General features: G+C 74.5%; 49 protein-coding genes and 1 pseudogene. 46 read left to right on the top strand and 4 right to left on the bottom strand.

The window, feature by feature from the left end:
- Positions 1-198 (bottom strand): annotated as a pseudogene (locus G6556_RS00560) (LysM domain-containing protein); the annotation flags it as partial.
- Positions 195-980: a peptidylprolyl isomerase gene (locus G6556_RS00565; RefSeq protein ID WP_166937636.1), complete on the bottom strand. Its 786-nt coding sequence runs from the start codon at positions 978-980 to the stop codon at positions 195-197. The pseudogene G6556_RS00560 and the gene G6556_RS00565, both read right to left, overlap by 4 nt.
- A 167-nt stretch (positions 981-1147) precedes the next feature.
- Between G6556_RS00565 and G6556_RS00570 the strand changes: the two genes are divergently transcribed.
- Positions 1148-1888: an MBL fold metallo-hydrolase gene (locus G6556_RS00570; protein WP_166937637.1), complete on the top strand. Its 741-nt coding sequence runs from the start codon at positions 1148-1150 to the stop codon at positions 1886-1888.
- A gap of 5 nt (positions 1889-1893) precedes the next feature.
- On the top strand, positions 1894-3258 hold the full coding sequence (gene hisS / locus G6556_RS00575) for a histidine--tRNA ligase (RefSeq protein ID WP_166937638.1): 1365 nt from the start codon (positions 1894-1896) through the stop codon (positions 3256-3258).
- A 36-nt stretch (positions 3259-3294) separates the two neighbouring features.
- On the opposite strand, the gene G6556_RS00580 is transcribed toward hisS, so the two are convergent.
- Positions 3295-3846 carry a TspO/MBR family protein gene (locus tag G6556_RS00580; protein WP_166937639.1) on the bottom strand — a complete coding sequence of 184 codons (552 nt, stop codon included), beginning with the start codon at positions 3844-3846 and terminating at the stop codon, positions 3295-3297.
- Positions 3847-3971: 125 nt separating this feature from the next.
- Here G6556_RS00580 and G6556_RS00585 point away from each other — a divergent pair, with 125 nt between their 5' ends.
- From G6556_RS00585 to G6556_RS00595, 3 genes are all read left to right on the top strand, one after another.
- On the top strand, positions 3972-5126 hold the full coding sequence (locus tag G6556_RS00585) for an Rv2578c family radical SAM protein (RefSeq protein ID WP_166937640.1): 1155 nt from the start codon (positions 3972-3974) through the stop codon (positions 5124-5126).
- Between the two features lie 169 nt (positions 5127-5295).
- Positions 5296-7122, top strand: coding sequence for an aspartate--tRNA ligase (gene aspS / locus G6556_RS00590; protein WP_166937641.1), 1827 nt, complete (start codon positions 5296-5298; stop codon positions 7120-7122).
- Positions 7119-7958, top strand: a complete 840-nt coding sequence (locus G6556_RS00595; RefSeq protein ID WP_166937642.1) for a GNAT family N-acetyltransferase — start codon at positions 7119-7121, stop codon at positions 7956-7958. Before aspS ends, G6556_RS00595 begins: the two co-directional genes overlap by 4 nt.
- A 158-nt stretch (positions 7959-8116) precedes the next feature.
- Here G6556_RS00595 and G6556_RS00600 read toward each other — a convergent pair whose 3' ends face one another.
- Positions 8117-10354, bottom strand: coding sequence for an MMPL family transporter (locus tag G6556_RS00600; protein ID WP_346774636.1), 2238 nt, complete (start codon positions 10352-10354; stop codon positions 8117-8119).
- A 119-nt stretch (positions 10355-10473) separates the two neighbouring features.
- On the opposite strand from G6556_RS00600, the gene G6556_RS00605 reads away from it, so the two are divergent.
- The 41 genes from G6556_RS00605 to fmt all read left to right on the top strand — a co-directional run bounded on the left by G6556_RS00605 (position 10474) and on the right by fmt (position 54536).
- Complete coding sequence (locus G6556_RS00605) at positions 10474-11898, top strand: replication-associated recombination protein A (RefSeq protein ID WP_166937644.1); 1425 nt, start codon at positions 10474-10476, stop codon at positions 11896-11898.
- 225 nt (positions 11899-12123) lie between these two features.
- Complete coding sequence (gene rpsD, locus G6556_RS00610; protein WP_147793637.1) at positions 12124-12750, top strand: 30S ribosomal protein S4; 627 nt, start codon at positions 12124-12126, stop codon at positions 12748-12750.
- Positions 12751-12923: 173 nt separating this feature from the next.
- Positions 12924-13286 carry a DUF948 domain-containing protein gene (locus G6556_RS00615; RefSeq protein ID WP_166937645.1) on the top strand — a complete coding sequence of 121 codons (363 nt, stop codon included), beginning with the start codon at positions 12924-12926 and terminating at the stop codon, positions 13284-13286.
- Complete coding sequence (locus G6556_RS00620) at positions 13283-13798, top strand: hypothetical protein (RefSeq protein WP_166937646.1); 516 nt, start codon at positions 13283-13285, stop codon at positions 13796-13798. The genes G6556_RS00615 and G6556_RS00620 overlap by 4 nt, the downstream gene beginning before the upstream one ends.
- 128 nt (positions 13799-13926) lie before the next feature.
- Positions 13927-16629: an alanine--tRNA ligase gene (gene alaS / locus G6556_RS00625; RefSeq protein WP_166937647.1), complete on the top strand. Its 2703-nt coding sequence runs from the start codon at positions 13927-13929 to the stop codon at positions 16627-16629.
- A 41-nt stretch (positions 16630-16670) separates the two neighbouring features.
- Complete coding sequence (ruvX, locus tag G6556_RS00630; protein WP_166937693.1) at positions 16671-17252, top strand: Holliday junction resolvase RuvX; 582 nt, start codon at positions 16671-16673, stop codon at positions 17250-17252.
- Positions 17249-18406 (top strand): endolytic transglycosylase MltG, encoded by a 1158-nt coding sequence (mltG, locus tag G6556_RS00635; RefSeq protein WP_346774637.1) that lies wholly within the window; start codon positions 17249-17251, stop codon positions 18404-18406. The genes ruvX and mltG overlap by 4 nt, the downstream gene beginning before the upstream one ends.
- Positions 18403-19317 carry a shikimate dehydrogenase gene (locus tag G6556_RS00640; RefSeq protein ID WP_166937648.1) on the top strand — a complete coding sequence of 305 codons (915 nt, stop codon included), beginning with the start codon at positions 18403-18405 and terminating at the stop codon, positions 19315-19317. The genes mltG and G6556_RS00640 overlap by 4 nt, the downstream gene beginning before the upstream one ends.
- A gap of 134 nt (positions 19318-19451) precedes the next feature.
- Positions 19452-21131, top strand: coding sequence for an ATPase, T2SS/T4P/T4SS family (locus G6556_RS00645; protein ID WP_166937649.1), 1680 nt, complete (start codon positions 19452-19454; stop codon positions 21129-21131).
- Between the two features lie 173 nt (positions 21132-21304).
- Positions 21305-22864, top strand: coding sequence for a type IV pilus twitching motility protein PilT (locus G6556_RS00650; RefSeq protein ID WP_346774638.1), 1560 nt, complete (start codon positions 21305-21307; stop codon positions 22862-22864).
- Positions 22864-24090 carry a type II secretion system F family protein gene (locus G6556_RS00655; RefSeq protein WP_166937650.1) on the top strand — a complete coding sequence of 409 codons (1227 nt, stop codon included), beginning with the start codon at positions 22864-22866 and terminating at the stop codon, positions 24088-24090. Before G6556_RS00650 ends, G6556_RS00655 begins: the two co-directional genes overlap by 1 nt.
- Before the next feature lie 158 nt (positions 24091-24248).
- Positions 24249-24659 carry a prepilin-type N-terminal cleavage/methylation domain-containing protein gene (locus tag G6556_RS00660; protein ID WP_166937651.1) on the top strand — a complete coding sequence of 137 codons (411 nt, stop codon included), beginning with the start codon at positions 24249-24251 and terminating at the stop codon, positions 24657-24659.
- Between the two features lie 88 nt (positions 24660-24747).
- On the top strand, positions 24748-26130 hold the full coding sequence (locus G6556_RS00665; protein WP_166937652.1) for a prepilin-type N-terminal cleavage/methylation domain-containing protein: 1383 nt from the start codon (positions 24748-24750) through the stop codon (positions 26128-26130).
- Positions 26127-26804: a type II secretion system protein gene (locus tag G6556_RS00670; protein WP_166937653.1), complete on the top strand. Its 678-nt coding sequence runs from the start codon at positions 26127-26129 to the stop codon at positions 26802-26804. The genes G6556_RS00665 and G6556_RS00670 overlap by 4 nt, the downstream gene beginning before the upstream one ends.
- Positions 26801-28588 (top strand): hypothetical protein, encoded by a 1788-nt coding sequence (locus G6556_RS00675; RefSeq protein WP_166937654.1) that lies wholly within the window; start codon positions 26801-26803, stop codon positions 28586-28588. Before G6556_RS00670 ends, G6556_RS00675 begins: the two co-directional genes overlap by 4 nt.
- Before the next feature lies 1 nt (position 28589).
- The gene (locus tag G6556_RS00680) at positions 28590-29387 is read left to right on the top strand and encodes an A24 family peptidase (protein ID WP_166937655.1); all 798 of its coding nucleotides are present in this window, start codon (positions 28590-28592) and stop codon (positions 29385-29387) included.
- A gap of 91 nt (positions 29388-29478) precedes the next feature.
- Complete coding sequence (gene pilM / locus G6556_RS00685; RefSeq protein WP_166937656.1) at positions 29479-30546, top strand: type IV pilus assembly protein PilM; 1068 nt, start codon at positions 29479-29481, stop codon at positions 30544-30546.
- Positions 30543-31250: a fimbrial assembly protein gene (locus G6556_RS00690; RefSeq protein ID WP_166937657.1), complete on the top strand. Its 708-nt coding sequence runs from the start codon at positions 30543-30545 to the stop codon at positions 31248-31250. Before pilM ends, G6556_RS00690 begins: the two co-directional genes overlap by 4 nt.
- A 1-nt stretch (position 31251) precedes the next feature.
- Positions 31252-32070, top strand: a complete 819-nt coding sequence (locus tag G6556_RS00695; protein ID WP_166937658.1) for a hypothetical protein — start codon at positions 31252-31254, stop codon at positions 32068-32070.
- Positions 32071-32158: 88 nt separating this feature from the next.
- Entirely contained in the window at positions 32159-33349 is a 1191-nt protein-coding gene (gene aroC, locus G6556_RS00700; protein WP_166937659.1) for a chorismate synthase, read from the top strand.
- Positions 33346-33939, top strand: coding sequence for a shikimate kinase (locus G6556_RS00705; protein ID WP_166937660.1), 594 nt, complete (start codon positions 33346-33348; stop codon positions 33937-33939). The genes aroC and G6556_RS00705 overlap by 4 nt, the downstream gene beginning before the upstream one ends.
- Positions 33936-35057 carry a 3-dehydroquinate synthase gene (aroB, locus tag G6556_RS00710; protein WP_166937661.1) on the top strand — a complete coding sequence of 374 codons (1122 nt, stop codon included), beginning with the start codon at positions 33936-33938 and terminating at the stop codon, positions 35055-35057. The genes G6556_RS00705 and aroB overlap by 4 nt, the downstream gene beginning before the upstream one ends.
- Before the next feature lie 84 nt (positions 35058-35141).
- Complete coding sequence (locus tag G6556_RS00715; protein ID WP_166937662.1) at positions 35142-35813, top strand: hypothetical protein; 672 nt, start codon at positions 35142-35144, stop codon at positions 35811-35813.
- The gene (locus tag G6556_RS00720; protein WP_346774639.1) at positions 35810-36316 is read left to right on the top strand and encodes a hypothetical protein; all 507 of its coding nucleotides are present in this window, start codon (positions 35810-35812) and stop codon (positions 36314-36316) included. Before G6556_RS00715 ends, G6556_RS00720 begins: the two co-directional genes overlap by 4 nt.
- Positions 36317-36441: 125 nt before the next feature.
- Positions 36442-37005, top strand: coding sequence for an elongation factor P (efp, locus tag G6556_RS00725; RefSeq protein WP_147793617.1), 564 nt, complete (start codon positions 36442-36444; stop codon positions 37003-37005).
- Position 37006: 1 nt separating this feature from the next.
- Complete coding sequence (nusB, locus tag G6556_RS00730) at positions 37007-37423, top strand: transcription antitermination factor NusB (RefSeq protein WP_147793616.1); 417 nt, start codon at positions 37007-37009, stop codon at positions 37421-37423.
- 277 nt (positions 37424-37700) lie between these two features.
- Complete coding sequence (gene pyrR / locus G6556_RS00735; protein WP_166937663.1) at positions 37701-38303, top strand: bifunctional pyr operon transcriptional regulator/uracil phosphoribosyltransferase PyrR; 603 nt, start codon at positions 37701-37703, stop codon at positions 38301-38303.
- Complete coding sequence (locus tag G6556_RS00740) at positions 38300-39379, top strand: aspartate carbamoyltransferase catalytic subunit (RefSeq protein ID WP_166937664.1); 1080 nt, start codon at positions 38300-38302, stop codon at positions 39377-39379. Before pyrR ends, G6556_RS00740 begins: the two co-directional genes overlap by 4 nt.
- A complete protein-coding gene (locus tag G6556_RS00745; protein WP_166937665.1) occupies positions 39376-40728 on the top strand; it encodes a dihydroorotase in 1353 nt (450 codons plus the stop codon). The genes G6556_RS00740 and G6556_RS00745 overlap by 4 nt, the downstream gene beginning before the upstream one ends.
- 17 nt (positions 40729-40745) lie before the next feature.
- Entirely contained in the window at positions 40746-41270 is a 525-nt protein-coding gene (locus G6556_RS00750; RefSeq protein WP_308160980.1) for a hypothetical protein, read from the top strand.
- Positions 41267-42493 (top strand): glutamine-hydrolyzing carbamoyl-phosphate synthase small subunit, encoded by a 1227-nt coding sequence (gene carA / locus G6556_RS00755; RefSeq protein WP_166937667.1) that lies wholly within the window; start codon positions 41267-41269, stop codon positions 42491-42493. Before G6556_RS00750 ends, carA begins: the two co-directional genes overlap by 4 nt.
- Positions 42493-45849: a carbamoyl-phosphate synthase large subunit gene (gene carB / locus G6556_RS00760; RefSeq protein ID WP_166937668.1), complete on the top strand. Its 3357-nt coding sequence runs from the start codon at positions 42493-42495 to the stop codon at positions 45847-45849. Before carA ends, carB begins: the two co-directional genes overlap by 1 nt.
- On the top strand, positions 45846-46715 hold the full coding sequence (pyrF, locus tag G6556_RS00765; protein WP_166937669.1) for an orotidine-5'-phosphate decarboxylase: 870 nt from the start codon (positions 45846-45848) through the stop codon (positions 46713-46715). The genes carB and pyrF overlap by 4 nt, the downstream gene beginning before the upstream one ends.
- 222 nt (positions 46716-46937) lie before the next feature.
- Positions 46938-47249, top strand: coding sequence for an integration host factor, actinobacterial type (gene mihF, locus G6556_RS00770; protein WP_166937670.1), 312 nt, complete (start codon positions 46938-46940; stop codon positions 47247-47249).
- Positions 47250-47308: 59 nt separating this feature from the next.
- A complete protein-coding gene (gmk, locus tag G6556_RS00775; protein WP_166937672.1) occupies positions 47309-47884 on the top strand; it encodes a guanylate kinase in 576 nt (191 codons plus the stop codon).
- Positions 47885-47921: 37 nt separating this feature from the next.
- On the top strand, positions 47922-48185 hold the full coding sequence (gene rpoZ, locus G6556_RS00780) for a DNA-directed RNA polymerase subunit omega (protein ID WP_147793607.1): 264 nt from the start codon (positions 47922-47924) through the stop codon (positions 48183-48185).
- A gap of 15 nt (positions 48186-48200) precedes the next feature.
- The gene (gene coaBC / locus G6556_RS00785; protein WP_166937674.1) at positions 48201-49424 is read left to right on the top strand and encodes a bifunctional phosphopantothenoylcysteine decarboxylase/phosphopantothenate--cysteine ligase CoaBC; all 1224 of its coding nucleotides are present in this window, start codon (positions 48201-48203) and stop codon (positions 49422-49424) included.
- Between the two features lie 34 nt (positions 49425-49458).
- Positions 49459-50667 (top strand): methionine adenosyltransferase, encoded by a 1209-nt coding sequence (gene metK / locus G6556_RS00790; protein WP_166937676.1) that lies wholly within the window; start codon positions 49459-49461, stop codon positions 50665-50667.
- Positions 50668-50675: 8 nt separating this feature from the next.
- A complete protein-coding gene (locus G6556_RS00795; RefSeq protein WP_346774640.1) occupies positions 50676-52925 on the top strand; it encodes a primosomal protein N' in 2250 nt (749 codons plus the stop codon).
- Positions 52922-53530: an HAD family phosphatase gene (locus tag G6556_RS00800; protein WP_166937689.1), complete on the top strand. Its 609-nt coding sequence runs from the start codon at positions 52922-52924 to the stop codon at positions 53528-53530. Before G6556_RS00795 ends, G6556_RS00800 begins: the two co-directional genes overlap by 4 nt.
- A gap of 28 nt (positions 53531-53558) precedes the next feature.
- Positions 53559-54536, top strand: a complete 978-nt coding sequence (gene fmt, locus G6556_RS00805; protein WP_166937691.1) for a methionyl-tRNA formyltransferase — start codon at positions 53559-53561, stop codon at positions 54534-54536.
- Positions 54537-54593 lie beyond the last annotated feature (57 nt).

Raw genomic sequence — 54593 nt, forward strand, 5'->3', positions numbered from 1 at the left:
CTCCTCGGTGGGGGCGGGCTCCTCGGTGGAGGCCGGCTCCTCGGTGGGGGCCTGCTCGGCCTCGGGGGCGGCGTCCTCGGCGGGGACCCCGGCGTCGCCGGCCGCGGGGACCTCGGCGTCGTCGACCGCGGGCGTCGCGGCCACGGCGGCCTCGTCGCTGTCCTGGGCGCGCTGCTGCTCGTCGGGCGTCTCGGTCACTGGGTCTCCACTCCCTCGATGGTGACGGGGGTGGCCGGGGTGCCGTCCGTGGCACCGCCGATCACGCCCGCGTCAGCGACTGCCTGCACGACGTCGAGGCCCGACGTGATGCGGCCGAACACGGTGTAGCCCCCGGCGGCGTCCGCCGGGATGGTCGAGTCCTCGTAGACGAGGAAGAACTGGCTGCCCATCGACTCGCCGTTTCCGCCCTGGCGCGCCATCGCGATGGTGCCGGCCGGGTAGACGTCGTCGGCGGGCGCGTTCTCGATGGGGCCGAACGCGTAGCCGGGGCTGCCGGTGCCCGTGCCGGTCGGGTCGCCGCACTGCAGCACGTAGATGCCGCTGGTGGTGAGCCGGTGGCAGTCGGTGCCGTCGAAGTAGCCCTCCTGCGCGAGCGTCACGAAGTTCGCGACCGCCTGCGGGGCCGCGGCGCCGTCCAGCTCGACGCCGATCTCGCCCTGGCTGGTGCTGATCGTGCCGGTCCAGGTCCGGCCCTCGGCGAGCGAGGCGTCCGGCAGCACGCCGCCGTTGCCCAGGCGCTCGGCCGCCGTCGTCTGCGTGGCGGTGGGGGCGTCGGTGGCGCCGGAGCCGGCGGTGGTGTCGTCGTCCGTGCCGGTCGCGAGCAGCGCGGCGGTGATGCCCACGCCGAGCACGAGCACGCCGACGACCCCGCCGGCGATGATCTGCTGGCGGCGCTTCCGGGCGTGCTTCTGCGCCTGGCGCTGCTGCCACTTCTCGTACCGGCGGCGCTCGTACTCGCGCTCGCGTTTGCTGGACGGCACGCACTCTCCTCGGTCTCGGTCTCGGCGGGTCCCCCGTGCGCGGGCACTCAGAGCGCCCGCGCCCGCCGGACAGTCTAGGCAGCCGGGGGTGCCCCGGGTGACCCGCGCGCCGTGCGCGCGTCCCGTGCGCGTCCGGGGGCCGGCGCCGGCACGGTTAGCGTGGCGGCGTGCGCATCCTCGGACTGACCGCCCCGGTGTTCGCCGCGGCCTGCTACCTGGTGGCCGCGGACGACGGCGACTGCGTCGTGGTGGACCCGGGCGGCGGCGTCGCCGACGCGGTGCGGCGCACCGTCGCGGAGCACGGGCTGCGGGTCGTCGGCGTCGTCGCCACGCACGGGCACGCCGACCACGTGGCGGACGCGGGGACCCTCGCCGCGGCGGCGGGCGTGCCGCTGCGGCTGCACGCGCGGGACGCGTACCGGCTCGCCGACCCGCTGGGCACCCTGGGCCTGGGCGCGGTGGGTGACCCCGGCGTCGCGGCGGCGCTGCGGTCGGCCGCCGGGGCGGCGGGTCTCGACCCCGCGACGTTCGGGTCCGTCGACCCGGCGCTGGTCGTGCCGTTCGCCGGCGGGGCGGACGGCGCGCGGGACGCGGACGGTCGCACGCCCGACGTCGAGCTCCGGTTCGGCTCCGTGACCCTGGTCGCCCGGCACGCCCCGGGCCACACCGAGGGCTCGACCCTCTACCTGCTCGGGACGGGGGAGGACCGGGTCGCGTTCACCGGCGACGTGCTGTTCGCGGGCTCGGTCGGCCGCACGGACCTGCCCGGTGGCGACCCGGCCGCGATGGCGGCCACCCTGCGCGACGTCGTCGCCGCCCTGCCGCCCGGGACGCACGTCCTGCCGGGTCACGGACCCGCCACGCGGGTGGACGCGGAGCTGGCCACCAACCCGTACCTGGCAAACTGACCCGCATGGCACGTCCGACTCCTCTGTCCGGTTTCCCCGAGTGGCTCCCCGACGGCCGCGTGGTCGAGCAGCACGTCCTCGACACCCTGCGGCGCACCTTCGAGCTGCACGGGTTCGCCGGGATCGAGACCCGGGCGGTCGAGCCGCTCGACCAGCTGCTGCGCAAGGGCGAGACCTCCAAGGAGGTGTACGTCCTGCGCCGGCTGCAGGAGGAGGACGGCGCCGAGGCCGACCGGTCCGGCCAGCTCGGCCTGCACTTCGACCTCACGGTGCCGTTCGCCCGCTACGTGCTGGAGAACGCCGGGCACCTCGCGTTCCCGTTCCAGCGCTACCAGGTCCAGAAGGTGTGGCGCGGCGAGCGGCCCCAGGACGGCCGGTTCCGCGAGTTCGTGCAGGCGGACATCGACGTCGTCGGCGCGGGCGACCTGCCCTACCACTACGAGGTCGACCTGCCCCTGGTCATGGCGGAGGCGCTCGGCGCGCTCCGGGACATCGGCGTGCCGCCGGTGCGGATCCTGGTGAACAACCGCCGGGTGGCCGAGGGCTTCTACCGCGGCCTCGGGCTCACCGACGTCGAGGGCGTGCTGCGCAGCATCGACAAGCTGGACAAGATCGGGCCGGAGAAGGTCGCGGCCCTGCTGGTCGCGGAGACGGGTGCCACCCCGGAGCAGGCGCAGGCGTGCCTCGACCTCGCGGCGATCTCGGGCGGCGACGCCGGCGTGGTCGACCGGGTGCGCGAGCTCGCCGCGCGGCACGGCGTCGAGTCCGAGCTCATGGAGCAGGGCCTGGGCGAACTGCGGCAGCTCGTCGAGGCCGCCGCGGTGCGCGCCCCGGGCGTCGTCGTCGCGGACCTCAAGATCGCGCGCGGGCTCGACTACTACACCGGGTCGGTCTACGAGACGGTGCTCGTCGGGCACGAGCAGCTCGGCTCGATCTGCTCCGGCGGCCGGTACGACACCCTGGCCTCGGACGGCAAGCAGACCTACCCGGGCGTCGGCCTGTCGATCGGCGTCTCCCGGCTCGTCTCCCGGCTGCTGTCGGGTGGGCTGGTGCGCGCGACCCGCGGCGTCCCTGCGGCGGTGCTGGTCGCCGTGACGGCGGAGGACAGCCGGCCCGCGTCGGACGCCGTGGCGACCGCCCTGCGCGCGCGCGGGGTGCCGGTCGAGGTCGCGCCGACGGCCGCGAAGTTCGGCAAGCAGATCCGGCACGCCGACCGCCGCGGGATCCCGTACGTCTGGTTCCCGGGCGAGGACGGCGCGGCGGACCAGGTCAAGGACATCCGCTCGGGCGAGCAGGTCGACGCCGACGCGGCGACCTGGGCCCCGCCCGCCGAGGACCTCTGGCCTCGGGTCGTCCCCGCGCAGGCCTGAGCCCGGCGCCCCCCCTGCCGGGCGGGGCGTGCCGGGTCAGGCGAGCGCGGCGACGCCCGCGTTGAGGGTGGTCGCGTACAGGACCCAGACGAGGTAGGGGCCGAGGAGCCAGGCGACCCACGGGGTCAGGCGGTGGAACGCGACGATGGTCGCCACCAGCGCCAGCTCCAGCGCCAGGACGATCGCCAGCCCGGCGCCGAGCTGCTCCGCCCCGAAGAACACCGGCGTCCACGCCGCGTTCAGGGCGAGCTGGACGCCGTACAGCGTCAGCGCGAGGGTCGCCGCGCGGCCGTGCCGGCGCCAGATCAGCCACGCCGCGACGGCCATGACCACGTACAGCACCGTCCAGACCGGGCCGAAGACCCAGTTCGGCGGCGTCCACCCGGGCTTGTCGGCGTCGGCGTACCAGCCGTCCACCCCGGAGGTCGACGCGAGGCCGCCGCCGAACGCGACGAGCGCGTTCAGCAGCAGCAGGCCGAGGAGCACGGGCCAGCCGCGGGTGGCGGGCCCGGTGCGCGCGCCCGGGCCGGCGGCGTCGCGGCGGGCGGGGTGGCTCGTGGCGCGCTGAACCGGGTGCGCGGAGGTCATGCCCCCACCGTCCGTCGGGACGGCCGGGTCGGCAACCGGAAGGCCAGCATGCTGACTTCCTCGGTCGCCGCCGCGCGTGGCCAGGGTGGTTGCGCCGCCGTCGAACACGTGTTCGAATCGGTGCCATGCGGTGGGACGGGCAGAAGATCGCGGCGGAGGCGGCGCAGGCGCTGCCGGGGCTCGCGCTGGCCGGGCACCAGCGGTCGGTGCGCACCCCGGAGTTCGCCGGCGTCACCTTCCACGAGGTGCACGCGCGGTCGGCGCTGAACAAGGTGCCGGAGGCGTCGGCGATGCCGTTCCGGTGGACGGTCAACCCGATGCGCGGCTGCCTGCACGCCTGCACCTACTGCTTCGCCCGGCCGACGCACGAGTACCTCGGCCTCGGGCCCGACGAGGACTTCCAGACCCAGATCGTCGTGAAGACCAACGTGGTCGACGTGCTGACGGCGGAGCTGCGCCGGCCGTCCTGGCGGCACGAGCACGTCGCGCTCGGGACCAACACCGACCCGTACCAGCGGGCCGAGGGCCGGTACGCGCTGATGCCCGGGATCATCGGGGCGCTCGCGCACTCCGGCACGCCGATGTCGCTGCTCACCAAGGGCACGCTGCTGCGCCGGGACCTCCCGCTGCTCACCGAGGCCGCGACCGAGGTCGGGGTGAGCGTGGCGGTGTCGCTGGCGATCGGCGACGAGGCGCTGCAGCAGGCGATGGAGCCGGGCACGCCGACGCCCCGCGCCCGGCTCGCGCTGATCCGGGCGGTGCGGGACGCCGGGCTGGAGTGCGGGGTGCTGGTGGCGCCGGTGCTGCCGTGGCTGACCGACTCGACGGCGCACCTCGACGGGCTGTTCCGCGACCTGGCCGAGGCCGGGGCGTCCTGGGTCACGACGATCCCGCTGCACCTGCGCGGGCCGGTGCGGCCGCTGATGCTGCAGTGGCTCGCCGAGCACCGGCCGGAGCTGGTGCCGAACTACCGCCGGCTGTACGCGAACGGGGCGTACGTGCCCGAGGAGTACCGCCGGTGGCTGGCGGAGCGGGTGCGGCCGCTGCGCCGCCGGTACGGGCTGCACGGGCCGTCCGCGGCGCCGCTGGAGGGCGCGGGGTCCCCGGCCGGCGGCACGGCCGCGGCGGGCTCCGCGGGCGCGGGGTCGTCGGCGCGCAGCGGCGGAGCGCCGACGCCGCCGCCCTGGCGCGTGCGGCCCGGGGGCGGCCGCGGCGCGGAGACCCCCGACGGCGCGCTGGCGGGGGCCCTGCTCGGGGCGGTGCAGCCCGCCCTGTTCTGACGCCGGTGCCCGGACGTCCCGACCGCCGGCCGGCCGCGTCACGCCGGAGCCGGCGAGGACGGCGCCGGGCGCGGCGACCGGGTATCCGCGCGACGGCGCCGGGTCGGTCGGCAGTAGACTCGCCGGGCTGCTCGGACGGGCAGCACCCCGACACCGGAGAGGACTCCTCGTGCTGCGCACCCACACCGCCGGCTCGCTGCGGGCCGAGCACATCGGCACCACCGTCACCCTGACCGGGTGGGTGGATCGCCGGCGCGATCACGGTGGGGTCGCCTTCGTGGACCTCCGGGACGCCTCGGGCATCGCCCAGGTCGTCATCCGGGACGAGGCCGTCGCGCACGGCCTGCGCGCCGAGTACGTGCTCCAGGTGACCGGCACCGTCGGCCGCCGCCCCGAGGGCAACGAGAACGCGCACCTGGCGACCGGCGAGGTCGAGGTCACCGCCGACGAGGTCGTCGTCCTCAACGAGTCGGCGCCGCTGCCGTTCCAGGTGTCGTCGTCGCTGGACGAGCCGGTCGGCGAGGAGGCGCGCCTGCGGTACCGGTACCTGGACCTGCGCCGGCCCGCCCCCGCGCAGGCCATCCGGATGCGCTCCCGGGCGAGCCAGGCGGCGCGCCGCGTGCTCGAGGCGCACGACTTCGTCGAGGTCGAGACCCCGACGCTGACCCGGTCGACGCCGGAGGGCGCCCGCGACTTCGTCGTGCCGGCCCGCCTCGCGCCGGGTTCCTGGTACGCCCTGCCGCAGTCGCCGCAGCTGTTCAAGCAGCTGCTCATGGTCGGCGGCATGGAGCGGTACTACCAGATCGCCCGCTGCTACCGGGACGAGGACTTCCGCGCCGACCGGCAGCCGGAGTTCACCCAGCTCGACGTCGAGATGTCGTTCGTCGACCAGGAGGACGTGATCGCGCTCGGCGAGCAGATCCTCACCGCCCTGTGGGGTCTGATCGACTACGAGATCCCGACCCCGATCGCCCGGATGACCTACGCCGAGGCGATGGCGAGGTACGGCACCGACAAGCCGGACCTGCGGTTCGGTCTGGAGCTGGTCGAGCTCACCGAGTACTTCGCCGAGACCCCGTTCCGGGTGTTCCAGGCGCCGTACGTGGGCGCGGTCGTCCAGCCGGGCGGCGCCTCGACGCCGCGCCGCGGGTTCGACGCCTGGCAGGAGTGGGCCAAGCAGCGCGGCGCCAAGGGCCTCGCGTACGTCACGGTCGGCGAGGACGGCACGCTCGGCGGCCCGGTCGCCAAGAACATCACCGACGCCGAGCGCGCGGGCCTCGCGGCCGCCGTCGGCGCGCAGCCGGGCGACGCGGTGTTCTTCGCCGCGGGCAAGCCCGCCGAGGCGCGCGCCCTGCTCGGTGCCGCCCGTCTGGAGATCGGCCGCCGCGCGGAGCTGATCGACGAGTCGGCCTGGTCGTTCGTGTGGGTCGTCGACGCGCCGCTGTTCAAGCCCACGGGCGAGGACGACGACGTGGCCGTCGGCGAGGGCGCGTGGACCGCGGTGCACCACGCCTTCACGTCGCCGACCCCCGAGTGGGTCGACCGGTTCGAGGAGGACCCGGGCGAGGCCCTGGCCTACGCCTACGACATCGTCTGCAACGGCAACGAGATCGGCGGCGGCTCGATCCGTATCCACCGCAGGGACGTCCAGGAGCGCGTGTTCGCGGTCATGGGCATCGGCGAGGAGGAGGCCCGCGAGAAGTTCGGCTGGCTGCTCGACGCCTTCCAGTTCGGCGCGCCGCCGCACGGCGGCATCGCGTTCGGCTGGGACCGCGTCGTGGCGCTGCTGACCGGCTCGGAGTCGATCCGCGACGTCATCGCGTTCCCGAAGTCGGGCGGCGGCTACGACCCGCTGACCGGCGCCCCGGCCCCGATCACCGCGCAGCAGCGCAAGGAGGCCGGCGTCGACGCGAAGCCGAAGGCGTCCGACCTCGCCCCGCAGGGCACGCCCGCCGAGACCCCGGTCGCGGACGCGGCGGCTCCCGCGCAGAAGTGACGCGCGTCGGCGACCCGGCCGACGGCACCCCGCAGCACCCCGACGGCCCCGGCGCGCGCACCGCGCCGGGGCCGTCGGCCGTGCTGCCGGCGCGCTGGGCGGACGACCCGTTCCTGCTCGACGAGCGGGGCTGGTGGCGGCCCGCCCAGGTGCACGCCGACGGCGACGCGATGCTGCTCGTGCAGCGCGCGGCCGACGCGCCGGGGGAGCACCCGCCCACCATGCTGCTCGCCGTCGGCCCCGCCGAACCCCTCGCCGCGCTGCTGCGCGCCCACGCCCGGCCGGGCCACCGGTTCGCCTGGGTCGACACCGAGGCGTTCGGGCTGCTGCGCGCCGACGAGGTGGCGGCGCTCGGGCTCGCCCCGAACCGCACGGGCTGGGAGTGGCTGGTGACCGAGGACGCGCCCGCCCCCGTCGCGGCCGAGACCCGGGTGCGCGAGCTCGACCCGCGGGCCGACGGCGCCGCGATCCGCGCCTGCCTCGCGGACGCCAACCCGACGACCGACGCCGACCCCGACGGCCCCGGCGAACGCTGGTGGGGCGTCCCGGACGGCGCCGGGCGGCTGGGCGGCGTCATCGGGGCGGGGCCGCGGGCGGGCCGGGTCGGCGGGCGCGGGTCCGCGCACCTGCACGGCCTGGGCGTCCGACCCGGGGAGCGCGGGCAGGGTCTCGGGGCTGCGCTCACGGCGGCCGCCGTGCGGGCGCTGGTCGCCGACGGGGCGGACTGGGTGTCCCTGGGGATGTGGGACGACAACCACGGCGCCCGGCGGATCTACCACCGCCTCGGCCTGCGCACGGCGCACCGCCTCACGACCCTCCGCGCCCGCACCGCCTGACGGCGGGGCCACTGCCGTGCCGACGCGCGGGCGCGCCAGCGCGTCGTCGTGCCGTCGCCGAGTGTGTATCTGACACGTCGAGTGGGTAGCCGCTGGATACACACTCGACGTGTCGCGTACACACTCGCGGCAGGGCGGCAGGGCGCCGCCCCCGCGCGTCAGTGCGTGATGGCCAGGCGGGCGTGCAGGCGGCGCAGCGGCGCCGGGGCCCACCAGTTCCAGTCGCCCAGGACGGTCATCGTCGCGGGGACCAGCAGCAGCCGCACGAGCGTGGCGTCGATGAGCACCGCCACGGCCAGCGAGAACCCGACCTCCTTGATCACCAGCAGCTCGCCGGCGACGAACCCGGCGAACACCGCGATGATGATGGCCGCCGCGGACGTGATGACCCGCCCGGAGCGCTGCAGCCCGAGCCGGACGGCCACGTCGTTGGGCGCGCCGGCGTCGTGCAGCTCCTTGATCCGGGACAGCAGGAACACCTCGTAGTCCATCGCGAGCCCGAACGCGAACGCGATGACCAGCGCGAGCACGTAGGTCTCGATGCCGCCGGTCGGGTCGAACCGCAGCAGCCCGGACAGGTGCCCGTCCTGGAACACCCACACCAGCACGCCGAGCGACGCGCACAGGGACACGACGTTGGTGAGCAGCGCCTTGATCGGCACCAGCAGGGACCCGGTCATGAGGAACAGCAGCACGAGGGTGGCGACGGCGACGATGCCGAGCGCCCACGGGGCGCGGTCGACCAGCGCCTCGGTGAAGTCGACCTGGTTGGCCGCCTGCCCGCCGACCCACGCGTCGAACGGCAGGTCGAGGTCCCGCAGCTCGTGCACCACGGCCTGCGCGTCGGCGCCGCCGGGGTCGGACGACTCGGGCCGCACGCCGATGACGACGACCGAGCCGCGGGCGACCGGCGCGTCCACGGACGCCACGCCGTCGAGCGCCTCGATCTCCGGCACGGCCGCCTGGGCCTCGGCGACGGAGGTCTGCGCGACGACCGGCACCGCGGCGGACGACGAGGCGGGGTACTGCTCGGCGAGCACCTGGACGTACTCGCGCTGCGGGCTGGACCGGGGGAGCAGCTCGGTGGTCGAGTTCCGCAGCTCGAGGTGCAGCAGCGGGGTCGCGAGCACCAGCAGCACCGCGAGCGACCCGCCCATGACCCACCACGGCCGGCGCTGCACGCGGGCGGCGAGGCGGGAGAACACGCCCTCCTCGTGGTCGACGTCGGCGGTGCGGGCCAGCACCGCGCGCACGCCGGGCACCCGGGACAGCACGCTGGGCCGGGCGAGCCGGCGCCCGGCGAGCACCAGCAGCGCGGGCACCAGGGTCAGGGCGGTGGCGACGGCGAACACGATGACCGCGACGGACCCCGCGCCGAACGCGCGCAGGATGTCCTGCCGGAACACCAGGAGCCCGGCGATGGAGATCGCCACGGTGAGCGCGGAGAACGCCACGGTGCGGCCGGCGGTCGACATGGTGGTGAGCAGCGCCCCGACCACGGCCCCGTCGCCGCGCCGGCGCCGGGCGGACCGGCCCTCGTCGTCGCCGAGCGTCTTGCCGAGCTCCTCCCGGAACCGGGACACGATGAGCAGGCCGTAGTCGATGGACAGGCCGAGGCCGAGCACGGTGACGACGTTGACGACCGACGACTCCAGGTCGTCCATCACGTACGACAGCGCCACGAGCGAGCCGAGGCCGCCGGCGATCGACGCGATCGCGCCGGCCAGGGGCATGGCGGCGGCGAGGAAGCCGCCGAACACCAGCACCATGATGAGCAGCGCGACCGGCAGCGCGATGGCCTCGCCGGTCGTCAGGTCCTGCTCGACCTGGTCGGTGATGGCCGAGACGATGAGCGAGGTGCCGCCCACCAGGCCGGTCGCGTCGGGCGCCACGTCGTGCAGCGCGTCCGGGACGGCCTCGAGCCGGTCCTGCAGGTCGCGCAGCGCCGCGGACTCGGCGTCGTCCGACAGCTCGGGGTCGAGCTCGGCGACCAGGAGGAACCCGTCGCCGTCCTGCGCCAGCAGCGGTGCCGCCGCGGGGTTCGCGGGACCGTCGGGGAGCACGAACGGGTCGATGACCGAGACGACGCCGTCGACCGCCGCGACCTCCTCGCGGGCGGGCGCCAGCGCCTCCGCCAGCCCCTCGGTCGCGGGGTCCGCGCCCTGCACCACGAGGCTGAGCGACGCGCCGGAGGTGCTGGTCTCGGCCAGCAGCTTGCTCGCCCGCGCGCTGTCCGAGCCCGGGACGACCGGCTCGCCCGTGCTCAGCCGGTCGAACAGGTTCTGGCCGCCCACGCCGACGAGCGCCACCGCGAAGCAGCCCGCGGCGACGACGGCCCACACGAGCACCGTGAGGCGGGGGTGGCGGGCGACCAGGCGACCGAGGCTCTCGAACACGCGGGTCAGCATCGCAGGCCGGGCGCCCCTCGCGCACCACGGGTCCCGCGCGCCCCACCCGTCCCGCGGCGGGTCGCGCGCTGCGCGGCGTGTGGGACGGCGCCCGTAGGCTCGTGGGCATGGATCTGTTCGACGCGGTGACCTCGACGGCGCAGGGCACGCCCGCCCCGTCGGCCGGGGCCCCGCTGGCGGTGCGCATGCGCCCGCGCAGCCTGGCGGAGGTCGCCGGGCAGGAGCACCTGCTGGTGCCCGGGTCGCCGCTCCGCCGGCTGGTCGAACCCGGGGACGCGACGGCTCGACGGGCCGCCCCGTCGTCGGTGGTGCTCTGGGGCCCGCCCGGCACGGGCAAGACGACGCTCGCCTACCTGGTCGCCACGACGTCGGGCCGCCGGTTCGTCGAGCTGTCCGCGGTGACCGCAGGCGTGAAGGACGTCCGCCAGGTCGTCGACGACGCCCGGCGCCGGCTGGCGTCCGACGGCTCGGAGACGGTGCTGTTCATCGACGAGGTGCACCGGTTCACCAAGGCGCAGCAGGACGCGCTCCTCCCGAGCGTCGAGAACCGCTGGGTGACGCTCGTCGCGGCGACCACGGAGAACCCGAGCTTCTCGGTGAACTCCCCGCTGCTGTCCCGGTCGCTGCTGCTGACCCTGAAGCCCCTGGAGACGGACGACGTGCGCGCGCTGATCCGGCGCGCGGTCGACGACGAGCGCGGCCTCGGCGGCGCGGTCCGGCTCACCGAGGACGCCGAGGACCACCTGCTCCGGCTGTCCGGCGGCGACGCGCGCAAGGCGCTGACCATCCTGGAGGCCGCGGCGGGGGCCGCGCTGGCGGACCGCGAGGCGCGGCTGGCGGACCCGGACGTCGACCTGGGCGACGACGCCGACGCCCCCGCGGTGGTCGACCTCGCCACGACCGAGCGCGCGATCGACGTCGCCGCCGTCCGGTACGACCGGGACGGGGACCAGCACTACGACGTGATCAGCGCGTTCATCAAGTCGGTGCGCGGCTCCGACGTGGACGCGTCGCTGCACTACCTCGCCCGGATGATCGCGGCGGGGGAGGACCCGCGGTTCATCGCTCGGCGCATCGTCATCTCCGCGTCCGAGGACGTCGGGATGGCGGACCCCAGCGCGCTGCAGACCGCGGTCGCCGCCGCGCAGGCCGTGCAGCTCATCGGCATGCCCGAGGCGCGGATCATCCTGGCCGAGGCGGTCGTGCACCTGGCGACGGCCCCGAAGTCGAACGCCGCGTACAACGGGATCAACGCCGCGCTCGCCGACGTGCAGGCCGGCCGGCTCGGCTCCGTGCCCTCGCACCTGCGGGACGCGCACTACGCCGGCGCCAAGGCGCTGGGCCACGGCAAGGGCTACCTGTACGCCCACGACCACCCGCACGGGATCGCCGCGCAGCAGTACCTCCCGGACGACCTGGTCGGCACCCGGTACTACAGCCCCACCGAGAACGGGTACGAGCGGCAGGTCGGCGAGCGGCTCGGCCGGATCCGGTCGGTGCTGGACCAGGCGCCGCCGCCGACGGACGGGTGACCCGCGCCACGCGCCCCGCGGCGCGTCCCGCATTAGGCCCAGCGTCCCGCACCCGGTAGAGTTGCACGGTCGTCCGCACCCCGGGGTCTCCCGGTGGGTCAGCCGGACGGCCGCCTGGGGTCCTAGCCGCGTCCGCCTCGTACGGACGCACGAAGGTCGGCCCCACACCCCGCCCGGGATCGCCGGGCACGGGTGTGCCGTACGAGACACGACAGGAAGAACCACATGAGCAACGTGACGCGTGCGCGTCGCCAGGTGCGCCTCTCGCGCGCCCTCGGCCTCGCGCTCACCCCGAAGGCCGTCAAGCACTTCGAGAAGCGCCCCTACCCGCCCGGCGAGCACGGCCGCGCCCGTCGCCGCACCGAGTCGGACTACGCGGTGCGTCTGCGCGAGAAGCAGCGCCTGCGCGCCCAGTACGCGCTGCGCGAGAAGCAGCTCGCCCGTGCGTACGAGGACGCCCGCAAGGCCCCGGGCCTGACCGGTGAGGCCCTGGTCGAGGACCTCGAGACCCGCCTGGACGCCCTGGTGCTCCGCGCCGGCTTCGCCCGCACCATCCTGCAGGCGCGCCAGGTCGTGACCCACCGGCACATCCTGGTCGACGGCAAGATCGTGGACCGTCCGTCCTTCCGCGTGAAGGAGGGCCAGACCCTGCAGATCAAGCCCAAGTCGCAGACCACCGTGCCGTTCCAGGTGGCCGCCGCCGGTGCCCACCGCGACGTGCTGCCGGCCGTCCCGGGCTACCTGGACGTCCAGCTCGAGAAGCTGTCGGCCGTGCTGGTGCGCCGCCCGAAGCGCGCCGAGGTCCCCGTGACCTGCGACGTCCAGCTGGTCGTCGAGTACTACGCCCGCTGAGCCACCCGGCTCGCACGTCCGCGACGCCCCCGCACCGCCCGTCACCGGGCCGGCGCCGGGGCGTCGCGGCGTTCCGGCCCGCACCCGCGGGCCGGTCGCCCGGCCCGACACCGCACGCCGGGTAGGGTTTCCCCGTCGTCGGCGCCGTGCCGGCACGAGCAGAAGGGCTGGCCATGCTGGGAGACATCGCGGGGCTCATCGCGGCCATCGCCTTCGTGCTGCTGGTGGGTGCGCTGGCCGTGCCGCTGGTGAAGCTCGGCCGGGTGCTGGACGAGACCCGCACCTCGGTCAGGGAGATCACCGAGCACACGGTGCCGATCCTGGACGAGGCCGCCACGACGGTGTCGTCCACGAACACCCAGCTCGAGCGGGTCGACGCGATCACCACCTCGGCCGCCCAGATCACGCAGAACGCCTCCGCCCTGACGTCGCTGTTCGCGGCGACCGTCGGCGGCCCGATGATCAAGGTGGCGGCCTTCAGCTACGGCGTGCGGCGCGCGCTGTCCGGCCTGGGCCGCGGGCGGTCCGGGCGATGAGCCGGCTGCTCTGGGTCGCGGTCGGCGCGGCGGCCGCGGTCGCCGGCGCCAAGCGGCTCGGCCTGCTGGACGACCTGACCGGCTCCTCGTCCGCCCGCGGCGCGCACGCCGGGGCGTCCGGCGCCGCCGGCACTGCGCAGGCCACGGCCTCCACCGCCGCCCGTGCCGTGCGCACCGCGTTCCGCGCGGGCGCGACCACCGCCGGCACCGTCCGGTCGCTGTCCGACGCCCGCCGGGAGTTCCGCACCGGCATGGCCGAACGCGAGGCGCAGCTCCGGCACGACCTCGTCGGCGACGTCGACGTGGACGCGATCCGCGCCGAGCGCGCCGGGCGCCGTGCCGCCGCCCGCCAGGACGAGCACGACGCGCACGGCGCCGTCCCGCCCGCCTGGCACCGGGACCCGGAGGCCCGCGACGCGGCCCGCGCCGCCCGCGCCCGCAGGGGCTGGGCCGACGAGCCGACGGACGACCCGGCCGACGACGACGGCGACCTGCCGTACTCCTTCTACTGACCAGCACGCCGCGGCCCCTAGGCTGCACCCGGTCGCCCGCGCGGGAACACCCCCGCGGCCTGCGACGCTGAACCACGAGAACGGGCGAGGGCCCGCGACCCCCGCCACCCGACCCAGACGAGGACACCATGCGCACCGCCGAGATCCGCCAGCGTTGGCTCGACTTCTTCGAGGCCCGCGGCCACACCGTGGTGCCCTCCGCCCCGCTGATCTCGCCCGACCCGTCGACGCTGTTCGTCATCGCGGGCATGGTGCCGTTCATCCCGTACATGCTCGGCGAGCAGACGGCGCCGTGGCCGCGCGCGACGAGCGTCCAGAAGTGCGTGCGCACCCTCGACATCGAGGAGGTCGGCAAGACCACGCGGCACGGCACGTTCTTCCAGATGAACGGCAACTTCTCCTTCGGCGACTACTTCAAGGAGGGGGCGATCACCCACGCGTGGGAGCTGATCACCACTCCGCAGGACCAGGGCGGCTACGGCTTCCCGAAGGACAAGATCTGGGTCACGGTCTACGAGACCGACGACGAGGCGGCCGAGCTCTGGAAGAAGATCGCGGGCCTGCCGGACGAGCGCATCCAGCGCCGCGGCATGAAGGACAACTACTGGTCGACCGGTGCGCGCGGCCCCGCGGGCCCGTGCTCGGAGATCTACGTCGACCGCGGCCCCGAGTACGGCGCCGAGGGCGGCCCGGTCGTCGACGAGGACCGGTACATCGAGATCTGGAACCTCGTCTTCATGCAGTACGAGCGCGGTGACGGGGGCGGCAAGGAGAACTTCCCGATCCTCGGCGAGCTCAAGCAGAAGAACATCGACACCGGCATGGGCCTGGAGCGTGTCGCGTTCCTGCTGCAGGGCGTCGACAACATGTACGAGATCGACGAGGTCTTCCCGGTCATCGAGGCCGCGCAGGCCCTGTCCGGCCGCCGGTACGGCGCCGACCACGAGGACGACGTGCGGATGCGCGTCGTGGCGGACCACGTGCGCTCCGGCCTCATGCTGATGGGCGACGGCGTCGTCCCGTCGAACGAGGGGCGCGGCTACGTGCTGCGCCGCCTGCTGCGCCGCGCCGTGCGCGCGATGCGCCTGCTGGGCGTCGAGACGCCCGCGCTGCCGACCCTGCTGCCGGTGTCCCGCGACGCGATGTCGCCGTCGTACCCGGAGCTGGCGCGCGACTTCGACCGGATCGCCAAGGTCGCGTACGCCGAGGAGGAGGCGTTCCTGCGCACCCTCGTCTCCGGCACCTCGATCCTCGACCTCGCGGTCTCCGAGGCGAAGTCGACCGGTACCGGCACGCCGAGCGCGACGCCGCTGCTGTCGGGCGAGAAGGCGTTCCAGCTGCACGACACCTACGGCTTCCCGATCGACCTCACGCTCGAGATGGCGGCCGAGCAGGGCGTCTCCGTCGACGAGAAGGCGTTCCGGACGCTGATGCAGGCGCAGCGCGACCGCGCCCGGGCGGACGCCCTGGCCAAGCGCGCGGGTCGCACCGACACCGCGGCGTACCAGGACCTGCACGCGACCCTCAGCGGGTCGGGTGCCAAGCCCGTGGAGTTCGTCGGCTACGACCGCACCACGTCGCGCTCGCGCGTCGTCGGGCTGCTGGTCGACGGCGTGCCCGCGCCCGCGGCGACCGCGCCGGCGGACGTCGAGGTCGTCCTCGACGTGACCCCGTTCTACGCCGAGATGGGCGGCCAGCTGGCCGACCACGGCTCGATCGTGCTGGACGGCGGCGCGACCATCGAGGTCGACGACGTGCAGGCGCCGGTCAAGGGCCTGCCCGTGCACCGCGGCCGCCTGGTCGAGGGCACCGTCACGCTGGACGAGCCGGGCGTCGCGTCGATCGACACCGCGCGCCGCATCGCGATCAGCCGGGCGCACACCGCGACGCACATGGTGCACAAGGCCATCCAGGAGTCGCTCGGCCCGTCGGCCACCCAGGCGGGCTCCGAGAACGCGCCCAGCCGCGTGCGGTTCGACTTCCGCGCCGGCCAGGCCGTCCCGCAGGGCGTGCTCTCCGAGGTCGAGGAGCGGGTCAACACCCGGCTCCAGGAGAACCTCGAGGTCACCGACGCGGTCATGCCGATCGCCGAGGCCCGCGCGCTCGGCGCGATGGCGCTGTTCGGCGAGAAGTACGGCGACCAGGTGCGCGTCGTGTCGATCGGCGGCGACTGGTCCCGCGAGCTCTGCGGCGGGACGCACGTGCGGCAGTCCGGCGAGCTCGGCCTGGTCACGCTCCTCGGCGAGTCGTCGATCGGCTCCGGCGTCCGCCGGGTCGACGCGCTGGTGGGCGACGGGGCGTACGGCTTCCACGCCAAGGAGCGCGCGCTGGTCGGCCAGATCTCCGGCCTGCTCGGCGCCCGCCCCGACGAGCTCGCGGACCGGGTGTCCTCGCTCATGGCCCGGCTCAAGGAGTCCGAGAAGGAGCTCGCGGGGCTGCGCGCGGCGCAGGTGCTCGCGGTCGCCGGCTCGCTGGCCTCCTCGGCGGTCGAGGTCGACGGCACGCGCGTGGTGACCCACGACGCGGGGGAGGCCGCGGCCGACGACCTGCGCACGCTGGTCCTCGACGTCCGGTCGCGCCTCGGCGAGTCCGCGCCCGCGGTCGTCGCGGTCGGCGGCGTCTCGAAGGGCCGCCCGGTGGTCGTCGTCGCGACCAACGCCGCGGCGCGGGAGAAGGGCGTCCGCGCGGGTGCCCTGGTCAAGACCGCGTCCGGCGTGCTCGGCGGCGGTGGCGGCGGCAAGGACGACCTCGCGCAGGGCGGCGGCGCCGACGCGGCCCGGCTGCCCGAGGCCCTCGCCGGCATCCGCGAGGCGATCGGGGCGGGGGCCTGAGCCCCGTGGCGGGTGCCCCGGGCGCGGCCGACGCGCCCGTCGTGCCGGACCCCGACGCCGTCGTGCGCGGGGCCCGGCTCGCCGTGGACGTCGGCTCCGTCCGGGTCGGCCTCGCGGCCAGCGACCCGGACGGCCTGGTGGCCACGCCGGTCGACACGCTGCCCCGCGACACCCGCCCGCCGGCCCCGGGCGCGCTGCCCGCGGACGTGGCCACGATCGTCGCCGAGGTGGCCGAGCGGTCCGCCGGGGCGGTGTACGTCGGGCTGCCGAAGCACCTCTCCGGCGCCGAGGGCTCGGCAGCAGAGGCCGCACGCGCGTACGCTGGTGCGCTGGCGCAGGCCGTCGCCCCGGTTCCGGTGCGGTTGGTCGACGAGCGGATGAGCACGGTGTCCGCCCATCAGGCGCTGCACGCGTCCGGCCGGTCCGGGCGTCGTCACCGGGCGGTCGTCGACCAGGCGGCCGCGGTGGTGATCCTGCAGACCGCGCTCGACGCGGAGCGCTCCTCGGGCCGCCGGCCCGGTGAGCGGGTCACGGCGACCCGCCCGGAGCGACCCGCCGAGGAGCGCCCGGGGGGTCCGCAGGAGGACGGACGAGCAGGACACACCGAAGGGACGACCGAGTGAGCGACCTGTTCCTCGGTGCTCCGCAGCAGGAGCACCACGAGGCGCCCCCGCCCTCGCGCCGCTCGCGCCGCGACTCGCAGGAGCAGCGCGCCAAGCAGAAGAAGCACCGTCGACGCCGCAGCGTCGTGGTGCTGCTGCTCGCGCTGGTCCTCGTCGGCGGCGCCGGGTTCGTCGTGTGGAGCGTCTTCGGCGACCTGTTCTCCGGCGGTGGCGGCACCGAGGAGACCGTCCAGGACTTCCCGGGCCCGGGCAGCGGCGAGGTCCAGGTGACCGTCGCGTCCGGCGACACCGGGGGCGCGATCGGGCAGACGCTCGTCGACAACGGCGTCGTCGCCACGGTCGGCGCGTTCACGAGCGCGTACGCGGCCAACCCCGCCGCGACCGGCATCCAGCCGGGCACCTACGGGCTGCAGCTCGAGATGAAGGCGAGCGACGCGGTCAACGCGCTGCTCGACCCGGCCAACCGCGTGTCGAACCGGGTGACGATCCCCGAGGGCTACACCGCGCAGCAGATCTACCAGCGCGTGTACGAGGTCACCGGCATCACCGTCGAGGACCTCGAGGCCGCCGCTGCCGACCCGGCCGCGATCGGGCTGCCCGCCGAGGCGGGCGGCAACGTCGAGGGCTGGCTGTTCCCGATGACCTACGAGGTCGAGCCCGGTTCCAGCGCGGCCAGCGTGCTGTCCCAGATGGTCGCGCGGACCACGGCGCTGCTCACGAGCAAGGGCGTGGCGCAGGACCAGTGGGAGACGGTGCTCAACAAGGCGTCGATCGTCGAGCGCGAGGGCAAGCTGGACGAGGACCGGCCGAAGATCGCCCGCGCGATCGAGAACCGCCTCGACATCCAGATGCCGCTGCAGGTCGACGCCACCGTGCTGTACGGGGTGGGCGTGACCGGCCGCTCGCCGACCCGCGCGGAGCTCGACGACGCGTCGAACCCGTACAACTCGTACAAGACGACGGGCCTGCCGCCGACCCCGATCGCCAACCCGGGCGAGGCGTCCATCGACGCCGTCGTCACGCCCGCGGACGGCCCGTGGCTGTTCTGGGTCACGGTCAACCCGGAGACCGGCGAGACCAAGTTCGCCGAGACGTACGACGAGCACCAGACGTACGTCGCGGAGCTGCGCGAGTGGGAGGCGGCGCACCAGTGACCGGAGCCGCGCGCCGCGCCGCGGTGCTCGGCCACCCGATCGCGCACTCGCTGTCCCCGGTCCTGCACCGGGCCGCCTACCGGGCCCTCGGGCTCGACGGGTGGTCGTACGACGCGGTCGACGTGACCGAGGAGCAGCTGCCGGCGTTCGTCGGCGACCTCGACGCCTCCTGGGCCGGGCTCAGCCTGACCATGCCGCTGAAGCAGACCGTGCTGCCGCTGCTCGACCACGTCGAGCCGCTGGCCGCGGTCGTGGGCGCCGTGAACACCGTGCTCGTCCAGGCCGGCGGGTCGGGACGGCCGGTGCTCACCGGGGCCAACACGGACGTGCACGGCATCGTGGCGGCGCTGTCCGAGGGCCTGGCCGCCGCCGGCGCGCCGGACGGCTCGGCACCGGCGGGCGAGCGCCCGGCGCGCACCGCGGTCGTGCTCGGCGCCGGGGCCACCGCGGCCTCCGCCCTCGCCGCGCTCGCCGAGCTCGGCTGCGCGACGCCCGTCGTCCTGGCGCGGTCGCTGGGCCGCACGGGGGCGCTGGCCCGCGCCGCGCACCGGATGGGCGTCGAGCCCGCGTTCCGACCGCTGGACGGCGCGCTCGCCGCGATGGCGGGCGCCGACCTCGTCGTCTCGACCCTCCCGCCGCGCGCCGCCGACGACCTCGCCGCAGCCCTCGCCGGGGGTGGCGCCACGACGGCACCCCGCCCCGGTGCCGTGCTGCTCGACGTCGCGTACGACCCGCGGCCCACCGCCCTGCACACGGCGTGGGCCGGCGCGGGCGGCGTCGCGGTGCCGGGGGAGCGGATGCTGCTGCACCAGGCCGTCGAGCAGGTGCGGCTGATGACCGGGCGCCCGGGGCCGCTCGCCGCGATGGACGCGGCGCTGGGCGCCGCGCTCGACGCGACCGCGCCCGCCTGACCGGCTGATTCACCCGGCGTCCGGCCGGCGTCCGGGCGTCGCGGGCCGACCGGGCCCTCATCTCCCCGCACCCACGTGCCGATGGGTCCTACGGGGCCGGTGCACCTGCCTGCCCCGGACGAAAGGGCAACGGGGTGAAGCAGCTCGGCGAGATCCTGCTGGACGAGGGCCTGGTCAGCGAGGCGCAGCTCATGGCCGCGCTGGACGAGCAGATGGCCCGGGGGCAGTCCCTCGGCCGGACGCTGGTCGAGATCGGGGTCCTCACCGAGGGTCAGCTCGTGGCCGCGCTGGCGCGGCAGGTCGGCATGGCGTTCGTCGACCTCGACGAGTACCAGGTGGACCGGTCCGCGGTGTCGATGGTCCCCGCGGCGCTCTGCCGGCGGTACACCGTGCTGCCCGTCGGGTTCCAGGACGGCGCGCTCGTGCTCGCGACCGCCGACCCGGGCAACGTGGTCGCCGTCGACGACGTGCGCACCGTCTCGGGCATGGCCGTGCTGCCGATCGTCGCCACCTACGAGAACCTCAGCCGCGCGATCGAGCGGTTCTGCCGCGCCGACGGCGAGATGGAGGACCTGTCCTCCGCGTTCGAGGAGGAGCAGCAGTCCCAGCAGGCCGAGGTCGACCTGTCCAGCATCGGCAGCTCCGTCGACGACGACGCCCCGATCGTCCGGTACGTCAACCTGCTGGTGACCCAGGCGATCTCCGACCGGGCCTCCGACATCCACATCGAGCCCAGCGAGCACGACCTGCGCGTCCGCTACCGGATCGACGGCGTGCTGCACGAGATGCAGCGCTCGCCCAAGCAGATCCAGGGCGGCGTGATCTCGCGCGTCAAGATCATGTCGGACATCGACATCGCCGAGCGCCGCAAGCCGCAGGACGGCCGCATGTCCGTCACGCACAACGGCCGCAAGATCGACCTCCGCGTCGCCACGCTGCCGACCGTGTGGGGCGAGAAGATCGTCATGCGGATCCTGGACAACTCCACGGCCTCGCTGGACCTGCGTGACCTGGCGTTCCTCGAGCACAACTACGAGTCGTACAAGGACGCGTACACCAAGCCCTACGGGATGATCCTGGTCACCGGCCCCACGGGCTCCGGCAAGTCGACCACCCTGTACGCGACCCTGAACGCCGTCTCCAAGCCGGAGATCAACGTCATCACCGTCGAGGACCCGGTCGAGTACCGGCTCGCCGGCATCAACCAGGTCCAGGTGAACCCCAAGGCCGGCCTCACGTTCGCCGGCGCGCTGCGCTCCATCCTGCGGTCCGACCCCGACGTCGTCCTGCTCGGTGAGATCCGCGACCACGAGACCGCCCAGATCGCCATCGAGGCGGCGCTCACCGGTCACCTCGTGCTGTCGACCCTGCACACCAACGACGCGCCGTCGGCCATCACCCGGCTCACCGAGATGGGCATCGAGCCCTTCCTCGTCGGCTCCGCGCTCGACGCCGTCGTCGCCCAGCGGCTCGCCCGCCGGCTCTGCGCCAAGTGCTGCGAGCCGTACATCCCGACCGAGACCGAGCTCATCGGCGCCCGGTTCCCCTGGGTGCCGGGGGAGCCGCTGCCCGAGCTGTTCCGGCCCGTCGGCTGCGTCGCCTGCTCGCGCACCGGGTACCGCGGCCGCGTCGCGCTGCACGAGGTCATGCGGGTCACCGAGGACATCGAGCGCCTCGCCGTCGCCCGCGCCTCGGCCGCCGAGATCGGGGCCACCGCGCGGCAGCAGGGCATGATCACGCTCCGCGACGACGGCTGGCAGAAGGTCGCGCTGGGGCAGACGTCGGTCGAGGAGATCCTCCGGGTCGTCGCCTGACCGGTCCGTCGGCGGGTCGGCCCGCGGGCCGCTGACCCGCGCCCACGGGTGGTCCGCCCGGGCGGGGGAGTGGAAGCGCGGCAGAACCCTCAAGAGAGCGCACCACTGCGCCGATCAGGGGATGCGTAGCAGGGCCCGGTGTGCCACCGGGTGGGCGAGGAAGGGGAACGACGGTGAGCGAGTCCTACACGGGCGACCCGGCGGAGACGCGGGCACTCCCGCCGTACCTGCCGCCGACGGGCCAGGCGCCGGCCGCGTCCCAGGCGCCGGCGGGTCCGCCGGCGTACGCGGTCCCGCCGGTGCTGCCGCCGCAGGGCGCGCCGGCCGGCTACGGCTCCACGCTGCCGACCGCGGGGTACGGCGGCCCGGTGGCGGCGCCGTCCGGTGCGCCGGGAGCCCCGGGCGCCGCCCCGACGCGTGCGTCGCTCCGCCAGGCGCAGCCGCCGGTCGCGCCCCCGCAGCCCGGCGCGCCGACGCAGGTGCTCGCCCAGCCGCAGGGCGCGCCGCCGGCCCGTCCCGCGGCGCCGTCGCAGCCCTCGGCCCCGGTCGCGGCCCCGGTGCCGCAGCGCGCCGGCATGGGCCAGCGCGCCGAGGACGGCGACGTGCCCCTGGACGCCGTCCTGGTCCGCATGGTCCAGCTCGGGGCCTCCGACCTGCACCTCACCAGCGGCTCGGCGCCGATGGTCCGGGTCAGCGGCACGCTGCACCCGCTCGAGGAGTTCCCGGTGCTCGCCCCCGACGCGCTGCGCCGCACGATCTACTCGGTGCTGACCCAGAAGCAGCGCGAGCAGTACGAGGCGGCCCTCGAGCTCGACTTCGCGTACGCCGTGCGCGGGCACGCGCGGTTCCGCGTGAACCTGTACCAGCAGCGGGAGTCCATCGGCGCGGTGTTCCGCGTGATCCCGTACGAGATCAAGGAGCTCGCCCAGCTCGGCGTGCCGCCGGTCGTCGGCTCGTTCGCCGGCCTGCCCCGAGGCCTGGTCCTCGTGACGGGTCCGACCGGCTCCGGCAAGTCGACGACGCTCGCGTCGATCATCGACCTCGCCAACCGGACCCGAGCCGACCACATCATGACCGTCGAGGACCCGATCGAGTTCCTGCACCGGCACAAGCGGTCGATCATCAACCAGCGCGAGGTCGGCGCGGACACGCACTCGTTCGCGAACGCTCTCAAGCACGTGCTGCGCCAGGACCCGGACATCATCCTGGTCGGCGAGATGCGCGACCTGGAGACCATCTCCGTCGCGCTGACCGCCGCGGAGACCGGCCACCTGGTGTTCGCCACGCTGCACACGCAGGACGCCGCGCAGACGATCGACCGCATCATCGACGTGTTCCCGTCGCACCAGCAGGACCAGGTGCGCACCCAGCTTGCCGCCTCGCTGCAGGCCGTGGTCTGCCAGACGCTCTGCAAGACCGCCAACGGGCAGGGCCGTGTGGTGGCCACCGAGGTCATGATCGCGACGCCCGCGATCCGGAACCTGATCCGCGAGGGCAAGACGCACCAGATCTACTCGTCGATGCAGGCCGGCACCGACGCCGGCATGCACACCCTCGACCAGAACCTGTCCGACCTGGTGCGCACCGGCAAGGTCACGTACGAGGTCGCGCTCGAGAAGGCGCACCACATCGAGGACTTCAACAAGATGGTCGGCCGCACCGCCCGGATGAACCAGGGTGCGTCGGCGCTCAACAGCACCGGCGTCGGGTCCGGGTTCGGAGGGCAGTTCTGATGGCGGTCGCCCGCACGTACGAGTACTCGATCCGGGACGGCGGCGGCAAGCTCGTCAAGGGCCGGATCGAGGCCCCCAGCCAGGCCGCCGTCGTCAACCGGCTCCGGACCATGGGCATGGCCCCGCTGTCCATCAACGAGGTCCAGAACACCGGCCTGCAGCGGGAGATCACGATCCCCGGCTTCGGCGAGCGGGTGAAGCTCAAGGACCTCGCGGTCATGGCCCGGCAGATGGCGACCATGATCTCGGCCGGCCTGTCCCTGCTGCGCGCGCTGTCGATCCTCGCGGCGCAGACCGAGAACAAGGCGCTCGCCAAGGTGCTCGCGCAGGTCCGTGCCGACGTCGAGACCGGCAACTCGCTGTCCGACGGGCTGTCCCGGCACCCCGACACGTTCCCGCCGATCATGATCAACATGATCAAGGCCGGCGAGGTCGGCGGCTTCCTCGAGGAGGCGCTGAAGTCCGTCGCCGAGAACTTCGAGTCCGAGGTCAAGCTCAAGGCGCAGATCAAGTCCGCGATGACCTACCCCGTGATGGTGTTCATCATGGCGATCCTGGCGGTCGTCGGCATGCTGCTGTTCATCGTGCCGATCTTCGAGCAGATGTTCACCGACCTCGGCGGCAAGCTGCCGTGGCCGACGCAGGTGCTGGTGGTCCTGTCCGGCGTCATGAAGTGGCTCGCGCCGGTGCTGCTGGTGGTGACCATCGTGTTCGCGTTCTGGTGGCGCAAGCACAAGAACGACGACGCGATCCGGTCCCGGGTGCAGCCGTTCACGCTGCGGGTGCCGATCTTCGGCCCGCTGTTCAAGAAGGTGGCGATCGCCCGGTTCACCCGGAACTTCGGCACCATGCTCAGCGCCGGCGTGCCGATCCTGCAGTCCCTGGAGATCGTCGGGCAGACGTCGGGCAACTGGGCCATCGAGCAGGCGGTCAAGGACGTCCAGGACAGCGTGCGCACCGGGCAGTCGCTCGCGGCCCCGTTGGCGAATCACCCGGTGTTCCCGCCGATGGTCACGCAGATGGTCGCGACGGGTGAGGACTCCGGCTCGCTGGAGCTGATGCTGAAGAAGGTCTCCGAGTTCTACGACGAGGAGGTCTCGGCCACCACGGAGCAGCTCACGTCGCTCATCGAGCCCCTCATGATCGCGATCCTGGGCACGATCATCGGCGGCATGATCATCGCGCTCTACATGCCGATCTTCTCGATCTTCGAGCTCGTCGGCTGACGAATCGGACATCTGTCACATTGCACCGCCTTCCGGGCGAGAAGGACCACCCGTTCGGGGGATCAAGACACCTGGTCACAGGCCGATGAACTGGGTGCAAGACCTTGAACGCCGCATTTCGCGGCACTCGTCCCGAACTTTCCCAGAAGAGGTCAACAATGCACGCTCGCATCCGTGAGGTCATGGACAAGCGCCAGAACGGTGAGAAGGGCTTCACGCTCATCGAGCTCCTGGTCGTCATCATCATCATCGGCATCCTCGCCGCGATCGCCATCCCGGCGTTCCTGAACCAGCGCCAGAAGGCGTGGGCTTCGCAGGTCGAGTCCGACCTCAAGAACGCCGCGATCGCCGCCGAGTCGTACGCGGTCGGGAACAACGGTTCGTACGAGGACCTGACGACGGACCTTCTCAAGTCGAACGGCTACAACCCCACCAAGGACGTCACGGTCACGCTCGACGGTGCGCCGACGGTCTCGGGCTACAAGCTCAAGGGCGTCAACGCGAACCTGGACGGCAAGACTTGGACGTACGACAGCGCGACCGGTGTGATCACGCCGCCGGCGAACTGACGCAGCAGCAGTCCCACAACGGTGCGGGGTGTCGCCTCGGCGGCACCCCGCACCGCGCATGTCCGGCACGACCACGAGAGGTGAGGCAGTGCGAGCACTCCTGGCCCGCGCACGCGCGCGGCACGCGGGGCGGTCCGACGCGGGCATCACGCTCGCCGAGGTCCTGGTCGCGATGCTGATCTTCGCGATCATCTCGACCGGCTTCATCGCCACCTCGATCACCGTCATCTCCGTGACCCGGGACTCGCGTGCCCGCGAGGTGGCGGCCAACCTCGCCGCGGAGGAGATCGACCTCGCGCGCGACACCGAGGACCTGTTCACCCTGCTCGACGGGTCCCGGTCGGTGAGCCTGAACGGCGACACCTTCCACGTGACGCGCACCACCAGCTGGGTGACCAACCCCGACCAGGACTTCTCGTGCGGCGGCGCCGGCGGCATCGGCGCCGCGGCGGGCGGCACGCTGCGCTACAAGCGGGTGAGCGTCGCGGTGACGTGGGACAACATGCGCGACGGCGCGCGTGCGGTCCGCTCCGACACCGTGATCAACCCCGGGGCGAAGCTCAACGACCCGACGCTCGGCACGATCATCGTCTCGGTGCTCAACGGGGCCGGCACCGGGTCCAAGGACGTGGCGGTCTCCACCTCGCCGTCGGCGGGTTCCGTGATCAGCCCCACGGACGCCCAGGGCTGCACCTACGTGCTCAAGGTCAAGCCGCAGAGCTACACGGTCTCGATCTCGCGGTCCGGCTACGTCGACTCGAACCAGCAGAGCTCGGCGTCGCAGACGGTGTCGGTGGTCGCGGGCCAGTCGACCACCGTCGGGTTCCAGTACGACAAGGCGGCGGTGTTCACGGCCCGGCTCGCCTCGACCGCCCCGGCGGGCGTGGCTCCGAAGATCGCGACGAACATGAAGACGACGTTCACCAACACGTACGGCATCTTCAACCGCACCGCGGACAGCGGTTCGGGCACGACGCAGAAGTTCAACCTGCACCCGTTCTCGCAGGGCTACCAGGCCTACGCCGGCACCTGCGACGCCGCCGACCCGATGCAGTGGCCGGACGAGGCGGTGGCCGGCGGGACGCTGCACGGCGAACGGCTGCCCAACGTCGCGGCGGCCCCGGGCGGCGCGGCCACGGTCGACGTCCCGATGGGTCTGGTCCAGATCACCGGCGGGTCCGGGGGCTCCTACCTCAAGGCCGTGTCCGTGAACCCCCCCAAGGGCTCCCCGCTGCCGGGCTGCGCGGCGGTCGAGACGCTCACCTTCGGCAACGTGCTGGGCGGCGGGACGACGGTGGTGGCCCTGCCCTACGGGAGCTGGCAGCTGTACCGAGGCACGACCGCGGGCACCCAGACCACGCTCGCGCCCGCGAGCAGCATCTCGTTCCCGGCGCCCGCGGTGCCGCAGCGCAGCACGGTCGCCGCCGACGGGACGGTCACGCTCGACCCGCGCGTGGTGGTGGCGCCGTGAGGCGGGTGCGCGCGGTGCTGCGGCAGCGCGGTGACGCGGGCGTCACGATCACCGAGCTGATCGTGACGATGGCGCTGCTCAGCGTCGTCACCACCCTCATCCTCGTCATGGTCACCACTGTCGCGCGGAACTTCACGCACGAGCGGACCGCCACCGACAACGCGATGAACGCGTCGAACGGTATGAACGAGCTCACCCGCGTCATCCGCTCGGGGACGGCGCTGCAGCTCACCGGCGTCGCCGAGCAGCAGCCGCCGTTCGTGTCGGCCGGGACGAACTCCGTGCAGATGTACGTGTACATCGACGCGGACTCGGCGAACCCCCGGCCGCTCAAGGTGCAGTTCAGCATCGACTCGGCCGGCCGGGTGCGCGAGACCCGGTGGCTCGCCACGACGTCGAAGTCGCCCTGGACGTTCTCCACCTCGTCGTCGGTGCGGACCATCGCGCGCTCCGTCCCGGCCGGGGCGCCCCAGCTGTTCCGGTACTACGACGCGGGTGGCGACGAGCTCACCGTGCCGGACACCGGGACGCTGACCGCGGCCCAGATCGACCTGGTGGCGTCGGTGCAGATCTCCCTGACCGTGCAGTCGGACACCTCATCCCGCGTGGACCCGGTGACGCTGCAGAACACCGTCGGCATCCCCAATCTCGGCGTCTCGAGGATCAAGCCATGAGAAGAGCTCTGCGTCGCGTGCTGGCGGGCGAGCCGCGGGACCGCGGTCTCGCGCTGCCCCTCGTCATCGGCATCACCTCGGTGATGGCTGCCCTGATCGTCGCGGCCGTCGCGTTCAGCGTCGGGTCGCTGCGCAAGGCCGGGACCGACCAGGACTGGGGCGCGGCGCTCGCCGCCGCGTACGCGGGCATCGAGGAGTACGAGAGCCGGCTCGCGAACGACACGGGCTACTTCGCGTACGGGAACCCGGCGTCGGAGTTCTCCAACCCCTCGCACAGCGTGTCGACGCTGCTCACGCTGCCGACCGGCGCCGCGGCCAACCCGGCGTTCGGCCTCGGCGCGACGGGGACCTGGGCGACGGTGCCGGGCAGCGACGGGACCGCGCACTTCCGCTACGAGGTGGACAACTCGCGGTACTACCAGGACGGCACGCTGCGGGTGCGGGCGACGGGCCGGTCCGGCGACCAGACGCGGTCGGTCGTCGCCGACCTGAAGCAGCAGGGGTTCATCGACTTCCTGTACTTCACCGACTACGAGGTCTCGGACCCGACCGCCAGCAACCCGACCAGCACCACCAACTGCGCGATCCGGTACCCGAACAGCCGACCCAACTGCAACACGATCTACTTCGGCAACAGCGACGTCATCGACGGCCCGATGCACACGAACGACGCGATCCAGGTGAACGGCAGCGCCCAGTTCCTCGGGAAGACCACGACGTCCTGGAAGGCGAGCTCCGGCCCGAACTACGTGAAGGACGGCAACGTCAAGCCGGTGTTCAAGTTCGACGGCGACCCGACCTACCAGGCGACGATCGGCATGCCGGCGACGAACGCGCAGATCAAGAAGGAGACGCGGTCGGACCTGCCGAGCGAGGTGCCGGTGACGGGCTGCCTCTACACCGGCCCGACCTCGATCGTCTTCAACAGCAACGGCACGATGACCGTGATCTCGCCGTGGACCAAGTTCACGAACACCACGGGCGACAACGACACCGGCGGCAGCAACCCGGCCAAGTGCGGCACGCCCGGCGCCACCGGTCTGGCCAAGAAGTCCGGCTCGGCCTACGTCGGTCAGACGATCTCGGTGCCCGCGAACCTCGTGGTGCACGTCCAGACGGTGCCCGGCGCGTCCAGCGACGTGAACTACACCGCGAGCACGAAGACGCCCCCCGGGACCGATCCGATCTCCTGCGCGTCGACGACCACGAACAACCTGGGCTACCCGATCAAGGACGAGACGGAGCCGTTCACCGGGGCGTACGGATGCCGCAACGGGGACATCTTCGTCAAGGGCACCCTGAACGGCCGGGCGACGCTGTCGGCGGACAACTACGTCTACATCACGGGCGACCTCAAGTACAACGACGCGACGGCCGACATGCTCGGCCTCGTCGGCCAGAACGCCGTCTGGGTCTGGAACCCGATGAAGAAGACGACCAGCAACAACAACACGACGTACACGCAGCTCCTGGGGGGCACCAACCGGACGATCAACGCCGCCATCCTGTCGGTGGCGCACACGTTCATGGTGCAGAACTACAACGTGGGCGGCACCCGCGGGAAGCTCATCGTGGTGGGGGCGATCGCGCAGAAGTACCGCGGGCCGGTCGGCACGAGCTCGAACGGCACCATCGTCAACGGCTACATCAAGGCGTACGACTACGACGACCGGTTCAAGAACACGGCGCCGCCCAAGTTCCTGTCACCCGTGACCACGACCTACGGGATCAACACCTGGGTCGAGGTCCAGCCCGCCTTCAAGCCCGACGGGACGTACCGCTGACATGACCGCCGACGTGCTGCTGCTCGCCGGGCTGTCCGGAGTCCTCGGGCTGGTCATCGGCTCGTTCCTCAACGTCGTCGTGTGGCGGGTCCCGCGCGGCGAGTCGGTGGTCGCCCCGCCGAGCGCGTGCCCCCGCTGCGGGACGCGGATCCGCGCGCGGGACAACGTGCCGGTGCTGTCGTGGCTGCTGCTGCGGGGACGGTGCCGGGACTGCGGGGAGCCGATCAGCGCGCGGTACCCGCTCGTCGAGCTCGGCACCGGCGTGCTGTTCGCGGCGCTGGCCGCCGTCGTGGGGTGGTCCTGGGTGCTCCCGGCCGTGCTGTACCTGGCGGCCGTCGCCGTGGCGCTCGCGCTCATCGACCTCGACCACCACCGGCTCCCCGACGCGCTCGTGCTGCCGTCGTACCTCGTCGGCGCCGCGCTGCTCGCGCTCGCCTCCTGGAACCCGGGCGGGGCGAGCGACTGGGCCGCGCTGCTGCGGGCCGCGATCGGGGGAGCGGCCCTCCTGATCTTCTACTTCGCCGCCGCCCTCGCGTACCCGGCCGGCATGGGCCTCGGGGACGTGAAGCTCGCCGGCGTGCTCGGCATGTACCTCGCGTGGTTCGGCTGGGGCGCATTCGCCGTCGGTGCGTTCGGTGCCTTCCTGCTCGGCGGCCTGTTCTCCGTCGGGCTGATCGCGGCGCGGCGCGCCGGACGCAAGTCCGGCATTCCGTTCGGGCCGTGGATGCTGGCCGGTGCATTTCTCGGGATCACCGTCGGGCAGGCCACCTGGAGCGGATACCTGGAGCTGGTCACCTGAGGGCGCCAGATCGCCCCGGGAAATCCTCAAGTCGGGTGCAGCGGCACCCGATCAGTCAGCAGTACGGATGTCGGAAGAATGGGGTCCTGGCGTGGCCAAGACACGCGTGATCGGGCTCGACATCGGGACGACCCAGGTGCGGGCGACCGAGGTCGAGCTGAGCGCAGGCCGAGGCGGCCGCGGGGGCCAGCCGACCCTGCTGCGCGCCGGGGAGGTGCCGCTGCCGTTCGGCGCGGTGCGGGACGGCGAGGTCTCCGAGCCGTCCACCGTGGGCACCGCCATCAAGCAGCTGTGGTCCCAGCAGAAGTTCTCCCACAAGAACGTGGTGATCGGCATCGGCAACCAGCGGGTCGTCGTGCGCGAGCTCGACCTGCCGGCGATGCCGCTGCCCGAGCTGAAGGCGTCGCTGCCGTTCCAGGTCCAGGACCTGCTGCCGGTGGCCGTCGAGGACGCGATCCTCGACTACCTGCCGACCGGGTCGCGGGCCGGTGAGCACGGGCCGGTCGTCTCCGGCCTGCTCGTCGCGGCGACCAAGGACACCGTGCGCGCCAACATCGCCGCCGTGCGCGCGGCGGGGCTGCGGCCGGTGAGCGTCGACCTCAGCGCGTTCGCGCTCGCCCGCGCGCTGCCGGCGGTCTCCGACGACGTGCACACGGTGGCGCTCGTCGACATCGGCGCGCGCGTGACCACGGTCGTCATCGTGGCGAACGGCGTGCCGAGCCTCGTGCGGCTGCTGCCGACCGGCGGCCAGGACGCGACGGACGCGGTCCAGCAGGCGCTGAACGTGCCGACGGTCGAGGCGGAGGCGCTGAAGCGGCAGATCGGCTTCGGCTACGCCACGGCCCCGGAGCACGACGCCGCCGCGCGGGCGCTCGCGACCGCGACGACGTCGCTCGTCGAGTCGATCCGGAACACCTTCGTGTACTACGCCGCGTCGCACCCGGGCGCCGCCGCGCAGGCGGTCTACCTCACGGGCGGGGCCTCGCAGCTCCCGGGCCTGGGGCAGTACCTGTCCAGCGCGAGCCGGCTCCCGGTCACCCTGGGCCAGCCGCTAGGCTCGGTGGCCCTCGGGCGGGGCGCGGCCCTGGACGGCCGGCTGGCCGAGGAGCAGCACCGGCTCGCCGTGTCGGTGGGCCTGGCGATGGGAGCGGCGGCATGACCACGACCAAGGAGCACAGCGTCCCGACGCCCGTCGGGGCCGTGCCGGGGGGGTACGTCCCGCCGCGCGTGAACCTGCTGCCGCCGGAGATCTACGCCTCCCAGGCGGTCGGCAAGCTCAAGCGCTACCTGGCGCTCGGCCTGGTGCTGGTGGTCGCGCTGTGCGGCGGCGTGTACACGCTCGCCTCGATGCGGCTCGACGACCAGAAGACCGAGCTCGCGGCGGCCGAGGCCGACACGCTCGCGCTCACGCAGGCGCAGGCGCAGTACGCCGAGGTGCCCGTCGTGCTGAGCCGGCTCCAGCAGCTCGAGGAGGCGCGGCAGCTCGGCATGTCCACCGAGACGCTGTGGGCCGACTACCTCGGCGCCGTCTTCGCGGTCATGCCCGGCGGCGTCAAAGTCGCGAGCATCACGGTGGCGGGCGCGACCCCGCTGCTCGCCCCCGCCGCGGAGACGAACCCGCTGCAGGGCCCCGGCGCCGTGACGCAGCTCGACCTCACCGCGGTCAGCGACACCCTGCCCAACATCGCGCAGTGGCAGGACGGGCTCAACAGCGTCCCGGGCTTCCAGGACGCGTGGGTCAACGTCGTGACGGTCGGCGAGGACGAGGACGACAACACGCCGCGGTTCGAGCTCTCCGTGCGCGTCCAGGTGACCGACGAGGCGTACGCCCACCGGTTCCTGCCTGAGGAGGGTGAGGGCTGACATGCAGGACTCGAAGCGCACGACGTGGGTCGCGGGCACGGTGCTGCTCGCGGTGGCGATCCTGGCGCTGGCCTGGTTCGTGTTCGTCGCCCCGGTGGTCGAGGAGACCTCGACCGTGGCGTCGGACACCCAGGTGGCGCAGGACCGGAACGCGGCCCTGACGAACCAGCTGGACACGCTCAAGGACCAGTTCGCGAACCTCCAGGCGTCGAAGGACGAGCTCGCGGTCATCGCGGCGCAGCTGCCGGCGACGGCGAACACCTCGGCGTTCCTCCGGACGGTCGAGAACCTGAAGAACGCCGCCGGCACCAACGTGGTCGACGTGCAGTTCGGCGTCCCGGAGGACGTGATCCCGGCCGCGGCGGTCGCCGACGGCACCGCCGCCGCGGCGCCGGCGACCGAGGGCACGACCGAGGGCGGTGACACGGCCGCCGAGGGCAGCGCGGACGCGAGCACGGACACCAGCACCGACACGGCGGCCGCCGACCCGGCGGCAGCGGCGGCCCCCGTGATCCCCGGGTTCGTCGCGATCCCGGTCAGCGTCACCGCGCTCGGGAACCCGGTCGGCGTCCTGACGTTCCTCGACGCCCTGCAGCAGCAGTCCGACCGGCTCATGCTCGTCACCAACCTGCAGGGCACGGGGCAGGCGGAGGAGGAGCAGAGCGGCGGGCGTCCGGCCACGGCCGAGGGCGACCTCGAGCTCGTCATCTCCGGGTACATCTACGTCCTGAAGGACACAACCACCCCGGCGACCGGCGACGGCACCGCGCCCGAGACCCCGGCGCTGCCCGAGGGCGCGCCCTCGCTCTCCGGCGCCTGACCCGCACCACCCGCACCACCCCCGCGCCCCGGCCCACGACGTGGACCGGGGCGCGGTCGTTCCCCTCCGACATGGGAAGATCCCGTCCATGCTCCGTTGGTTGACGTCCGGTGAGTCGCACGGCCCCGCCCTGGTGGGCGTCCTCGAGGGCCTGCCCGCGGGTGTGCAGGTCGAGTCGGCCCACATCCGCGACGCCCTGGCGCGGCGCCGGCTCGGCTACGGCCGCGGCGCGCGCATGAAGTTCGAGCAGGACGAGGTCCGCATCCTCGGCGGCGTGCGCCTGGGCGAGTCGCAGGGCGGCCCGGTCGCGATCGAGATCGGGAACACCGAGTGGCCGAAGTGGGTCGACGTGATGTCGGCCGACCCGGTGGACGACCCGGAGAAGCTGAACCGTGCGCGCAACGCCCCGCTGACCCGGCCGCGTCCGGGCCACGCCGACCTGGTGGGCATGCGGAAGTACGCCTTCGACGACGCCCGCCCGGTCCTGGAGCGCGCGTCGGCGCGCGAGACCGCGGCCCGCGTGGCGCTCGGCACGGTCGCGGCGCGGTTCCTCGAGCAGGCCGCCGGCATCCGGCTGGTGTCGCACGTGGTGGGCATCGGCCCGGTCGCGACCCCGGACGACGCGGCGCTGCCGACCCCGGACGACGTCGCGGCGCTGGACGCCGACCCGGTGCGCTGCTTCGACGCCCCGACGTCGGCCGCGATGGTCGCCGAGATCGACGAGTGCCACAAGGACGGCGACACCCTCGGCGGCGTCGTCGAGGTGCTGGTGTACGGCCTGCCGTCCGGGCTCGGCTCGTACGTGCACGCGGACCGGCGGCTCGACGCCCGGCTCGCGGGCGCGCTCATGGGCATCCAGGCGATCAAGGGCGTCGAGGTCGGCGACGGCTTCCGCACCGCGACCCGCCGGGGCTCGCAGGCGCACGACGAGATGGAGCGCGACGCCGACGGCGTGATCCGCCGGCGCAGCAACCGCGCGGGCGGGCTCGAGGGCGGCATGACGAACGGCGAGGTCCTGCGCGTGCGCGCGGCGATGAAGCCGATCTCGACCGTGCCGCGCGCGCTCGACACCGTGGACACCTCCAGCCCCGAGCCCGCGAAGGCGCAGCACCAGCGCTCCGACGTGTGCGCGGTGCCGCCGGCGGCCGTCGTGGCCGAGGCGATGGTGGCGCTGGTCGTCGCCGACGCGTTGCTGGAGAAGACCGGTGGCGACTCGGTGGGCGAGGTGCGCCGGAACCTCGACGCCTACGTCGCGTCCGTCCCCGACCTGCTGCGATGACCGCGGCCGCCCGCCCGCGGGTCGTCCTCGTCGGCCCGCCCGGGTCGGGCAAGTCGACGGTCGCGCACGCGCTGGCCGGCCGGTGGCAGCTCGCGGAGCGGGACACCGACGCGGACGTCGAGGCCGTGGCCGGCAAGCCGGTGACGGACATCTTCGTGGAGGACGGCGAGCCGCGGTTCCGCGAGCTCGAGCACGAGGCGGTGCGGGTCGCGCTGGCCGAGCACGACGGCGTGCTGGCGCTCGGCGGCGGCGCGGTGCTGCACCCGGCGACGCAGGAGGCGCTGGCGGCGTACCGCGAGCAGGGCGGCGTCGTGGTGTTCCTCGACGTCAGCCTGCGGCACGCGGCGCCGCGCGTCGGGTTCAACCAGTCGCGCCCGCTGCTGCTCGGCAACCCGCGCGCGAAGTGGCAGGCGCTGATGACCGAGCGGCGGCCGGTGTACGAGGCGGTGGCCACGGTGGTGGTGTCGACGGACGGCATCCCGCCGGCCGTCGTGGCGGAGCGGATCGAGGCGGCGCTGGCCGACCTGCGCGCGGGGGATCCCGCGGCCGGTGCGGGCGCCGCGACGGGCGAGGACGGGAGCGGGGCATGAGCACGCGCACGGTGCAGGTCGCGGGCGACCAGCCGTACGAGGTGGTGATCGGGCGCAACCTGCTGGGCGAGCTGCCGCGGCTGCTGGGCGACGGCGTGCGCAAGGTCCTCGTCATCCACCCGACGGCGCTGGCCGCGACCGCGGACGCGGTCCGCGAGGACCTGACGGCGCAGGGCTACGAGGCGCTGCTGGCGGAGGTGCCGGACGCGGAGCCGGCGAAGTCGGCGCAGGTGGCGTCGTTCTGCTGGCAGGTGCTCGGCCAGGCCGACTTCACGCGCAGCGACGCCGTGATCGGCCTCGGCGGCGGGGCGACCACGGACCTCGCCGGCTTCGTCGCGTCGACGTGGCTGCGCGGGGTCAAGGTCGTGCACGTCCCGACGACGCTGCTGGCGATGGTCGACGCGGCGGTCGGCGGCAAGACCGGCATCAACACGGTCGAGGGCAAGAACCTGGTCGGCACGTTCTACCCGCCGGCCGGGGTGCTCTGCGACCTCGCGGCGCTGGCGAGCATGCCGAAGCACGACTACGTCGCCGGGCTGGGTGAGGTCGTCAAGTGCGGGTTCATCGCGGACCCGCGGATCCTCGAGCTCGTCGAGGCGCACGGGCCGGAGATCACCGACCCGGAGCGCGCCGCGTCGTCGGAGGTGCTGGCCGAGCTGGTCGAGCGGTCGGTCGCCGTGAAGGCGCGGGTCGTGGGGGAGGACCTCAAGGAGGCCGGCCTCCGGGAGATCCTGAACTACGGCCACACCCTCGGCCACGCGATCGAGCATGTCGAGCGGTACTCCTGGCGGCACGGCGCCGCCGTGTCCGTGGGCATGGTGTACGCCGCCGAGCTCGCGCGGCTCGCGGGCCGGCTGGACGAGGCGGTCGTCGCCCGGCACCGGTCGATCCTCACGGGCCTCGGGCTGCCGACGGCGTACCGCGGCGACCGGTGGGACCAGCTGCACGCCGCCATGCGCCGGGACAAGAAGACCCGCGGCGACCTGCTGCGGTTCGTGGTGCTCGACGACGTCGCGCGGCCGTCCCGGCTCGAGGGGCCGGACCCGTCGCTGCTGGTGGCGGCGTACGCGGAGATCTCCGAGGGCGTCGCCCCGGTGCGGGGCATCTCGCTGGGGTGAGCCCGCACAATCTCTGCGGCTTGTAACGCTGCGTACAACCCCCGAAGGTTGTACGCAGTCGTACCAGGTCCTACGCTGGACGGCATGTGGACCCTGACCGTGGACCAGGAGGGCAGCCGGCGGGTCGGTGACCGCGTCGACGCGCTGCTCGCCGACCTCGCGACCGCGTCCCCTCTCGCCGGCTCGGGACCGGGGGCGGTCGTGCTGCCGTTCGAGCGCACGGTGGGCGACGAGGTCCAGGCCGTGCTCGCCGACGCGGACCTGGTGGTGGCGGTGGCGCTCCACCTGGTCCGCACGGGTGGCTGGAGCGTCGGGATCGGCGCCGGCGTGGTCGACACCCCGCTGCCGTCCACGTCCCGCGCCGGGTCCGGCAGCGCGTTCATCCACGCGCGCGAGGCGGTCGAGGCCGCGAAGTCCCGGCTCCGCAGCGTCCCGCTCGCCGTGCGGGGCCCGCGCGCCGACCTCGCCGCCGAGGCGGAGGGGGTGCTCACGCTGCTCGGCTCCGTCGTCGCCCGCCGCACCGCCGCAGGCTGGACGGTCGTCGACCGCCTGACCCCGCGCCCCGGGGGGCCCGCCGCGCGGCAGGAGGACGTCGCCGCCGCGCTCGGGATCAGCCAGCAGGCCGTGAGCGCCCGGCTGCGCGCCGCGCTGTGGGCGGAGGAGGTCGCGGCCCGACCCGCTGCGGCGCGCCTGCTCCGGCTCGCCGGGGGCCACGGCCACGATGGGTCCGCCGACGACCGGGAGGGGCGCGCGTGACGACGCTGTGGGGGACCGTGCTCGTGGTCGCGGCCCTGGCCGTGAGCGTCGGGCTCGGCTGGGTCGCCGCCGCGGGCGTGCTGCGCCTGGCCGACCGGGGCGGACGCCGCCCCCGGGGTGCGCGCGCGCCCGAGGTGGCGCCGGACCTGCCCGCCAACGACCGCCTCCGCGACTACCGCAAGGGCCGGGTCAACCCCGGCCCCGACGGTGACGCCGACGCCCGGGCGCTCGGCGACGGCCCCGACAGCGACCGCGCCCGTGCCAAGCTGCGCGGCGGGACCTGGATCGGCGTGCTCGAGCGCCTGGCGATCACCGGGACGCTGCTCGCGGGGGAGCCCGGCGGCGTGGCCGTCGTGGTCGCCGTCAAGGGCCTGGGTCGGTACCCCGAGCTCCGTGCGGGCGACGACCCGGCGGTGTCCGAGCGGTTCGTCATCGGCACGCTGGCCTCGCTCGTGTGGGCGGCGGGGGTCGGCGTCCTCGGTCGCTGGCTGCTGACGCGCTGAGCCCGCCCGATCCGTCGGGCGACCGTCGGCACGGTACGATGGTCGGCGGCCCAGCCCCGCCCGCGATCCGCGGGCGCGCGTGGCGGCCCCCGGCAGACGCACCCCAGGACAGGAAGCAGCGACACGTGGCGACGACGAACGACCTGAAGAACGGCACCGTGCTGAGGATCGACGGCCAGCTCTGGACGGTCATCGAGTTCCAGCACGTGAAGCCCGGCAAGGGCGGCGCCTTCGTCCGCACCAAGCTCAAGAACGTCCTGTCCGGCAAGGTCGTCGACCGCACGTTCAACGCGGGCACCAAGGTCGAGACGGCCAACGTCGACAAGCGCGACATGCAGTACCTGTACAAGGACGGCGAGGACTTCGTGTTCATGGACACGGACACCTACGACCAGATCACGGTCCCGGCCGCGACCGTGGGCGACGCCGCGAACTTCATGCTCGAGAGCACCAGCGCGATGGTGGCGACGAACGACGGCGTGCCGCTGTACGTCGAGCTGCCGCCGTCGGTGACGCTCATGGTGACCTACACGGAGCCGGGCCTGCAGGGCGACCGCTCCTCGGCCGGCACCAAGCCCGCGACGCTGGAGACCGGCTACCAGATCCAGGTCCCGCTGTTCCTGGAGTCGGACACCAAGGTCAAGGTCGACACCCGCGACGGCAGCTACCTGGGTCGCGTGAACGACTGAGGTGGGAGCTCGCACCAAGGCCCGCAAGCGGGCCCTCGACGTCCTCTTCGAGGCGGAGCAGCGCCGGCTCGACCCGCTGACCGTGCTCGCGGACCGCATCGCGCAGCCCGGCACCGAGGCGGCCCTGCCGCAGTACTCGGTGGAGCTGGTCGAGGGCGTGCAGGCGCAGCGCGCCCGGATCGACGAGGTCATCGCGACGCACTCGCACGGCTGGACGATCGAGCGGATGCCCGCGGTCGACCGCGAGCTGCTGCGGATCGGCACCTGGGAGATCCTGTTCAACGACGACGTGCCCGACGCGGTCGCCGTGGACGAGGCCGTCGAGCTGGCCCGGTCCCTGTCGACCGACGAGTCCCCGGGCTTCGTCAACGGCCTCCTGGGCCGTCTGGTCGACCTGAAGCCGACCCTCCTGGCCTGACGCCCGCGCACGCACGGCCCCCGTACGCCCCGACCGGGCGCACGGGGCCGTCCTGCGTCCCGGACGTCCTCGCCGAGCGGGCAGTAGACGTCCCCTCCGGAGGCGAGAAGGGGACATCTACTGCCCGCTCGGCGGAACGGGCGCAGGGCGGGCGTGGCGCGGGTCACGGCGCCCGCGGCGTGGACGCGGCGGGCCGCGCCCAGCCGGTCTGTGTAAGGTGCCGGGGAACGAGCATTCCTTTAACACCGTCCCGTGAGGCGGGGAAGGAGCGGCCCGGATGACCTCCGGTACCCCCGTGCCCGACGACACCGCTGCGGCCACCGCAGCCACGGTCGTGCTGGGCGAGCAGGACGTGGCCCGCGCGCTGACGCGCATCGCCCACGAGATCCTCGAGCGCAACAAGGGCGGCGACGACCTCGTCGTCCTCGGCATCCCGACCCGCGGCGTCCCGCTGGCCCACCGCCTCGCGGCGCGGCTCGCGGCCGTCGAGCCCGGCCTGGTGGCCGAGGACCTGGTCGGCAGCCTGGACGTCACGATGTACCGCGACGACCTGGCGCAGCACCCCACCCGCAGCATCGGGGCCACGACGGTCCCGGGCGGCGGCATCGACGGCAAGGTCGTCGTGCTGGTGGACGACGTGCTGTACTCCGGCCGCACGATCCGCGCGGCGCTGGACGCCCTGAACGACCTGGGCCGCCCGCGCGCGGTGCAGCTGGCCGCCCTGGTGGACCGCGGGCACCGCGAGCTGCCGATCCGGGCGGACTTCGTCGGCAAGAACCTCCCGACGTCGACGGCGGAGCGGGTGCGCGTGCTGCTCGCCGAGACCGACGGCCGCACCGAGGTCGTCATCGAGAGCGGCACGGACGGGGGCGCGCGATGAGGCACCTGCTCTCCACGACCGACCTCGACCGCGCCGCCGCGATCCGCGTCCTCGACACGGCCGCGCAGATGGCCGCGACCCAGGGCCGGCAGATCAAGAAGCTGCCCACGCTGCGCGGCCGCACGGTCGTGAACCTGTTCTTCGAGGACTCGACCCGCACGCGCATCTCGTTCGAGACGGCCGCCAAGCGGCTGAGCGCGGACGTGATCAATTTCTCGGCCAAGGGGTCGAGCGTGTCCAAGGGCGAGTCGCTCAAGGACACCGCGCTGACCCTGCAGGCGATGGGAGCGGACGCCATCGTGATCCGGCACCAGGCGTCGGGCGCGCCGCACACGCTCGCGCACGCCGGCTGGACCGAGGCCGCGGTGGTCAACGCCGGCGACGGGATGCACCAGCACCCGACGCAGGCGCTGCTGGACGCGTTCACGATCCGCCGGCACCTGACCGGCGGCCCCGGCAACCCGGACGGCGTCGGCAACGACCTCGCCGGGCTGCACGTGGCGGTGGTCGGCGACGTGCTGCACAGCCGGGTCGCCCGGTCGAACGTCGACCTGCTGCACACCCTCGGCGCCCGCGTGACTCTCGTCGCCCCGCCCACCCTGCTGCCCGTCGGCGTCGGCCCCTGGCCGGCCGAGGTGTCCTACCGGCTGGACGACGTCCTCGCCCAGGGCCCCGACGCGGTGATGATGCTGCGCGTGCAGCGCGAGCGGATGTCGACGGCGGGCGGCGGGTTCTTCCCGAGCCCGCTGGAGTACACCCGGCTGTACGGCCTGGACGCGCGCCGTCTGGCCACGCTGCCCGATCACAGCATCGTGCTGCACCCCGGGCCGATGAACCGCGGCCTGGAGATCTCCGCGGACGCGGCGGACTCGCCGCGCGCGGTGATCGTCGAGCAGGTCGCGAACGGCGTGGCCGTGCGGATGGCGGTGCTCTACCTGCTGCTCGCGGGCGACGGTGACACGGCGGGCACCGCCCCCGCCACGGGAGCCGTCCCCGCCCTGACCAGCGCCAGCAGCAGCGGCAGCACCCCCGCCACCACCGCCGCGCCCACCACCACCGCCGGAGCCACCGCATGACCGCGCAGTACCTGCTCAAGGACGTCCGCATCCTCGACGGCGAGCCCACCGACGTCCTGGTCGCCGGCGGCCTGGTCGCGGCGATCGGCCCGGAGGCCGGCGACGCGGCCGAGAACGCGCCCGACGACCTCGACGTGATCGACGCGACCGGCATGGTGCTGCTGCCCGGCCTGGTCGACCTGCACACCCACCTGCGCGAGCCCGGCCGGGAGGACGCCGAGACGATCGCCTCCGGCACCCGCGCCGCGGCGGCCGGGGGCTTCACCGCGGTGCACGCGATGGCCAACACCACGCCGACGCAGGACACCGCGGGCGTCGTCGAGCAGGTGTGGCGCCTCGGCGCGCAGGCCGGCTGGACCGACGTGCACCCGGTCGGCGCGGTCAGCGTGGGCCTGGCGGGGGAGCACCTCGCCGAGCTCGGCGCGATGGCCGACTCCGCCGCGCGGGTCCGGGTGTTCAGCGACGACGGGAAGTGCGTGCACGACCCGGTCCTGATGCGCCGCGCGCTGGAGTACGTGAAGGCGTTCGACGGCGTGATCGCCCAGCACGCCCAGGAGCCGCGGCTGACCGAGGGCGCCCAGATGCACGAGGGCGTCGTGTCCGCCGAGATCGGCCTGGCCGGCTGGCCCGCCGTCGCGGAGGAGGCGATCATCGCCCGCGACGTGCTGCTGGCCGAGCACGTCGGGTCGCGGCTGCACGTGTGCCACCTGTCGACGGCCGGCTCGGTGGAGATCGTCCGCTGGGCGAAGTCGCGGGGGATCGACGTCACCGCCGAGGTCACGCCGCACCACCTGGTCCTCACGGACGAGGAGGCCCGCGGTTACGACCCGGTGTTCAAGGTGAACCCGCCGCTGCGCACGCAGGCCGACGTCGACGCGGTCCGCGAGGGCCTGGCCGACGGCACGATCGACATCGTCGCCACCGACCACGCCCCGCACACCCGCGAGGACAAGGACTGCGAGTGGGCCGCGGCCGCGTTCGGCATGACCGGCCTGGAGACCGCGCTGTCGGTGGTCCAGCAGACGATGGTCGACACCGGCCGGATGACCTGGGCCGACGTCGCCCGGGTGCTGTCCACCAACCCGGCGCGGATCGGCCGGGTCGAGGGCCACGGCCGCCCGATCGCGGTGGGGGAGCCGGCCAACCTCGTGCTGGTCGACCCGGAGCAGCGCCGGGTGGTCGAGCCCGAGCGGCAGGCCACCGCGTCGGCGAACTCGCCGCTGCGCGGCCGGGAGCTGCCGGGCCGGGTCGTGGCGACGTTCCTGCGCGGCCGGGCCACGGTGCTCGACGGCGTGCCGCAGGACGACCCCGCCGACCCGCGGTTCGCCGCCGGGCGGGTGACGCCCTGATGCCACCCTGGCTGTCCGTGACGATCCTCGTCGTGCTGGGCGCCGCGCTGCTGCTCGGCATGGCGAAGGGCTGGCGCCGGCTGCGGCGCGGCCCGAGCGAGGTCCCGGCGCCCCCGGCGGTCCCCGCCGACGAGGCCCTCGGCGACGCGCGCACCGAGCCGCTCGACGCCACCTACGTCTCGACCACCCGGGCCGGCGACTGGCTGGACCGCGTCGGGGCGCACGGCCTCGGCGTCCGGTCGGCCGCCACCGTGCGGGTCCACGACCACGGCGTGGTGGTGCGACGACGAGGGGCGCCGGACGTGTTCGTCCCGCGCGCGGCGCTGCGCGCGGTGGGCACCTCCGGCGGCATGGCCGGCAAGGTCGTCGGCGGCGAGGGGCTGGTCGTGCTGACCTGGGTCCCCAGCCCGGACGACGACCCCCGCGGCCTCGACACCGGCCTGCGCCTGCGGCACCGCCAGGAGGCGGACACCCTGCGCGCGGCCACCCAGACACTCATCGGATCGACACCCGCCGCGGGCGGGTCCAAGGAGAGCTCATGACGGACGCACTGCTGGTCCTCGAGGACGGGCGGACGTTCGCCGGCGAGGCCTACGGGGCCACCGGCACCACCTGGGGCGAGATCGTCTTCAACACCGGCATGACCGGGTACCAGGAGACGCTGACCGACCCCAGCTACCACCGCCAGATCGTCGTGATGACGGCGCCGCACATCGGCAACACCGGCGTCAACGACGAGGACCCCGAGTCGGGCCGGATCTGGGTCTCCGGCTACGTCGTGCGGGACCCCGCGCGCCGCGCGTCGAACTGGCGCAGCGACCGCAGCCTGGACGAGGAGCTGGCCGCGCAGGGCGTCGTCGGCATCTCCGGCATCGACACCCGCGCCCTGACCCGGCACCTGCGCGAGCGCGGCGTGATGCGCGCCGCGATCGTGTCCGGCGACGCGCTGCTGGACGCCGCCGGCCGCCGGCGCGCGGCCGAGGACCTGGTCGCCGAGGTGCAGGACCGCCCGCAGATGGCCGGCGCCGACCTGGCCGGCGAGGTGTCCACCGACACCGCGTACGTGGTCAAGGCCCTCGGGCCGGACGGCGCGCCCCTCGGGGAGCCCGTCGCCCGCGTCGCCGCCGTCGACCTCGGCATCAAGTCGATGACCCCGAACCGGATGGCCGAGCGCGGGATCGAGGTGCACGTGCTCCCGGCGCAGTCGTCCATCGACGACGTCCTGGCCACGGCGCCCGACGGCGTGTTCTTCTCGAACGGCCCTGGCGACCCGTCCGCCGCGACCCACGAGGTCGAGCTGCTCCGCGAGGTGCTGGACCGGAAGATCCCGTTCTTCGGCATCTGCTACGGCAACCAGCTGCTCGGCCGGGCGCTCGGCTACGGCACCTACAAGCTCGGCTACGGGCACCGCGGCGTGAACCAGCCGGTGCTCGACCGCGCGACGGGCCGCGTCGAGATCACCGCGCACAACCACGGCTTCGCGGTCGACGCGCCGCTGGACGAGGTGTCCGTCGCCCCGCACGACGGCGGGCGGTACGGCCGCGTGACCGTCTCGCACGTCGACCTCAACGACGACGTCGTCGAGGGCCTGGCCGCCCTCGACCTGCCGGCCTTCTCGGTGCAGTACCACCCCGAGGCCGCCGCGGGCCCGCACGACGCCGCCTACCTGTTCGACCGGTTCCTGGACCTGATGCGCGACCCGTCCGCGGGTGCCGCTGCTGCCGGCCAGGCCACCGACGTCACCGACTCCCCGAAGGGCGCCTGATGCCTCGCCGCACCGACATCCACTCCGTCCTCGTCATCGGCTCCGGCCCGATCGTCATCGGCCAGGCCGCGGAGTTCGACTACTCCGGCACCCAGGCCTGCCGCGTGCTGAAGGAGGAGGGCCTGCGGGTCGTCCTCGTGAACTCCAACCCGGCCACGATCATGACCGACCCGGAGTTCGCCGACGCGACCTACGTCGAGCCGATCACCACCGAGGTGCTCACCTCGATCATCGCCAAGGAGCGCCCGGACGCGATCCTGCCGACGCTGGGCGGCCAGACCGCGCTCAACGCGGCGATCGCGCTGGACGAGGCCGGCGTGCTCGAGGAGTACGGCGTCGAGCTGATCGGCGCCAACATCCCCGCCATCCAGAAGGGCGAGGACCGCGAGCAGTTCAAGCAGGTCGTCGAGGTCTGCGGCGGCGAGTCCGCGCGCTCGGCGATCATCCACACGATCGACGAGGCGCTGGTCGCGGTCGAGGACCTCGGCTACCCGGTCGTCGTCCGCCCGTCGTTCACCATGGGCGGCCTGGGCTCCGGCATCGCCTACGACGAGGCCGACCTGCGGCGGATCGTCGGCCAGGGCCTGCACTACTCGCCGACCACCGAGGTGCTCCTGGAGGAGTCGATCCTCGGCTGGAAGGAGTACGAGCTCGAGCTCATGCGCGACAAGGCGGACAACGTCGTGGTCGTCTGCTCGATCGAGAACGTCGACCCGGTCGGCGTGCACACCGGCGACTCGGTCACGGTGGCCCCGGCGCTCACGCTGACCGACCGCGAGTACCAGCGGCTGCGGGACATCGGCATCGCGGTCATCCGCGAGGTCGGCGTCGACACCGGCGGCTGCAACATCCAGTTCGCGGTGAATCCCGACACCGGCCGGATCATCGTCATCGAGATGAACCCGCGGGTGTCCCGGTCCTCGGCGCTGGCGTCGAAGGCCACCGGCTTCCCGATCGCGAAGATCGCGGCGCGCCTGGCCGTCGGCTACACGCTGGACGAGATCCCGAACGACATCACCGGCTCCACCCCGGCGTCCTTCGAGCCCACGCTCGACTACGTCGTCGTCAAGGTGCCGCGGTTCGCGTTCGAGAAGTTCCCGGCCGCCGACCCGACCCTGACCACCACGATGAAGTCCGTCGGCGAGGCCATGGCGCTCGGCCGCAACTTCACCGAGGCGCTCGGCAAGGCCATGCGGTCCATCGACCGGAAGGGCACGACGTTCCACTGGGACGGCGAGGCCCTCACCGGCGAGGCGCTGGACGCCCTGGTCGCGACCATCTCCCGCCCGACCGAGCACCGCCTGGTCGACGTGCAGCAGGTGCTCCGCGCCGGCGTGTCCGTCGACGAGGTGTACGCCCGCACCGGCATCGACCCGTGGTTCCTCGACCAGCTGCAGCTGATCAACGAGGTCGCCGCGGAGACCGCCGCCGCGCCGGAGCTCACCGCCGCGGTGCTGCGCCGCGCGAAGCGGCACGGCCTGTCCGACGTCCAGGTCGCGTCCCTGCGGGGCGTGAGCGAGGACGTCGCCCGCGAGGTGCGGCAGGCGCTCGGAGTCCGCCCGGTCTACAAGACCGTCGACACGTGCGCCGCCGAGTTCGCGGCCCGCACGCCGTACCACTACTCGTCCTACGACGAGGAGACCGAGGTCGCCCCGCGCGAGCGCCCCGCGGTGCTCATCCTCGGCTCGGGCCCGAACCGCATCGGCCAGGGCATCGAGTTCGACTACTCGTGCGTGCACGCGACGCTGGCGCTCAAGGGCGAGTTCGAGACCGTCATGGTCAACTGCAACCCCGAGACCGTGTCGACCGACTACGACACCGCGGACCGGCTGTACTTCGAGCCGCTGACCTTCGAGGACGTCCTGGAGGTCTACGAGGCGGAGAAGGCGGCCGGCCCGGTCGCCGGCATCATCGTGCAGCTCGGCGGCCAGACCCCGCTGTCGCTCGCGCAGCGCCTGGAGGACGCCGGCCTGCCGATCCTCGGCACCCCGCCGGCCGCCATCGACGCCGCCGAGGACCGCGGCGCGTTCGGCGCGGTGCTCGCCGCCGCCGGGCTGCCCGCGCCGGCGTTCGGCACCGCGACCACGCTGCCGGTCGCGCGGGAGACCGCCGCCCGGATCGGCTACCCGGTGCTGGTGCGCCCGTCGTACGTGCTCGGCGGCCGCGGCATGGAGATCGTCTACTCCGACGAGCAGCTGACCGAGTACGTCGAGCGCGCCCTGGCCGACGCCAGCGCCCGCGGCGGCGCGCTGCCCCCGCTGCTGATCGACCGGTTCCTGGACGACGCCATCGAGATCGACGTCGACGCCCTCTACGACGGCACCGAGCTGTTCCTCGGCGGCGTCATGGAGCACATCGAGGAGGCCGGCATCCACTCCGGCGACTCGGCCTGCGTGCTGCCGCCTGTGTCGCTCTCGGAGTCCGAGCTGCAGCGGATCAAGGTGTCGACCGAGGCCATCGCGCAGGGCGTCGGGGTCCGCGGCCTGCTCAACATCCAGTTCGCGCTGGTGTCCGACGTGCTCTACGTCCTGGAGGCGAACCCGCGCGCGTCCCGCACCGTGCCGTTCGTGTCCAAGGCGACGGGCGTCCCGCTGGCCAAGGCGGCGGCGCTGGTCATGACCGGCAAGTCGATCGCCGACCTGCGGGCGTCGGGCGTGCTGCCGGCCGACGACGCGGGCGTCATCGACCTGGACGCGCCGATCGCCGTCAAGGAGGCCGTGCTGCCGTTCAAGCGGTTCCGCACCGGCGACGGCACCGTGGTCGACACCGTGCTCGGCCCGGAGATGCGGTCCACGGGCGAGGTCATGGGCTTCGACACCGACTTCCCGACGGCGTTCGCCAAGTCGCAGTCCGCGGCGTTCGGCGGCCTGCCGACGTCCGGCCGGGCGTTCATCTCGGTCGCCGACCGGGACAAGCGGTCGATCGTGTTCCCGGTGAAGCGGCTGCAGGAGCTCGGCTTCGAGATCCTGGCGACCGACGGGACGGCCGCGGTGCTCAAGCGCAACGGCATCGCCTCGACCGTCGTGCGGAAGTTCTCCTCGGGCCGCGGTCCGGCGGGGGAGCCGACGATCGTCGATCTCATCTCGGCCGGCGAGGTCGACATCGTCGTGAACACCCCCTCGGGCCAGGGCGCGCGCGCGGACGGCTACGAGATCCGCGCGGCCACCACGGCGGCGGACAAGGCGATCGTCACGACCGTGCAGCAGCTCGGCGCCGCGGTGCAGGGCATCGAGGCGGCGCTGGCGGGGCCGTTCGGCGTGGCGAGCCTGCAGGAGCACGACGCGGCGACGGCCGGGCGCCGGGCGGCGGTGGCCGCGGGCGCGTCCGTCGCCGGGGACTCCGGGGCCGTCGCGTGAGGCCGTTCGGCGCGCGCCTCGCGGCGGCGACGGCCGAGCACGGCCCGCTCTGCGTCGGCATCGACCCGCACGCGTCCCTGCTGGACGCGTGGGGTCTGCCGGACAGCGCCGAGGGCGTGCGCCGGTTCGCCCTGACGGTCATGGAGGCGGTCGGCGGCCGGGTCGCGGCGGTCAAGCCGCAGGCCGCGTTCTTCGAGCGGCACGGCTCCGCGGGCGTGGCGGCGCTCGAGGAGGTCGTGGCCGCGGGCCGGGACACCGGGACGCTGGTCGTGGTCGACGCCAAGCGCGGCGACATCGGCTCGACGATGGGTGCCTACGCGGACGCGTTCCTCCGGGACGGCTCCCCGCTGGCGGGCGACGCGCTGACCGTGTCGCCGTACCTGGGGTTCGGCTCGCTCGCGCCGGCCGTGGACCTGGCGCTGGCGACCGGGCGTGGCCTGTTCGTGCTGGCGCTGACCTCGAACCCCGAGGGCGCCGAGGTGCAGCACGCGCGGGACGCCGACGGCGTGGCGGTGGCGGACCGGGTGGCGCGCGCGGCGGCGGCGTCCAACGCGGCGGAGCTCGCCGCCGGCGGGCCGGCGGCGGGGGAGTCGCTGGGCTCGATCGGCCTGGTCGTCGGCGCCACCATCGGCGACGCCGCGGCGCGGCTGGGCGTCGACCTGGCCGCCGTGCGGGGCCCGCTGCTGGCGCCCGGGGTGGGCGCCCAGGGCGCGGGCCCGGCGGAGCTGGCGGCCGTGTTCGGCGACGCCCGGTCGGCCGTGCTCGCGTCGTCCTCGCGGGGCGTGCTGTCCGCGGGGCCGGGCGTGGGCGCCCTGCGCGACGCCGCCCGGGCGGCCGCCGACGCAGCGGGCGCCGCGCTGCGCTGACGGCCCGCGCACCGACCCGCCCGACGCCCCCGGACCCGTTGCCCCGAGCGACGGGTCCGGGGCGTCTTCAGGGCGACACGCTGCTGGGACGTGCCGGTTCGCCTGCGGCGTGCCATCCTCGGGAGATGGGCCCTTGGACCCGGGGCGGCGTCGCACCGGGCACCCCGGGGATCACGCACGATCCATGTCCTGCCTCCTGACAGTGATGAGAAGGTGACTCACGTGGCACTTCCGACTCTCACCCCCGAGCAGCGCGCAGCGGCGCTCGAGAAGGCGGCCGCAGCCCGCCAGGCCCGCGCGGAGGTCAAGAACCGGCTGAAGTACTCGCAGGGCTCGCTGTCCGAGGTGATCGCCCAGGGCCAGAAGGACGAGACCATCGGCAAGCTCAAGGTGCTCGCCCTGCTCGAGTCCCTCCCGGGAGTGGGTAAGGTCAAGGCACGCCAGATCATCTCCGAGATCGGGATCTCGGAGACGCGCCGCGTGCGTGGCCTCGGCCCGCACCAGGTGAAGGCGCTCGTCGACCGGTTCGGGTGACCGGCGGCGCCGCAGACGCCGGCCCCCGGGCCGCACAACTCCAGGAGCACCAGAGCAGCATGACGACGCCTCGCGCCCGGCTGACCGTCCTCGCCGGACCGACCGCCGTCGGCAAGGGCACCGTGTCCGCCGACCTCCGGGCCCGGTACCCGCAGGTCTGGCTCTCCGTGTCGGCCACGACCCGGTCCCCGCGGCCGGGCGAGGTCGACGGCCTGCACTACCACTTCGTGTCGCCCGAGGAGTTCGACCGGATGGTCGCCGAGGGCGAGCTCCTCGAGTGGGCGGTCGTGCACGGCCGGAACCGCTACGGCACCCCCCGGCGGCCCGTCGAGGAGCGGCTGGCCGCCGGGGAGCCCGCGCTGCTCGAGATCGACCTGCAGGGCGCACGACAGGTCCGGACGACGATGCCCGAGGCCCAGTTCGTGTTCCTCGCCCCCCCGTCGATGGAGGAGCTGGTGCGCCGGCTCGTCGGCCGCGGCACGGAGGACGAGGAGGAGCGGGCGCGCCGGCTCGCGACCGCCGAGGTCGAGATGGCGGCCGAGCCCGAGTTCGACCACGTGGTGGTCAACGACGACGTCCGGCGCGCCACGGACGAGCTGGTCGCGCTGATGGGCCTGCCCGCGGCTGTAGACTGACCGGCAGTCCCCACCCCCTTCGACTACGGGAGCCACCGTGTCCGGAACCGTCGCCGAGCCCATCGGCATCACCGACCCGCCGATCGACCGCCTCCTGGAGCGCGCCGACTCCAAGTACGCGCTGGTCATCTACTCGGCCAAGCGCGCGCGCCAGATCAACGCGTACTACTCGCAGCTCAACGAGGGCCTGCTCGAGTACGTCGGCCCGCTGGTGGAGACCCGCCCGCAGGAGAAGCCGCTGTCCATCGCGATGCGCGAGATCGACGCGGGCCTGCTGACGGTCGCCCCGAACGAGGCCTGAGCCTCCCGCGCTGACGTGCGCATCGTCCTGGGCGTCGCCGGCGGCATCGCCGCGTACAAGGCCGCCCACGTGCTCCGGTCGTTCACCGAGGCGGGTCACGACGTCCGCGTCGTGCCCACCCGGGCGGCCCTGGAGTTCGTGGGACGCGCCACCTGGGAGGCCCTGTCCGGGCACCCGGTGACGTCCGAGGTCTTCGAGGACGTGCCCGAGGTCGCCCACGTGCGCCTCGGGCGCCAGGCCGACCTGGTCGTCGTCGCGCCCGCCACCGCGGACCTGCTGGCCCGCGCGGCCTCGGGGCGCGCCGACGACCTGCTCGCGGCCACGCTGCTCACCGCGACCTGCCCGGTCCTCATGGCCCCGGCGATGCACACCGAGATGTGGCAGCACCCGGCGACCCGCGCCAACGTCGCGACGCTGCGCGAGCGCGGGGTGCACGTGCTCGACCCCGACTCCGGGCGCCTCACCGGCGCCGACAGCGGGCCGGGCCGGCTGCCCGAGCCGGACGCCATCGCCGCGGCCGCCCTCGCGCTGGTGGACCCCGAGGGCAAGCCCCGCCCGCAGGACCTCGCCGGGCGCACCGTCGTCGTGTCGGCGGGCGGCACCCGCGAGCCGCTCGACCCCGTGCGGTTCCTCGGCAACCGGTCCTCGGGCAAGCAGGGCGTCGCCCTCGCCCGCACCGCCCAGGCGCGCGGCGCCCGGGTGACGCTCGTCGCCGCCAACCTCACGGTGCGGCCCCCGGCCGGCGTGCGGGTCGTCGAGGTGGAGACGACCGCCGAGCTGCAGGACGCCGTGCGCACCGCGGCCGCGGACGCCGACGTCGTCGTCATGGCCGCGGCCGTCGCCGACTTCCGGCCCGCGACGGGGTCCGCGCACAAGATCAAGAAGCAGGCCGACGGCACGGTGCCGCCGCTCGAGCTCGTGCAGAACCCGGACGTGCTCGCCGGGCTCGTCGCCGACCCGCCTCGCCGCGACGGCCGGCGCCAGGTGGTCGTCGGGTTCGCCGCCGAGACGGGCGACGACACCGGCGGCGTGCTGGACCACGGGCGGGCCAAGGCGCGCCGCAAGGGCGCGGACCTGCTGGCCGTCAACGCGGTCGGCGGCGGCCGCGGCTTCGGCGCGGAGCACAACGCCGTCACGGTCCTCGACGCGCGCGGCGAGGTCGTCGCCACCGCCGAGGGCAGCAAGGACGCGGTGTCCGACGGGCTCTGGGACGCCGTCGTCCGCGTGCTGCCCGCGTGACTCGTCTGTCCGTCCGCCCCGCTAGCCTGTGCCCATGACCATCGCCGACATGCGCCTCTTCACGTCCGAGTCCGTCACGGAGGGGCACCCGGACAAGGTCTGCGACCAGATCTCCGACGCGATCCTCGACGCGATCCTCGAGCAGGACCCCACCGCCCGCGTCGCCGTCGAGACGATGGTGACGACCGGCCTGGTGCACGTCGCCGGCGAGGTCACCACCACCGCGTACGTCGAGATCCCGCAGATCATCCGCCAGGTCGTCCGGGGCATCGGCTACACCTCCTCGGACATCGGCTTCGACGGCGACTCGTGCGGCGTGTCCGTCTCCATCGGCCAGCAGTCCCCGGACATCGCGCAGGGCGTCGACAAGGCGTGGGAGTCCCGCCAGGACGCGTCCGACCACGACCCGCTCGACCTGCAGGGCGCGGGCGACCAGGGCCTCATGTTCGGCTACGCCTCGGACGACACCGAGAGCCTGCTCCCGCTGCCGATCTGGCTGTCGCACCGCCTCGCCGAGCGCCTCGCGCTGGTCCGCAAGGAGGGCGTGGTCCCGAACCTGCGCCCCGACGGCAAGACCCAGGTCACCGTCGGCTACGACGGCGACCGCGCGGTGCGGCTCGACACCGTCGTGCTGTCCACCCAGCACGGCCCGGGCGTGCACCTGGAGACCGAGCTCGCGCCGGCGATCGCCGAGCACGTCGTGGCGCCGGTGCTCGAGTCCGCCGGCCTGGACCTCGACGTCAGCGACTACCGGCTGCTGGTGAACCCGACCGGGCAGTTCGTCGTCGGCGGCCCGCAGGGCGACGCCGGCCTCACCGGCCGCAAGATCATCGTCGACACCTACGGCGGCATGGCCCGGCACGGCGGCGGCGCCTTCTCCGGCAAGGACCCGTCGAAGGTCGACCGCTCCGCCGCGTACGCGATGCGCTGGGTCGCCAAGAACGTCGTCGCCGCGGGCCTGGCCCGCCGCTGCGAGGTCCAGGTCGCGTACGCGATCGGCAAGGCGCACCCGGTCGGCCTGTACGTCGAGACGTTCGGCACCGAGACCGTGCCGGTCGACCGGCTGACCGCCGCGATCCGCGAGGTGTTCGACCTGCGTCCGGCCGCGATCATCCGGGACCTGGACCTGCTGCGGCCGATCTACCGGCAGACGGCCGCGTACGGCCACTTCGGCCGGGCCCTGCCCGAGTTCACCTGGGAGCGGACCGACCGCGTGGACGCCCTGCGCTCCGCCCTGTCCTGAGCGGCCGCGTGGCGGACGGACCCGCGGCGGCGGGCGACCCCGTGCCGGAGCAGCCGACGCTGCTCGGGCTGGACGGGTTCGCCGCCGCGCCGTCCGGCGGCCCCGCACGCGGTGCGCGGGGGACCGCCGGGCGCGCGGCCGGGACCCGGCCGCGGCGGCGCGCCCGCGCGCGGGACGTCGACGTCGAGCCGGCCGCCGAGCTGCCCGTCGCGCGGGTGGCCGTCGAGCTCGCGCCCGCCCACCTGGACCGGCCGTTCGAGTACCTCGTGCCGGCCACGCTCGCCGACGCCGCGGCGCCCGGGACCCGGGTCAAGATCCGGTTCGGGTCGCAGGACGTCGACGGCTTCGTCCTCGACCGGGCCGCCGAGCCCGATCACGACGGCGCGCTCGTTCCGCTGCGGCGCGTGGTCTCGCCCGAGGCCGTGCTGACCCCGGAGGTCGCGCGGCTCGCGCGCGCCGTGGCCGACCGGTACGCGGGGACGCTGGCCGACGTGCTGCGCCTGGCGGTGCCGCCGCGGCACGCGCGGACCGAGGGCGAGGTGCCGCCGGCCCCCGCGGCGCCCGCCGGGTCCGCTCCGCCCGCCGACCCGGCCGCACCCGCCGACGCGCCCACGCCGGACCTCCCGGCCGACTCCCCGGCCCCCGCCTGGGCCCCGTACCGCGGCGGCCCCGCGTTCCTCGCCCACCTCGCGGCCGGCGGCTCCCCGCGCGCCGCCTGGTCCGCGCTGCCCGGCCCGGCGGGGGAGCGCTGGCCCGACGGCGTCGCCCAGGCCGCCCGGGCCACCCTGGCGAGCGGCCGCGGCGCGCTGGTCGTCGTGCCCGACGCGCGCGACGTCGACCGGGTGTGCGCCGCGCTCGTCGCCGCGGGCGTGCCCGCGTGGACGCCCGACGGCCCCGACGCCAGCCACGTCCGGCTCATGGCCGACGACGGTCCTGCGCTCCGGTACCGCGCCTTCCTCGCCGTGCTGCGCGGGCACGCGCGGGTGGTCGTCGGGACCCGCGCCGCCGCGTTCGCCCCGGTCCGGGACCTCGGCCTCGCGGTGTGCTGGGACGACGGCGACGACCTGCACGCCGAGCCGCGCGCCCCGTACCCGCACGTCCGCGAGGTGCTGGGGCTGCGCGCCGAGCTCGAGGGCTGCGGGCTGCTGCTCGCCGCGCACGCGCGGTCCACGGAGGTGCAGGCGCTGGTCGCCTCCGGCTGGGTCCGCGCGGTCGCGGCGGACCGGGACGTCGTGCGCGCCCGGACCCCGCGCGTGCGGGCGCTCACCAGCGTCGAGCTCGCCCGCGAGGGGGCCGCCGCGGCCGCGCGGCTGCCCGGCGAGGCGTGGCGGACCATCCGGGACCGGCTCGCGGACGGGCCGGTGCTCGTCCAGGTGCCCCGCGCCGGCTACCTGCCGGCCGTCGCCTGCGCGCGGTGCCGGGAGATCGCCCGCTGCACGCACTGCCACGGGCCGCTCGCGCTGACCTCCGGCGACGGATCCGCGCAGTGCCGGTGGTGCGGCCGGCTGGCCATCCAGTGGCGGTGCGAGGCGTGCGGCAACGGCACGTTCCGCTCGGTGGCCGTCGGGTCCGACCGGACCGCCGAGGAGCTCGGCCGCGCGTTCCCGGGCGTCACCGTGCGGCACTCCGGCGCGCGGTCCGGGGTGCTCGCGGAGGTGCCCGACCGGCCCGCGCTCGTCGTGTCGACCATCGGCGCGGAGCCCGTCGCCCCCGGGGGGTACGCCGCGGCCGTGCTGCTGGACGCCGCGGTGACCACCGGGTCGACGTCGCTGCGAGCGACCGAGGACGCGGTGCGCCGGTGGCTGGCCGCGGCGGCGCTGGTGCGGTCGTCTCGGGACGGCGGCGTGGTGCTCCTCGTCGGCGACGGCGCGGAGCGGCCCACCCAGGCGCTCGTGCGCTGGGACCCGGTCGGCCTCGCGGAGCGCGAGCTCGCCGAGCGCGAGGAGGTGCGGCTGCCGCCGGCGGTCCGGGTCGCCGAGCTGATCGGCACCCGGGAGGTCGTCGCCGCCGTGCTGGCCCGCGTCGAGCTGCCCGAGGGCTCCGACGTGCTCGGGCCGGTCCCGCAGCCCGAGCCGCTCGCGCCCGGCGGGACCGCGGTCCAGGAGTCGCTCGACCCGCCCGTGCGCACCCTCGTACGGGTGCCGGTCGCGCACGGCCGGGCGCTGGCGCGGTCGCTGGCCGCGTCCCTGGCCGTGCGCAGCGCCCGCCGGGAGGGCGGGACCGTGCGCGTGCGGCTCGACCCCGAGGAGATGCTGTGACCGTCGAGGCCGTCGTGTTCGACCTGGGCAACGTCCTGGTGCGCTGGGAGCCCGAGCGGGCCTTCGACGGCCTGCTCACCGAGGCGGAGGTCCAGCGGTTCCTCGCCGACGTCGACTTCCCGGCGCTGAACCTCCGGCAGGACGCCGGCCGGTCCTGGCGCGACGCCCGGGACGAGGTGGCCCGGACCCACCCCGAGCACGCCGCGACCGTCGACCTCTACGTCGAGCGGTTCGCCCGCGCGCTGCCCGGGCCGGTGCCCGGCAGCGCCGAGGTGGTCGACGACCTGCGCGCCGCGGGCGTCCGGGTCCTCGGGCTGACCAACTGGTCCGCGGAGACGTACCACCACGGCGAGACGGTCGCGCCCGTCATCGGCCGGCTGGAGGGCGTCGTGGTGTCGGGGCGGGAAGGCGTGGTGAAGCCGGACCCGCGGATCTTCGCGGTGCTCGCCGAGCGGCACCGGCTGGACCCCGCGCGGACGGTGTTCGTCGACGACAGCCCCGCGAACGTCGCCGGTGCCGCTGTGCTGGGGTACCAGGCCGTGCTGTTCACCTCGGCGGACGCGCTGCGGGCCGACCTCGTCGCGCGGGGTGCGCTGCCGGGCTGAGCCCGGGGCGGCACTAGGATCGGTGCCCATGCGCCTGCTCTTCGCCGGGACGCCCGCGGTGGCGCTGCCCGCCCTGGACGCCCTGCTCGCCTCCCGCCACGAGGTCGTCGCCGTCCTCACCCGCCCCGACGCACGCGCGGGCCGCGGCCGGACGCTGACCCCGAGCCCGGTCAAGGAGCGCGCGCTCGAGGCCGGCCTGGAGGTGCTCACCCCGGCCACGCTCCGGGACCCCGAGGCGCAGGCGCGGATCGCCGAGATCGCCCCCGACGCCGCTCCCGTCGTCGCGTACGGCAACCTCGTGCCGCCCGCGGTGCTCGACCTGCCGCGGCACGGCTGGGTCAACCTGCACTTCTCCGTGCTGCCCGCCTGGCGCGGCGCGGCGCCCGTGCAGCACGCGATCATCGCCGGCGACGAGGTCACCGGCGCCTCGACCTTCCTGCTGGAGGCGGGGCTCGACACCGGACCCGTGCTCGGCACGCTCACCGAGACGATCCGGCCGCTGGACACGTCCGGCGACCTGCTCGGCCGGCTCGCCGTCGCCGGGTCCGGCCTGCTCGTGAAGACCCTCGACGCGCTGGAGGAGGGCATCCTGACGCCCGTCCCGCAGCCGGCCGACGGCGTCAGCCTCGCGCCGCGGCTCACCACCGACGACGCGCGGGTCCGCTGGCAGCACCCGGCCATGGCGGTCGACCGCCGGGTCCGCGGCTGCACCCCGGCGCCCGGCGCCTGGACGACGCTGCCCGACGGCGCGCGACTCGGCCTGGGTCCCGTGCGGCTCGCCCCCGAGGTGACCGACCTGGCGCCCGGCGCCGTGCGCGTCGGACGCGGCGAGGTGCTCGTCGGCACCGGCACGCACGCCGTCCGGCTCGGCGAGGTGCGGCCCGCGGGCAAGCGCGCGATGGCCGCGGCGGACTGGGCGCGCGGCGCCCGGCTCGACGAGGGCACCCTGCTCGGCCGGGACGACGCGGCCGGCACCGACGCGCACCGCGAGGGGGCGGACGCGTGAGCGGCGAGGGCGGCGGCCGGGGCGGCGCCGGTCGGCGTGGCCGGGGCGGCGGTGGCC

It is taken from the genome of Cellulomonas sp. IC4_254 (assembly GCF_011603975.1).
Classification (GTDB): Bacteria; Actinomycetota; Actinomycetes; order Actinomycetales; family Cellulomonadaceae; genus Cellulomonas.

Excerpts from the sequence above, each read along its gene's own strand:
- hisS (WP_166937638.1), top strand. The coding sequence starts at position 1,894 with ATGGCACGTCCGACTCCTCTGTCCGGTTTCCCCGAGTGGCTCCCCGAC.
- G6556_RS00580 (WP_166937639.1), bottom strand. The coding sequence starts at position 3,846 with ATGACCTCCGCGCACCCGGTTCAGCGCGCCACGAGCCACCCCGCCCGC.
- G6556_RS00585 (WP_166937640.1), top strand. The coding sequence starts at position 3,972 with ATGCGGTGGGACGGGCAGAAGATCGCGGCGGAGGCGGCGCAGGCGCTG.
- G6556_RS00605 (WP_166937644.1), top strand. The coding sequence starts at position 10,474 with ATGGATCTGTTCGACGCGGTGACCTCGACGGCGCAGGGCACGCCCGCC.
- rpsD (WP_147793637.1), top strand. The coding sequence starts at position 12,124 with ATGAGCAACGTGACGCGTGCGCGTCGCCAGGTGCGCCTCTCGCGCGCC.
- G6556_RS00615 (WP_166937645.1), top strand. The coding sequence starts at position 12,924 with ATGCTGGGAGACATCGCGGGGCTCATCGCGGCCATCGCCTTCGTGCTG.
- G6556_RS00620 (WP_166937646.1), top strand. The coding sequence starts at position 13,283 with ATGAGCCGGCTGCTCTGGGTCGCGGTCGGCGCGGCGGCCGCGGTCGCC.
- alaS (WP_166937647.1), top strand. The coding sequence starts at position 13,927 with ATGCGCACCGCCGAGATCCGCCAGCGTTGGCTCGACTTCTTCGAGGCC.
- G6556_RS00655 (WP_166937650.1), top strand. The coding sequence starts at position 22,864 with ATGGCGGTCGCCCGCACGTACGAGTACTCGATCCGGGACGGCGGCGGC.
- G6556_RS00660 (WP_166937651.1), top strand. The coding sequence starts at position 24,249 with ATGCACGCTCGCATCCGTGAGGTCATGGACAAGCGCCAGAACGGTGAG.
- G6556_RS00675 (WP_166937654.1), top strand. The coding sequence starts at position 26,801 with ATGAGAAGAGCTCTGCGTCGCGTGCTGGCGGGCGAGCCGCGGGACCGC.
- G6556_RS00680 (WP_166937655.1), top strand. The coding sequence starts at position 28,590 with ATGACCGCCGACGTGCTGCTGCTCGCCGGGCTGTCCGGAGTCCTCGGG.
- G6556_RS00690 (WP_166937657.1), top strand. The coding sequence starts at position 30,543 with ATGACCACGACCAAGGAGCACAGCGTCCCGACGCCCGTCGGGGCCGTG.
- G6556_RS00695 (WP_166937658.1), top strand. The coding sequence starts at position 31,252 with ATGCAGGACTCGAAGCGCACGACGTGGGTCGCGGGCACGGTGCTGCTC.
- aroC (WP_166937659.1), top strand. The coding sequence starts at position 32,159 with ATGCTCCGTTGGTTGACGTCCGGTGAGTCGCACGGCCCCGCCCTGGTG.
- G6556_RS00705 (WP_166937660.1), top strand. The coding sequence starts at position 33,346 with ATGACCGCGGCCGCCCGCCCGCGGGTCGTCCTCGTCGGCCCGCCCGGG.
- aroB (WP_166937661.1), top strand. The coding sequence starts at position 33,936 with ATGAGCACGCGCACGGTGCAGGTCGCGGGCGACCAGCCGTACGAGGTG.
- G6556_RS00715 (WP_166937662.1), top strand. The coding sequence starts at position 35,142 with ATGTGGACCCTGACCGTGGACCAGGAGGGCAGCCGGCGGGTCGGTGAC.
- pyrR (WP_166937663.1), top strand. The coding sequence starts at position 37,701 with ATGACCTCCGGTACCCCCGTGCCCGACGACACCGCTGCGGCCACCGCA.
- G6556_RS00740 (WP_166937664.1), top strand. The coding sequence starts at position 38,300 with ATGAGGCACCTGCTCTCCACGACCGACCTCGACCGCGCCGCCGCGATC.
- G6556_RS00745 (WP_166937665.1), top strand. The coding sequence starts at position 39,376 with ATGACCGCGCAGTACCTGCTCAAGGACGTCCGCATCCTCGACGGCGAG.
- carA (WP_166937667.1), top strand. The coding sequence starts at position 41,267 with ATGACGGACGCACTGCTGGTCCTCGAGGACGGGCGGACGTTCGCCGGC.
- carB (WP_166937668.1), top strand. The coding sequence starts at position 42,493 with ATGCCTCGCCGCACCGACATCCACTCCGTCCTCGTCATCGGCTCCGGC.
- gmk (WP_166937672.1), top strand. The coding sequence starts at position 47,309 with ATGACGACGCCTCGCGCCCGGCTGACCGTCCTCGCCGGACCGACCGCC.
- metK (WP_166937676.1), top strand. The coding sequence starts at position 49,459 with ATGACCATCGCCGACATGCGCCTCTTCACGTCCGAGTCCGTCACGGAG.
- fmt (WP_166937691.1), top strand. The coding sequence starts at position 53,559 with ATGCGCCTGCTCTTCGCCGGGACGCCCGCGGTGGCGCTGCCCGCCCTG.